The 56,584-nt window shown below is 54.4% G+C and carries 55 protein-coding genes and 1 other RNA gene (2 of these 56 running past the window's edge); 17 read left to right on the top strand and 39 right to left on the bottom strand.

From position 1 onward, the window contains the following. Both RKA07_RS13405 and RKA07_RS13410 read left to right on the top strand, forming a co-directional pair. Nucleotides 1-20, top strand: partial view of a dihydrolipoyl dehydrogenase gene (locus RKA07_RS13405; protein ID WP_310966535.1) — the final stretch only. The gene continues 1,423 nt to the left of window position 1, outside the view; the window shows 20 of its 1,443 coding nt (coding positions 1,424-1,443); its start codon lies beyond the left edge, outside the window; its stop codon occupies nt 18-20. A 121-nt stretch (nt 21-141) separates the two neighbouring features. Further along, nucleotides 142-615 carry a Dps family protein gene (locus RKA07_RS13410; RefSeq protein ID WP_200369749.1) on the top strand — a complete coding sequence of 158 codons (474 nt, stop codon included), beginning with the start codon at nt 142-144 and terminating at the stop codon, nt 613-615. Between the two features lie 80 nt (nt 616-695). Here RKA07_RS13410 and RKA07_RS13415 read toward each other — a convergent pair whose 3' ends face one another. The 7 genes from RKA07_RS13415 to RKA07_RS13445 all read right to left on the bottom strand — a co-directional run bounded on the left by RKA07_RS13415 (nt 696) and on the right by RKA07_RS13445 (nt 8,087). After that, a complete protein-coding gene (locus RKA07_RS13415) occupies nt 696-1,820 on the bottom strand; it encodes an NAD(P)/FAD-dependent oxidoreductase (RefSeq protein WP_200369748.1) in 1,125 nt (374 codons plus the stop codon). Between the two features lie 11 nt (nt 1,821-1,831). After that, a complete protein-coding gene (locus tag RKA07_RS13420; RefSeq protein WP_200369747.1) occupies nt 1,832-3,169 on the bottom strand; it encodes an SAM-dependent methyltransferase in 1,338 nt (445 codons plus the stop codon). A gap of 182 nt (nt 3,170-3,351) precedes the next feature. Next, nucleotides 3,352-4,647 carry a TRAP transporter large permease gene (locus RKA07_RS13425; protein ID WP_310966538.1) on the bottom strand — a complete coding sequence of 432 codons (1,296 nt, stop codon included), beginning with the start codon at nt 4,645-4,647 and terminating at the stop codon, nt 3,352-3,354. After that, complete coding sequence (locus RKA07_RS13430) at nt 4,644-5,189, bottom strand: TRAP transporter small permease subunit (protein ID WP_310966539.1); 546 nt, start codon at nt 5,187-5,189, stop codon at nt 4,644-4,646. Before RKA07_RS13430 ends, RKA07_RS13425 begins: the two co-directional genes overlap by 4 nt. Nucleotides 5,190-5,289: 100 nt before the next feature. Beyond that, nucleotides 5,290-6,366, bottom strand: coding sequence for a TRAP transporter substrate-binding protein (locus RKA07_RS13435; protein ID WP_200202188.1), 1,077 nt, complete (start codon nt 6,364-6,366; stop codon nt 5,290-5,292). A gap of 148 nt (nt 6,367-6,514) precedes the next feature. Continuing rightward, the gene (locus tag RKA07_RS13440) at nt 6,515-6,973 is read right to left on the bottom strand and encodes an ATPase (RefSeq protein WP_200202187.1); all 459 of its coding nucleotides are present in this window, start codon (nt 6,971-6,973) and stop codon (nt 6,515-6,517) included. A gap of 52 nt (nt 6,974-7,025) precedes the next feature. Further along, nucleotides 7,026-8,087 (bottom strand): acyltransferase family protein, encoded by a 1,062-nt coding sequence (locus tag RKA07_RS13445; protein ID WP_310966541.1) that lies wholly within the window; start codon nt 8,085-8,087, stop codon nt 7,026-7,028. Between the two features lie 127 nt (nt 8,088-8,214). Here RKA07_RS13445 and RKA07_RS13450 point away from each other — a divergent pair, with 127 nt between their 5' ends. Beyond that, the gene (locus RKA07_RS13450) at nt 8,215-9,282 is read left to right on the top strand and encodes a beta-N-acetylglucosaminidase domain-containing protein (protein ID WP_310966542.1); all 1,068 of its coding nucleotides are present in this window, start codon (nt 8,215-8,217) and stop codon (nt 9,280-9,282) included. Nucleotides 9,283-9,319: 37 nt separating this feature from the next. Here RKA07_RS13450 and RKA07_RS13455 read toward each other — a convergent pair whose 3' ends face one another. From RKA07_RS13455 to RKA07_RS13490, 8 genes are all read right to left on the bottom strand, one after another. Further along, nucleotides 9,320-9,829, bottom strand: coding sequence for a transposase (locus RKA07_RS13455; RefSeq protein ID WP_310966544.1), 510 nt, complete (start codon nt 9,827-9,829; stop codon nt 9,320-9,322). Nucleotides 9,830-9,850: 21 nt separating this feature from the next. Beyond that, nucleotides 9,851-10,432 carry a hypothetical protein gene (locus RKA07_RS13460; protein WP_310966545.1) on the bottom strand — a complete coding sequence of 194 codons (582 nt, stop codon included), beginning with the start codon at nt 10,430-10,432 and terminating at the stop codon, nt 9,851-9,853. 105 nt (nt 10,433-10,537) lie between these two features. Continuing rightward, nucleotides 10,538-10,891 (bottom strand): hypothetical protein, encoded by a 354-nt coding sequence (locus tag RKA07_RS13465; protein WP_310966546.1) that lies wholly within the window; start codon nt 10,889-10,891, stop codon nt 10,538-10,540. 118 nt (nt 10,892-11,009) lie between these two features. Beyond that, nucleotides 11,010-11,627 carry a DUF2931 family protein gene (locus tag RKA07_RS13470; RefSeq protein ID WP_310966547.1) on the bottom strand — a complete coding sequence of 206 codons (618 nt, stop codon included), beginning with the start codon at nt 11,625-11,627 and terminating at the stop codon, nt 11,010-11,012. Next, nucleotides 11,617-13,509: a type VI secretion system family protein gene (locus RKA07_RS13475; RefSeq protein WP_310966548.1), complete on the bottom strand. Its 1,893-nt coding sequence runs from the start codon at nt 13,507-13,509 to the stop codon at nt 11,617-11,619. The genes RKA07_RS13470 and RKA07_RS13475 overlap by 11 nt, the downstream gene beginning before the upstream one ends. Nucleotides 13,510-13,682: 173 nt before the next feature. Next, nucleotides 13,683-14,150, bottom strand: coding sequence for a cupin domain-containing protein (locus RKA07_RS13480; protein WP_310966549.1), 468 nt, complete (start codon nt 14,148-14,150; stop codon nt 13,683-13,685). Between the two features lie 225 nt (nt 14,151-14,375). Further along, nucleotides 14,376-15,086, bottom strand: coding sequence for an SIMPL domain-containing protein (locus RKA07_RS13485; protein WP_310966550.1), 711 nt, complete (start codon nt 15,084-15,086; stop codon nt 14,376-14,378). Further along, the gene (locus RKA07_RS13490; RefSeq protein WP_310966551.1) at nt 15,083-16,102 is read right to left on the bottom strand and encodes a ChaN family lipoprotein; all 1,020 of its coding nucleotides are present in this window, start codon (nt 16,100-16,102) and stop codon (nt 15,083-15,085) included. Before RKA07_RS13490 ends, RKA07_RS13485 begins: the two co-directional genes overlap by 4 nt. A gap of 62 nt (nt 16,103-16,164) precedes the next feature. Between RKA07_RS13490 and dauA the strand changes: the two genes are divergently transcribed. The 5 genes from dauA to senA all read left to right on the top strand — a co-directional run bounded on the left by dauA (nt 16,165) and on the right by senA (nt 25,068). Beyond that, nucleotides 16,165-17,928, top strand: a complete 1,764-nt coding sequence (gene dauA / locus RKA07_RS13495; protein ID WP_310966552.1) for a C4-dicarboxylic acid transporter DauA — start codon at nt 16,165-16,167, stop codon at nt 17,926-17,928. A gap of 11 nt (nt 17,929-17,939) precedes the next feature. Then, nucleotides 17,940-19,886: a CASTOR/POLLUX-related putative ion channel gene (locus tag RKA07_RS13500; protein WP_200369935.1), complete on the top strand. Its 1,947-nt coding sequence runs from the start codon at nt 17,940-17,942 to the stop codon at nt 19,884-19,886. A gap of 181 nt (nt 19,887-20,067) precedes the next feature. Then, nucleotides 20,068-21,657, top strand: a complete 1,590-nt coding sequence (locus RKA07_RS13505) for an isocitrate lyase (protein WP_200202173.1) — start codon at nt 20,068-20,070, stop codon at nt 21,655-21,657. 146 nt (nt 21,658-21,803) lie between these two features. Further along, a complete protein-coding gene (locus RKA07_RS13510) occupies nt 21,804-23,669 on the top strand; it encodes an SLC13 family permease (RefSeq protein WP_310966553.1) in 1,866 nt (621 codons plus the stop codon). 49 nt (nt 23,670-23,718) lie between these two features. Next, nucleotides 23,719-25,068, top strand: coding sequence for a selenoneine synthase SenA (senA, locus tag RKA07_RS13515; RefSeq protein ID WP_310966554.1), 1,350 nt, complete (start codon nt 23,719-23,721; stop codon nt 25,066-25,068). 8 nt (nt 25,069-25,076) lie between these two features. Here the strand turns inward: senA and RKA07_RS13520 are convergent, their stop codons facing one another. The 12 genes from RKA07_RS13520 to RKA07_RS13575 form a co-directional block, all read right to left on the bottom strand. Next, nucleotides 25,077-26,660 carry a cation:proton antiporter family protein gene (locus tag RKA07_RS13520; protein WP_200369732.1) on the bottom strand — a complete coding sequence of 528 codons (1,584 nt, stop codon included), beginning with the start codon at nt 26,658-26,660 and terminating at the stop codon, nt 25,077-25,079. A gap of 98 nt (nt 26,661-26,758) precedes the next feature. After that, nucleotides 26,759-27,706, bottom strand: a complete 948-nt coding sequence (locus RKA07_RS13525; protein ID WP_200369731.1) for an alpha/beta fold hydrolase — start codon at nt 27,704-27,706, stop codon at nt 26,759-26,761. Between the two features lie 108 nt (nt 27,707-27,814). Then, nucleotides 27,815-29,107, bottom strand: a complete 1,293-nt coding sequence (purD, locus tag RKA07_RS13530) for a phosphoribosylamine--glycine ligase (protein ID WP_200369730.1) — start codon at nt 29,105-29,107, stop codon at nt 27,815-27,817. A gap of 48 nt (nt 29,108-29,155) precedes the next feature. Continuing rightward, nucleotides 29,156-30,736 (bottom strand): bifunctional phosphoribosylaminoimidazolecarboxamide formyltransferase/IMP cyclohydrolase, encoded by a 1,581-nt coding sequence (gene purH, locus RKA07_RS13535; protein WP_200369729.1) that lies wholly within the window; start codon nt 30,734-30,736, stop codon nt 29,156-29,158. 85 nt (nt 30,737-30,821) lie between these two features. Beyond that, complete coding sequence (gene fis, locus RKA07_RS13540; protein ID WP_200369728.1) at nt 30,822-31,139, bottom strand: DNA-binding transcriptional regulator Fis; 318 nt, start codon at nt 31,137-31,139, stop codon at nt 30,822-30,824. Then, on the bottom strand, nt 31,136-32,134 hold the full coding sequence (gene dusB, locus RKA07_RS13545) for a tRNA dihydrouridine synthase DusB (protein ID WP_417538755.1): 999 nt from the start codon (nt 32,132-32,134) through the stop codon (nt 31,136-31,138). The genes fis and dusB overlap by 4 nt, the downstream gene beginning before the upstream one ends. 224 nt (nt 32,135-32,358) lie before the next feature. Next, nucleotides 32,359-33,630, bottom strand: a complete 1,272-nt coding sequence (locus RKA07_RS13550) for a DUF3426 domain-containing protein (RefSeq protein ID WP_310966555.1) — start codon at nt 33,628-33,630, stop codon at nt 32,359-32,361. A 73-nt stretch (nt 33,631-33,703) separates the two neighbouring features. Next, nucleotides 33,704-34,600 (bottom strand): 50S ribosomal protein L11 methyltransferase, encoded by an 897-nt coding sequence (gene prmA / locus RKA07_RS13555; protein ID WP_200202163.1) that lies wholly within the window; start codon nt 34,598-34,600, stop codon nt 33,704-33,706. Between the two features lie 28 nt (nt 34,601-34,628). Further along, the gene (accC, locus tag RKA07_RS13560; protein ID WP_200202162.1) at nt 34,629-35,975 is read right to left on the bottom strand and encodes an acetyl-CoA carboxylase biotin carboxylase subunit; all 1,347 of its coding nucleotides are present in this window, start codon (nt 35,973-35,975) and stop codon (nt 34,629-34,631) included. 17 nt (nt 35,976-35,992) lie between these two features. Beyond that, nucleotides 35,993-36,454 carry an acetyl-CoA carboxylase biotin carboxyl carrier protein gene (gene accB / locus RKA07_RS13565; RefSeq protein ID WP_200202161.1) on the bottom strand — a complete coding sequence of 154 codons (462 nt, stop codon included), beginning with the start codon at nt 36,452-36,454 and terminating at the stop codon, nt 35,993-35,995. A gap of 27 nt (nt 36,455-36,481) precedes the next feature. Continuing rightward, nucleotides 36,482-36,922, bottom strand: coding sequence for a type II 3-dehydroquinate dehydratase (gene aroQ, locus RKA07_RS13570; protein WP_200202160.1), 441 nt, complete (start codon nt 36,920-36,922; stop codon nt 36,482-36,484). Between the two features lie 266 nt (nt 36,923-37,188). Next, complete coding sequence (locus RKA07_RS13575) at nt 37,189-38,802, bottom strand: diguanylate cyclase (protein WP_200202159.1); 1,614 nt, start codon at nt 38,800-38,802, stop codon at nt 37,189-37,191. A 223-nt stretch (nt 38,803-39,025) separates the two neighbouring features. Here RKA07_RS13575 and RKA07_RS13580 point away from each other — a divergent pair, with 223 nt between their 5' ends. Further along, entirely contained in the window at nt 39,026-40,078 is a 1,053-nt protein-coding gene (locus RKA07_RS13580; RefSeq protein ID WP_200202158.1) for a DUF2333 family protein, read from the top strand. A gap of 69 nt (nt 40,079-40,147) precedes the next feature. Here RKA07_RS13580 and ppa read toward each other — a convergent pair whose 3' ends face one another. The 3 genes from ppa to rpiA form a co-directional block, all read right to left on the bottom strand. After that, nucleotides 40,148-40,675: an inorganic diphosphatase gene (gene ppa / locus RKA07_RS13585; RefSeq protein ID WP_200202157.1), complete on the bottom strand. Its 528-nt coding sequence runs from the start codon at nt 40,673-40,675 to the stop codon at nt 40,148-40,150. A gap of 266 nt (nt 40,676-40,941) precedes the next feature. Continuing rightward, nucleotides 40,942-42,081 (bottom strand): acyl-CoA dehydrogenase family protein, encoded by a 1,140-nt coding sequence (locus tag RKA07_RS13590; protein WP_200202156.1) that lies wholly within the window; start codon nt 42,079-42,081, stop codon nt 40,942-40,944. A 137-nt stretch (nt 42,082-42,218) separates the two neighbouring features. Beyond that, a complete protein-coding gene (gene rpiA, locus RKA07_RS13595; protein WP_200202155.1) occupies nt 42,219-42,899 on the bottom strand; it encodes a ribose-5-phosphate isomerase RpiA in 681 nt (226 codons plus the stop codon). A 141-nt stretch (nt 42,900-43,040) separates the two neighbouring features. On the opposite strand from rpiA, the gene ilvA reads away from it, so the two are divergent. Both ilvA and RKA07_RS13605 read left to right on the top strand, forming a co-directional pair. Continuing rightward, nucleotides 43,041-44,576 (top strand): threonine ammonia-lyase, biosynthetic, encoded by a 1,536-nt coding sequence (ilvA, locus tag RKA07_RS13600; protein ID WP_200202154.1) that lies wholly within the window; start codon nt 43,041-43,043, stop codon nt 44,574-44,576. A 203-nt stretch (nt 44,577-44,779) separates the two neighbouring features. After that, nucleotides 44,780-44,953 carry a hypothetical protein gene (locus RKA07_RS13605; RefSeq protein WP_310966556.1) on the top strand — a complete coding sequence of 58 codons (174 nt, stop codon included), beginning with the start codon at nt 44,780-44,782 and terminating at the stop codon, nt 44,951-44,953. 19 nt (nt 44,954-44,972) lie between these two features. Here the strand turns inward: RKA07_RS13605 and RKA07_RS13610 are convergent, their stop codons facing one another. The 6 genes from RKA07_RS13610 to RKA07_RS13635 form a co-directional block, all read right to left on the bottom strand. Further along, nucleotides 44,973-45,611: a 5-formyltetrahydrofolate cyclo-ligase gene (locus RKA07_RS13610; RefSeq protein ID WP_200202152.1), complete on the bottom strand. Its 639-nt coding sequence runs from the start codon at nt 45,609-45,611 to the stop codon at nt 44,973-44,975. A gap of 4 nt (nt 45,612-45,615) precedes the next feature. Next, nucleotides 45,616-45,795: non-coding RNA, 6S RNA (gene ssrS / locus RKA07_RS13615), on the bottom strand. Between the two features lie 61 nt (nt 45,796-45,856). After that, nucleotides 45,857-46,153, bottom strand: coding sequence for a cell division protein ZapA (locus RKA07_RS13620; RefSeq protein WP_200202151.1), 297 nt, complete (start codon nt 46,151-46,153; stop codon nt 45,857-45,859). Next, nucleotides 46,153-46,359 carry a TIGR02449 family protein gene (locus RKA07_RS13625; protein ID WP_200202150.1) on the bottom strand — a complete coding sequence of 69 codons (207 nt, stop codon included), beginning with the start codon at nt 46,357-46,359 and terminating at the stop codon, nt 46,153-46,155. The genes RKA07_RS13620 and RKA07_RS13625 overlap by 1 nt, the downstream gene beginning before the upstream one ends. 124 nt (nt 46,360-46,483) lie before the next feature. Then, on the bottom strand, nt 46,484-47,758 hold the full coding sequence (locus RKA07_RS13630; protein ID WP_310966557.1) for an ABC transporter permease: 1,275 nt from the start codon (nt 47,756-47,758) through the stop codon (nt 46,484-46,486). Then, nucleotides 47,755-48,471 (bottom strand): ABC transporter ATP-binding protein, encoded by a 717-nt coding sequence (locus RKA07_RS13635; protein ID WP_310966558.1) that lies wholly within the window; start codon nt 48,469-48,471, stop codon nt 47,755-47,757. Before RKA07_RS13635 ends, RKA07_RS13630 begins: the two co-directional genes overlap by 4 nt. 86 nt (nt 48,472-48,557) lie before the next feature. Between RKA07_RS13635 and RKA07_RS13640 the strand changes: the two genes are divergently transcribed. Then, the gene (locus RKA07_RS13640; RefSeq protein ID WP_310966560.1) at nt 48,558-49,076 is read left to right on the top strand and encodes a DUF3299 domain-containing protein; all 519 of its coding nucleotides are present in this window, start codon (nt 48,558-48,560) and stop codon (nt 49,074-49,076) included. 2 nt (nt 49,077-49,078) lie between these two features. Here RKA07_RS13640 and RKA07_RS13645 read toward each other — a convergent pair whose 3' ends face one another. Then, nucleotides 49,079-49,621: a ZrgA family zinc uptake protein gene (locus RKA07_RS13645; protein ID WP_310966561.1), complete on the bottom strand. Its 543-nt coding sequence runs from the start codon at nt 49,619-49,621 to the stop codon at nt 49,079-49,081. A gap of 138 nt (nt 49,622-49,759) precedes the next feature. Here RKA07_RS13645 and RKA07_RS13650 point away from each other — a divergent pair, with 138 nt between their 5' ends. From RKA07_RS13650 to RKA07_RS13670, 5 genes are read left to right on the top strand one after another with little or no spacing between them, the layout of a single operon-like run. Further along, nucleotides 49,760-50,359 carry a UPF0149 family protein gene (locus RKA07_RS13650; protein ID WP_310966562.1) on the top strand — a complete coding sequence of 200 codons (600 nt, stop codon included), beginning with the start codon at nt 49,760-49,762 and terminating at the stop codon, nt 50,357-50,359. Nucleotides 50,360-50,385: 26 nt separating this feature from the next. Further along, the gene (pepP, locus tag RKA07_RS13655; RefSeq protein ID WP_310966563.1) at nt 50,386-51,705 is read left to right on the top strand and encodes a Xaa-Pro aminopeptidase; all 1,320 of its coding nucleotides are present in this window, start codon (nt 50,386-50,388) and stop codon (nt 51,703-51,705) included. A 4-nt stretch (nt 51,706-51,709) separates the two neighbouring features. Further along, nucleotides 51,710-52,975, top strand: coding sequence for a 2-octaprenyl-6-methoxyphenyl hydroxylase (ubiH, locus tag RKA07_RS13660; protein ID WP_310966564.1), 1,266 nt, complete (start codon nt 51,710-51,712; stop codon nt 52,973-52,975). After that, complete coding sequence (locus RKA07_RS13665; protein ID WP_200202142.1) at nt 52,972-54,195, top strand: FAD-dependent monooxygenase; 1,224 nt, start codon at nt 52,972-52,974, stop codon at nt 54,193-54,195. Before ubiH ends, RKA07_RS13665 begins: the two co-directional genes overlap by 4 nt. A 29-nt stretch (nt 54,196-54,224) precedes the next feature. After that, nucleotides 54,225-55,151, top strand: a complete 927-nt coding sequence (locus RKA07_RS13670; protein WP_310966565.1) for a DUF808 domain-containing protein — start codon at nt 54,225-54,227, stop codon at nt 55,149-55,151. Here the strand turns inward: RKA07_RS13670 and RKA07_RS13675 are convergent. Together RKA07_RS13675 and tatC are read right to left on the bottom strand one after the other, a co-directional pair. Further along, nucleotides 55,131-55,850 (bottom strand): 16S rRNA (uracil(1498)-N(3))-methyltransferase, encoded by a 720-nt coding sequence (locus tag RKA07_RS13675; protein WP_310966566.1) that lies wholly within the window; start codon nt 55,848-55,850, stop codon nt 55,131-55,133. The genes RKA07_RS13670 and RKA07_RS13675 overlap by 21 nt on opposite strands. Continuing rightward, nucleotides 55,850-56,584, bottom strand: partial view of a twin-arginine translocase subunit TatC gene (gene tatC / locus RKA07_RS13680; RefSeq protein WP_310966567.1) — the 3' portion only. Its footprint extends 27 nt past the window's final position; 735 of the gene's 762 nt are visible here — the last part of the coding sequence; its start codon lies beyond the right edge, outside the window — the gene reads right to left on this strand; it ends in the stop codon at nt 55,850-55,852. Before tatC ends, RKA07_RS13675 begins: the two co-directional genes overlap by 1 nt.

The raw sequence follows: 56,584 nt of genomic DNA on the forward strand, positions 1-56,584 counted from the left end.
ATTGCGGCCCTGGTGTCTAGGTTTTCTGCCGGGGATTGATTCCCGCTATGGCGTGTATGCGATAAGTTAACTTCACGCACACCTGAAGCCTTGGTTATATTGGTTTCAGGTTCGAATTAACAGCCACGAAGGAGATGTACGATGACTAAGAACTTTATTGGTCTGGATAAAGAAAAAACAGTAAAACTGTCCGACTCTCTTAATGATCTGCTGTCCAACTACCAGATTTTTTATATGAACGTGCGCGGTTATCACTGGAATATCAAAGGCGATAACTTTTTTGAGTTGCATGTGAAATTTGAGGAGTTGTACGACGATCTTCTGCTCAAGATTGATGAAATTGCAGAGCGCGTTCTTACGCTTGGGCACCGTCCTTCCCACGCATATAGCACCTACATTGAGCGCTCCGAAATCCCGGAGCAGAAAGACGTTGCTGATGGCAAAACGGCCATGAACAATATCGTCGACAGTTTTGCCAAGCTGATTGGCAAACAGCGGGATTTGCTGAATCTTGCGGGCGATGCTCAAGATGAAGGCACAGTGGCACTGATGAGCGATTACATATCCCAGCAGGAAAAAACGGTCTGGATGTATCGCAGTTACCTGGGGCACTAAACTCAGGAAGCAGTTACGAGGCGGCCAATCGGCCGCCTTTTTTATGCCTGATCTTTTGATACCCGCCTACAGTGCGAGTATCACGAGTTTGCAGCCAAGGCTGGTAGCTCCTGGTGCAGGAACCACTTTTCAGTCACTACCTTGCGTGTAAACCAGTGCGAACGCATCAAAGTGCCTGCCAGAGGCATTTTGATCCAGTCCGGCACCTGAAAACCCTCCTCGGTAACAGATCGTCGGTGCCCAAAGCGCGCTGCTATGGCATCGCCATAGGCCTGCAAGGTGGTAGCAGAGAAATCCTGTGCGTGCCGGATAACGTCAGCTGCCAGCAATGCGGACTCAATGGCTGGGCGAATCCCTTCACCACTTTGGGTATAGGCAAGCCCAGCCGCATCGCCAATCAGGAGCAGACCATCGTCTACCAGCGCTCGTGCGGCATGATCATAAAGCAAATAAGCGTGCCCCTTGAAGCGACCGGGCAAGTCGGAAGGAATCCTGCCCGTTGTTTTCATGGTCTCGACAAAATCCTGTAAATGTTCGGTCAGTTTGTGATTATCCTCGCGCCCAAGGCCAATGTTCAGAAAATTGCCCTTACGAAATACCCAGGCGTAACCTTTGAGGTCTTTGCAAAACCAGAGCTCGGGTGTGTCTCCCCGGGCTTCGCAGGCTTTGGCCTGCTCCGGAGTCATTTCGAATTCGATTTCCTTGGCGGCCACGACAGTTTCATGGCCTCCCGGGCCATCACCAATCAGCCTCGCAACCGGGCAGAAGTGCCCGCCGGCACCCACCAGTAATGGGGCACTGAAGGCGTTATTGATCAGCCAGTTATCATCCTTTCGAACAATGCTTTTTACGGGTGTGCCGAGTTGCTTTGGCACGCTGGTTCTCGCCAGAAGATAATCGTCAAACTCACAGCGCCGGATACCATAGCTGATGGTGCTGCCATGATCGTTTTCCACTGCCGGCTGCCCCATCATCCCAATTCGAAAACGGCGTATCGGTTGAAGCGTTCGGGCATTGCCGTACTCAGCCAAATCAATGTCGAGGGCATCAATGACTGCAGGGGTTACCCAGCCGGCGCAGGTTTTGTCCCGAGGGAAATCCTGCTTATCAATCAGCAGAATACGCTTGCCACTATTTTCCAGAGATTTGGCCAGAGTCGACCCCGCCGGGCCGGCACCAATTATAATCAGGTCATAGGATTCCATAGCCGGTAACCTCAAGCGTTTTCGGGGGCAGCGGGGAAGTGGTACAAGTCCTGTCGAGTTTTGGGCAGCTGGTGGTTGTCGCCGTGGGTGAATACAACCTGGAAAAGCTGCAGCGAACCTGCCCGAAAGGCGGCAATGGAACCGGCCAGATACATTCGCCAGGCGCGGGTGAAGTGCTCGTCGTACATGTCAGTGATGTTTGCTTCGACTGTATTGAAGCGCTCCAGCCACTCACTGAGAGTTTCGGCATAGTGAAGGCGGAGGTTTTCTACATCGAGTACGGAAAAACTGCTGTGCTCACACAGCGCCATGATTTCGCCAATGCTCGGGGGATAGGCCCCGGGGAAAATGCGCTTTTCAATCCAGGCGTTCATCAGCATGGGCGTGTTTCGACCGATGCTGTGAAGCAACGCCATGCCATTGGGGCTGAGCGTGCGTTTTATCAGTTCAGATAACTCCAGGTAGTTCTCCTTGCCTACGTGTTCCAGCATGCCCACCGAAACGAACGCATCATATTGTCCCCGGATGTTTCTGTAGTCGTCTTCAATGTACTCAATCTGGCTTTCCAGCCCTTGCTGGCGCGCCTGTTCGCGAGCATAGGCGATCTGCTCCCTGGAAATATTGTAGGCATGAACGGTTACCCCATAGTTTCGAGCCATGTAGCGTGCAAGCCCTCCCCAGCCACAGCCGGCTTCAACCACGGTCATGCCCGGTTTGAGCCTGAGTTTTCTGCATACATGTTCCATCTTTGCCAGTTGAGCCTGCTCCAAACTCAGTTCTGGCCGCTCGTAGTAGGCGCAGGTGTACTGCATTTCGGCCTTATCCAGCCAGAGCTGATAGAAGTCATTACCCAGATCATAATGGTGGTGAATATTGTCTCGAGCTTCCATCAGGCCTGTTGAGCGGGGGGTGTGGTTTCGCCATAAGGCTTCAAGCCATCTTGGCCATTTCTGTCGGGCTTGGTGGATAGCCTGATAGATAGTAACCATTAGCTCTGGCAGATCGCCTTCTACATCCAGTCGGCCCGCGCTGTAAAGGTCGCCAAAGGCCAGGTTGGGGTTGGTAACCAGAGCATAGAGCGCCTTCGGGTCTGCAAGCCTTATGGTAAACCGGGCCGGCTGGTCCGATGGCTCAATCACATCGCTATTCCATAGCTGAAAGCGAATCGGGGGAGACCCTGCCATACGCATCAGCTTGGCGACAAGCCAGCGCTCATGGGTATGGGGTGCGCGCTCTACGTGGGTATTCTGTAAAGGAAGGTTGAGGACATGGCGTTGATTTGAGTGTTCGTTAAGCCCAGTGGCTTGAGCACTCCTTTTGGTGCTCTTTTGGGCACTGTTCTGGTTCACGGACTTTTCCTCTTTTACCTTAACATTGCTGTTCAGGCCGGCGGCTCTACGCCAAGGCTAATCCCGAATACTTGTCTGAGAATGTTTGATTGTCTGTTCAGTATAGAAAAGGTTTTGCGTTTGTCAGGTCTGTGCGGGGAGAGAAGTTGCAGCCGGACCGGGCGACCCGGCTGCGTTCAGTGTCAGTAAGAGGAACTCATGCCAAACCACTCCGGGAATATCACGATCATTGCCAGTACCAATACCTGCAGGAGGATGAACGGCAAGACCCCTTTGTAGATGTCGACCGTTCGCACTTCTGGCGGCGCAACTCCTTTGAGATAGAACAGGGAGAACCCGAAAGGCGGTGTGAGGAAGCTGGTTTGCAGGTTCATGGCGATGAGTATGGCAAACCAGAGCATATTGATACCCAGGGCTTCTGCTACCGGCGCCAGAATAGGCACGATGATGAAGGAGATTTCCACAAAGTCGATGAAGAAGCCCAGAATCATAATCACCAGCATGGCCAGGATGATAAAGCCCCACTTCTCGCCCGGAAGCGCCAGCATCCATTCCTCCAGCAGATAATCGCCACCGGTGTAGCTGAACACCATGGAGAAGGCGGTTGCACCGATCAGGATGGCAAACACCATGGCGGTTACTTTAACCGTATCTTTCGAGGCGTCCCACACCATCTGGAATGAGAACTGACGATAGATAATGGCCAGAATAATGGCGCCGATGCCGCCCAATGCGGAGGATTCTGTGGGTGTCGCTATGCCAGTAAAGATCGAGCCAAGCACTATAACAATCAATGCCAGTGGCGGAATGATCGCCAACAGAGCGTTCATGATTTCCTTTTTACGGGACACGCTGTTGTCTTTCGGCATGGCCGGGGCAGTCTCCGGCTTGAAGCGGGTTACCACCAGAATGTAGACAATGTAGAGGCCAATGAGAACCACGCCCGGCCCAACGGCTGCCTTGAACAGATCCCCTACGGGGAGCCCAAGCACGTCGCCCAGAATGATCAGAATGATTGATGGGGGAACTATCTGCCCAAGGGTGCCCGCTGCGCAGATGGTGCCGGTTGCCAGGCGTTTGTCGTACTTGTGGGCCAGCATGACAGGTAAAGAAATCAGCCCCATAGCCACCACGCTTGCCCCCACAACACCGGTTGAGGCTGCAAGCAGTGCGCCCACAAGGATGGTTGAAATGGCCAGGCCACCGGGCAGGCCACCAAACAAGCGACCCATGGATGTTAACAACTGCTCTGCCAGGCGCGTGCGTTGCAGAATAACGCCCATGAAGATAAACAGGGGTACGGCCATCAACACCGTGTTCTGCATTACGCTCATGATGCGATAAGGCATGAAGGCGAACAGATCCATACCTTCTGCAAATACGCCAAAGAACAAGGCAACGCCGCCAAATGTGAAGGCAACAGGGAAGCCCAGCATCAGCATGAACAGGGCGACGAGGAACATAACCATGCCGATCATGCGAGGCCCCCTCCGCTGTGCTCTACATCGTACTGCTTGTCGCCAGCCATTACGCGCAGGGCAAAGGTGGCCATATTCAGGCCGGCAATGGCGATAAAAAACGCCGAGAGCGGGATTACAGATTTGATCACCCAGCGATACGGCAACCCCCCCGGATCACCACTGCCTTCGCCCATGGTGTAAGCGTCCAGAGCAAAATCATACCCATAGATGCCTATCAGCCAGGCAAATGGCACAACGAACAGCAGGGCACCTGTCAGGTTTACCCAAGCCTTGGCCTTGTTGCTCCAGCGCGTGTAAAACACATCAACCCTTACGTGGCCGTCGGTGCGCAGTGCATAGGGGATGCCGAGCAGAAACACCACTGAGTAGAGGTGCCATTCCATTTCTTGCATGCCAATGGACACTTCATTGAATGCGTATCGGGCGACAACGTCGTAAAACACATTGCCTGCCATCAGCAGCATTGCAACGCAGGTAATCCAGCCGCAAAAAATGGATACGCGGGCCAGGCCCTCATCCAGCTTTATAATCCACTGCATTCACTATCCTCCGCCTGGGGGTTGGCGATTCTGCTATTGCTATAAACAACAAAACCGGGATCACCTTCAGAGCGATCCCGGCTCCTTTTCAAGCGCTATCTTACTCGACTGTGCCCATGGTGTTCAGGTAGGCGCGTTCAGAAATATCGGTGTAAGCACGGCTTTGCGCCAGATAGTCCTGTTGCGACTTCACAATCCGGGCTGCTTGCTCGTTACTCGCAGACGCTTCTTTCAGGAGTTTCTTGTTGGCATCGTACATGGCTTGGAAAATATCCTGTGGGAACTGTTTGATCTGCACGTTGGGATAGTCTTTCTTGATGTTGGCCCAGGCTTCCGCATTGGCGTGCTGGGAAAGAACCAGCATGTCGTAAGAGGCGGTGCGCATGGCAACACGCAGGATTTCCTTCAGATCAGCCGGCAGCTTTTCCCACACTTTCTTGTTGATCAGGAACTGCAGTTCGGTAGCTGGCTCGTGCCACCCGGTGTAGTAGTAATCGGCAATCTGCTGAAAGCCAAGGCGCAAATCCAGGGCCGGACCTACCCACTCAACCGCATCAATGGTGTTGCGCTCCAATGCGGTGTAAAGCTCCCCTGGTGCAATGTTGGTGGGATTCACGCCCACTTCTGCGAAGACTTCACCGGCGAAGCCAGGAATACGCATTTTCAGACCTTTGAGGTCGTCCAGCGATTTGATTTCCTCGCGAAACCAGCCACCCATTTGAACGCCTGTGTTGCCGCCGGGGAAAGACAGCATGTTGTGGGCGCCGTAAACTTCCTGCATGAGTTCCATGCCGCCACCATGGTAGAACCAGGCATATTGTTCCATAGCATTCATGCCAAAGGGCATGCTGGTGAAGAACAGGGTCTCAGGAACCTTGCCTTTCCAGTAATAGGAAGCCGAGTGGCCCATGTCGTACTGGCCAGCTTTCACCATATCAAACACGCCCAGAGGTGCTTTGTGCTTGTTGGCGGAATCTATGCGAATCTTGAGGCGTCCGTTAGACATGGTTTCGACGGACTTCGCAAAGTTCTTGGTTGTGTCACCAAAAATCGGGAAGTTCGGGCCCCAGGTTTCTGCCATTTTCAGGGTGAAGGTGTCTTGTGCAAAGGCTTGTGCGGAGGTGAACGTAGCAGCTACGGCGAGCACGGCTGCCGATAGAACAGAACGGATTTTCATTGCTCTTGTGTCCTTTTGTCATTGTTATGGATCGAGCTGGACCTTCTTTTGAGAGGTCTTTCAACTGGTTCACATTAACAAGTAACCTGCGCCAGTAAAACGAAAAATCACCCTGGGTAAGACATAGGTCGTAGGCCGAAGAGTGGCCTCAAAGGTCGTTCATCCTGCCAATCTGGCTGGAAAGCTGCATGGCGTGGTGTTGTTCCAGGGACAGGAGATCCTCTAGCAGTGTCTTTGCGCCCTCGATTTCAGCCTTGCCAATGAGTGTTTTGTACAGCTCCATAATCTCATCGTGAAAGGTAAAAACTTCTTTGGCTATGTCATCAAAGCTCATGGTCGTAAGCCGAGGATCGCAGGCCGCGCCAGGGGTAAAGGGCTTGTGCGTTTGATAGTCATAAAGCCGCGTTTTCAGTACTTTTGGGTCAGCCTGTTTTTCGAATTCTGCCACCGCCTTGGCTAACAGGGTTTCGTGGCTGGCAACGTAGTCCATAAGCGCACTTGCGCGTTCATTGCCGTGTTTCTCTGCTGCATCGTGCAGGCACCTAGCCAGGTGAGCGTGCAGCTGGCGGGTCCAGTCAATCAGATCTTCAAAGGTTTTTATTTCCATGGCCAAACTCCGGCAGTCGGGTATTTAGTCGATCCAGTGATCAAAGGTTAGCCTATTCGACGGCTTTTGCTGTTGTGCTCGCAGTTGTGACAGCTTCAGAGCGACGGCGCCAGCTACGGAACTGGCGCTGAGTGGGCTTTTCAACGGTGTAATGAATCAGCGAGGCAAGCACAAATGCCGTGGCGAGCGCGAGAATTACGCCCAGCCAGCCCGGCAGACCCGCGTTGTAGCTCCAGCTGATTACCCCATATCCAATATTCTGGTGCACCAGATAGAGGCTGTAGGAGAGGCTGCCCAGCCACAGCAGGGGCCGGTTTGCCAGCCAGTTAAGGCGACCGGCTACAGCGAGAGCAAACACAGTGAAACACCCCAGTACAAAAAAACTGTAGGGCATTTTGTAGGCAAGCAGGCCGTGGCAAACCGCCAGCGCCAGCAATGCGGTATCTGCCATCGCTGGCCGGCCGTATTTGTAAATGCGGTAAATCAGTATGCCGCCCATAAACAGGGGGGCATATTTTACAAACATCAGGTCCTTGACCAGAAACTCCACGCCCTCAGGTATCTGCTTCCACCAGATCACGCCTGCATAGCTCACCAGCATCCACACCCAGAAGGCCAGGCGCAGCCGTGACCAGTCCCGCAGGGTATAAAACAATAATGCCATCCAGCTGTAGAAGGTCACCTCAACGACAAGGCTCCAGTAAGCACCATCCACATGCTCGGCGCCAAAATACTCATGCAGCAAGGTTGCGTTGAGCAAGGCGGTTTCAAAACTGACCGCGCGGCTTTCGGGGCCAAGAAGATGCACAGAGGTGAACGTAAGAATAATGCCGGCCCAGAGTGCTGGCAGCAGCCGCACCGCCCTCGCCAAACCAAACCAGGCGGCATTGCGGGTGCGTTCAAGGGTCATGAAGATGACAAAGCCGCTGAGAATGAAGAACAGGTGCACACCGTAACGGCCAAAGAGCAGAGCCTCTGTCAGCAGCTGCGGCAACTCGAATGAATGGCCAAAGAGCTTGTCGTAATAGGGCAGGTAATGAAAAAGCACCACCCCCAGAGCTGCGAGGCCACGCAATGCATCAAGACTGCCCAGCCTTGCCTGAGATGGATTCATAGCCGGTTCCGTCGGGATTTCGCTTTATAGTAGCTTGCTTTTGCGGCCGACAATACGGATGAGATATACCATTCGCTTGCGGTAGGTATACCATGTGTTAACACACCGAGCTGATAGGGAGAGCGCCATGGGTACAACACTTGGCATTATCGAAGGCTTTTACGGGCCAGTATGGAACTGGCAAGAGCGACAGCAGCTGGTTCGCGCGCTTGCGCCCCATGGATACGGCTTTTATCTTTATGCACCCAAGGCCGACGCCTTTCTGCGCCGGCGCTGGCAAGAGCCTCACCCGCCGGAAATAGTTTCAGAATTAGCGGAGTTTGGTCGGTTTTGCCGTAAACAAGGCCTGCGGTTTGGTATTGGCCTGAGCCCCTTCGAAATCTTCAATAACTTTGATGATGACGCCCGCAGCGCACTGGCCGTGAAGCTCGAACAGCTTGACCGTATCGGGATTGATGAACTGGCCATACTGTTTGACGACATGCACTCCGACACCCCGGGGCTTGCCGAAACTCAAGTAGAGATCATGCACTGGATTCGGGAGCGCACTCAGGCTCGTATCCTCTCAATATGCCCCAGCTACTATTCAGATGATCCGGTGCTGGATCGGGTGTTCGGTGAACGCCCGCCCGGCTATCTGGAAACCCTTGGCCGCCTGCTGCATCATGACATCCAGGTTTTCTGGACAGGAGAGGAAGTTTGTTCCAGAGAAATCTCCCCTGGGCATCTCAAACGTGTGAATGAACAGCTCGGACGCAAACCCGTGCTCTGGGACAACTACCCGGTAAACGACGGCGACCGCATGTCGCAGCACCTTCACCTGCGAGGGTTTACAGGTCGCCCGGCGGCTAATGGTGCCTATATTTCCGGCCATGGCATCAACCCGGCGCTTCAGCCCACGTTAACCAGAATTCCTGCCATAACTCTGGCAGATTCTTATCGTCAGGGTTCTGAATACCAGTACGGACATGCGTTTTTCAGCGCTGCCAAAGAAGTGCTGGGCAGGGAATTGGCAGAGCAGCTTCACAGTGATTTGCTGGTGCTTCAGGATGCAGGGCTTGGGCGAATCAGCGAGGAAAAGCGGCAAAGCCTGCTGCGCACATACGATGCCTACGATCACCCGGCAGCCACTGAAATTCTGCGGTGGCTAGTGGGTGAGTACAAGGTGACGGATGAGATGGTTCAGACACAGTGAGGTGCCCATCAGGGCCGGAACGAATTTGATTGCCTTGTTACGTTTTGAGTCTGGCACGGAGGTCCTCGGCTGTGTAGGTGAGAGGCTCTTGCCCATAGCTGGGCGAAGCCAAAACATCGACGATTTGTAGGCTCGATGAACCCAGCCAGGCAGCACCCAGGAAGTTGCTCACCGGCACGAACACCGGGGACAACCCTTTTTGGCTCAAGTTCTCGGCGAACACTTCTGCTTTTTCTGCTGACGACCAGACAGGAAGGCCTCTGCCACCCTCCGCTTGAAGCTCCGCTATCTGGCGTTTCAGGCGATTGATCTCATCCCGCTCCTTCATCAGCTCTTTGGCACCCGGTGGCGCTTTCTTGACCCGTTTCATGGCGAACTTTCCCTCTCGGTATTCCTTTCGCCAGCGTGACAGCATGAATGGGTGAATATCCAGCGCTTCCGCTACGCCTTTTACGCTCCGGTGCGCCTGGTAGCTCCATTCCACCGCTTTGACTTTGAACTCGACGCTATAGCGTTGGGTCTTCTTCCCCGTGATCATTTTCGGCATCGTACTTCTCCTGTGGCGGAGTTATCGATGCGTGTCCACTGAAGTGGGGGAAGTCCAGCGTCCGGTGACTTTACTTGTTAGGCCATCTTCCTCCATCTCTGGCAGGGATTTAACCAGTGATGACAGTTCATCCACTAGCATACGTGCTTCTTGATGGAACCTGGATAACTCTGCAACAGTAAAAGTGATATAGCTTTTCTTATGTTTTTTACTACTTGGTACACCTCCGGATAAATTTGTACCAAATATTTTTTCATCAGTGCTTCGGCTCCAGCAAAAATGAGCAAATTTATTGCGAGTTGACCTTAATGCCGTGACACGATTATTGAGATTTATTATTTTCTCTAGCTCAACCTCATCGATTAGTTTGCAGCCATAGCGCTGTTTATGAATTTCTACACCCTCTTTAATGGCTTCTTGGAGTTTCACTGCGCTCATATGATCTGTATATGACCTAGCAAGAAACTCCGGTGTTATCAGCAACCTAGAAAGAAGAAGACCTAAAAGGAATTCTATATTCGACCACTCTACAACAATTTTTCCGATCGCAGTGAAGTGCTCGTCGGTGAGTTCAGCATACTGTGATGTATGATTTAATGGCATGGTTTTCCTTAGGGCCTAACGCTCTGGTTTAGCGGCGCTCATGCAGCGCAGCGAAATGTGCGTCCGGTGTAGGGCCGGAGGCCCGGAACGAACTACAACAACTGGTTAAGGTTGCTTTTCGTCATCACTGACGCCAGCGATAAAAATACCAACTTTGTAGGCAACAACCCATGCCCCAAGCCAAATGGGTATAACCCAAGCACCAGGATCAAAGTCAAACTTTATGAGAGACATTGGTATCCCGATCCCAATGAAAAGGGCTACGAAACACGCCAAAATTACGCGGAATGCACCGAAGGGATTTTCTACTGCGCCTTTCAGCCAATGTCCCACGCACATCAGAATTACACCCAGCAGAATCACACCAGCTATTGGATTAGCGAAGTCACCGGCTGGAGGCCGAGCGATCGCAAGCGCCGGTGTAAAAATAAGAAAACTTGATACGAGTTTGGTATTCATAGAAATGACCATAACGCCCGCCATCACCGGTGACAAAACCGTAGCGAAGCGGAGGGTTTGGCATCCGGTGCATGGCTTGGTTATGTGGTGACTTGCTCCCAATTTCTAATCACGACAGCTACCAGTCATCCACTGGTATACCGTGCTCATATATATACTCCTGACTGTCGCGTTTATATCGTTCGGTGATCTCACGGTAATGCTCGGGGTGTGTTTCTATTTTTCGAGCCGAATAGCGCCCCACCTCAATTGCATTTTTCCCAACATTCATGATCCAGAGGACCACCGTTCCTCCCGGTGCCAGGCCAAGAACTAATGTGTCTCTAGGCTCAAGCATTGTTTTACCATATCTTTCATACGGTGCCGGCTCTTTCATCTTTTCCACAATTTCAGCGGCGTTTTCCAATCTGATAACAGCCTCATAGGATTGTTGCTCCGCGAACGAAAACCATCGAATAAGGAACAACTCGGGGGTTGTCTGCCACTCTGCGCGTGATAGCGGAGGGCTTTTCCAGCAACAAGTGACGATCCCAAAGGGACGACGCCACCCGATATCTTCTGACAGCGACTCGATAAAAAATTTATCCACCCAGACATCGTAGTGTTCCGGGGCAACTACCCCGATACTCCGATAATTAGAATTGGGGCCATACGCAGTCACTTCCGACTCACTCTGATCCGAACACCCCAGCAGCGCCAGGACACAGAAGCTAATAGCAAGCGTCTTAATACTCATGATATTCCCCCTCTGACCATTGCCCCTTATTCGGATGGACGGTTCGGCGGCCATACTTGCCGGGCTTGAACGGGTACAACGGGCCAAGCTTCAGGTAATGATCGGAATGGTGAATATATCGTTGTTTTAGCAACGCTTTGGATTCTGGGCTCAGCAGTAGCGGCCCGCCATGCCAGACATGAGCTGCGAGGTTTCTGGCGATAGTCATAAGTTCCGGCGGCAAAACCAGCTGAGGATTTTCCGTGGGTATAGGATCGAATGGCACACCAGCATCCACCGCCAACTTGTGCATCAGATACAGCGGAATACGGGAGTATTCACCGCGAACTTCGCGGTCCAACCAAAGGCGAAGTGTTATGTCACCGCCGGGCAAGCCGGGTGGGCGTTCCTGTTCAATCTCAAGTGTGGCGAGTGGGTTCAGTGGCCCAATCCAACCCTCGTTTTTGATCAGCGCACGTTCCTGCAACATACGGGAGAATTCAAAACTGGCTTCGGGATTCCGACGATCTTTTCCTTTGACAACCAAGGGCGGACGAACTTCAACCCGTTCTCGAAAGCGATCCGGATAACCGCCGCCAATATCGGAGTGAACACCCGGAAGCACCCATTCGCTGAAGTGGTCCGGCAAGTTGCCGGACTCACTCCGGAGGCTGTTGAGTGAGAAGTTGTGGCGGCGCTCATCCCGTGCGGCAAACTGAACGACCCGTTCGGCATCCTTCGGCCGTAGGTTGACGTTGATACGGCCGGTTTCTGCATCATGAGCAGATAAGTCGAGATTGCCGATATCGGCAATCCCTGCAACAGTATCGAAAAGGCCGACAAAGCGAACGGTAACTTTCTTGGGCCATGGGATGCCCTGCCGCTCAAATGCTCTGACTAAAGCCCCTTTGTATTCACCGTATAAGGAGCCCGTTGTATCCCGCACCTCCCGGCTAACAAAATGCCGGGCGGTGGCCGCGCCACGGCTAAAGCCAAAAACGTCAAGTATTAGCTCGTCAACCGACGCGTCCACAGCACGTTTGAAACTAACGGCTAAATCATTGCTGCCTTCTTCGATTTTCTTCAGTATGCCTTGTTCGCCCAATCCAAGCCCCATACTCGGACCGTCGTCGGGCTCGCCGGACTTAGTCCCAACTCCCGATACATAAGTTGATAGCCGGTAGACCCTTTCGCCGGTCTCACTTTGGCCTCCTTCACGCTGGTAAAGGTTTTCCAGTTTGGAGACATTGGTTTCCGCATTGAGATAACTGCCTTCCATCACCTGCGACAGTTCGGCACTGCACTCGTCTTCGGAGATGGCCCCGGCTGCATTAGCTGTGAGGCATTCATCCATCTGCCGCTGATAGCTTTGGGTATTATCGCGATTATTGCCAGTGCCATCGAAAAAGATGCCAGCCTCTACCCGGACTTTAGAACGCTCCTCTTCTTCGGAGGCATGATCCTGTGACTGCTCTGGTAGACCCTCATCAATCAAGGCACCTTTCTGGGCAGCCTTGCGAACAAATTCCTGTGGGTCTTTGTCCAGCAGCTCTTTGGCGGCAGGGGTAAGCTGGCCTTTATCATCCAGTGCGCCAGCCATGGCGAAGTCCACAACCGGTGCGGTGGTGGTGGCAACGCCAAGTATTATTCGCTGATTACCACTGACAATGGAACCACCATGACTGGTCGGGCTGCCAAGGTACGCCACAGGCATACCATCGGCCAACGCCAATGGATAGCCCTGGGTAATGACAGCGCCGCAACCGGTGACATCACCCACTCGGGCAATCGGTTTGCCTTCAACGAGGATGCTGGAGCCGTTCGGCATGATGGGGGAAGAGCCGTGCCCTTTGATCGGGCAAACGTGCATGTCGCCAACGCAGGCGGCAATCAGATTGCTCATGGTAAGAGTTCCTTTCAGTAAAAAGTAGCTTCCTGGCTACCTGTGGTTAAACCTTGTTCAAAACCCGCGATATTAACATGGTTGGCACCACATAACGCGAAAGTAACCGGCGCCGGAGCGCAGCGAAGGGAACCAAAAAAGCCTGCTTTTTTGGCGTCCGGTTGACTGCCTGGTTATGCCTTTTTTCGTTGGACTGTGGTGATAGCGGCATGCTCCACTACTGTCCATTCACCGCTATTGCGCGACAACCGCTTGCCTAGCTTAGGATAATCGGTCACATCCTGCTCAAGACGCTGGCCGATAACCAGACAAACCAACGGCTCAGTACCATCGTTGAACATATCGTGGGCTTTGCCATTGATAGGACAGCCAATGAAATCTCCAGGGCCGATACGCTGCTGCTGATCTCCTAGCGTAGCAACACCGCTTCCCGACAAAATATAGATGCACTCTTCTTCGTAATGATGCACATGGTATTCGGTCGAGTAATGGCCGGCGGGCACGAATATCTGGTGGACACCCAGATTACGGAGCCCCACGGCATCACCAAGAGACTTGTTGATTCGCTGAGCCTCGGGGTTCAAAAAATGCTGCTTCTCGACACCCTCAAGCTGCTCGATGTCGTCGGCCGATAGGTACATGACTTCCGTATCTCCTTTGAGCATAACAGTGGTTAGGTGGAAGTAACTTTCACGTCACAAACGTGACTTCCACAATTCACTCAGTCTCTTTCTGGCTGCCGCAAAAAATAACCTTAATAACAACGCCTTATACGCATCCAGGCTTTCCAGCTATGTAATCGCGTGACATCTTCATTCTTGCAATAACACCGAGCCATGCGATCTTCCAGCTGGTCCGTGTGTAAGCTACCGCAAATAATACTCAACGGTAGAAACCACCCGCACGGTCTTTACCGGGTGCTGTTGCTCAGATACCCCTGGAGCCTGATCCCTGGCCAGTATCTGGAATACGCCCTGATTGGCCCTGCGAAGATCGCCCAGCTCGGTTTTTGCATCTTCGGCAAACTGGCTGGCAGCTTCGCGGGCGGACGCTGTTGCTTCTGCAATCATGGCGGGCTTGATGTCGTTCAGTCCGTTGAACAGATAGGTTGGGCCACTTGGGCCGTAGTCTGAAGACAGCACCACGCCGGAATCCACCAGTTCGCTCACGCCCTGTGCGGCCTGGCGTATCTTTTGAATGTCGTTGCTGCGCACCATCAGAGTCTGGCTGACGATGAATTTCTGTTCGTTATTGTTGTCCTGGTATGGGTTGGCGCGGGTGTCGGTTACATCAAGGCGCTGCAATTCCACTGAGTTGTCACCGATGGCCTGCAGCTTCAGGAATGCCATGATGGCGTTGCGGCTGTTTCGGGCTTTTTCCTGGGCCTCGCTGAGGCTGGCCCCGGTGGCCACAAATCGAATCGGCCATAAGGCCAGGTCAGCATTCACTTCCCGTTCCGCCACACCCTTCACGGTGACATAGCGATCGCCGGTGCGCAGGTCTGTGAGGCCGCTGCTGATCATTGAGGCTGAAATAACGGCACTAACACCCAGAATCAGGGCAGCAATGATTTTCATGGGGAATCTCCCTGGCAAGTATCGTTATTGGGGCGCCGGAACCTTGCAGACATCGCTTTGTGTTCGCGATCTTCGTCAAGGAACTCCTGCGGCAACGGCTGGATGAAGTAGAGGTAGTCGCCTTTATCCCGGTTTTTCTGCAGAGGCATCTTGCCGGCATCCGCTGGCCATACTACCGGTGAAATCACCGCGACTGAAATACTTGGTGCCCGTTGCCTGAGAAGTGCAACGGTTCCCAGACGCTCTTCACTGTGGAAGGTGCCGGTGGTGTGAATAATCTGTGCGTTGGGGTGTGCTTTGCGGGCGTCCAGTATTCGGTTGGCCATGGTGTTGTCGCGCAACAACTGGGCTTGATAGGTGTTGTGCATTCGCTCGCTCATGGCGTCGTTTGCTGCGCTGTGGCTGCTGTTAATAGCCGCATTGAATTTTTCCCGGTAGGCGGGGGTGTCCAAAAATGCATCGCTGGGTAACTGTGCGCGTTCGTTGGCTGGCAGCTTGTTCAGGTAGTCCGGTCCTGTACGGCCGACGCAACGCACAATAGCGGCGGGGGCGTTAGCCGCCACTACGGGCAGGCCATGCTGCCGGGCAAACTCCACCAGTGGGCGGTAGGAAGCACGGTAATTATCCCAGGCTCCGCTGTCTTCAATGAACTCGGTTTCGCCGGTTTTGCCACTGAGGTAGGCATCAACGGCAGCTTGGCTGTCCAGGTTGAACTGTTCCATGGACAACACCTGCAGAGGATGCTGGCGATAAAGCGCTGCCTGAATCCGGGATTGCAGCAGATGGGCAGCCTGGTGGCCGTGGTACTCGCCAATAACGACTATATCCGTATGGGCAAGCCTTTGAGCGAGCGCATCCACGCTCAGCTGCGTGCCACTGTTGGCGTCTACCAGCTGAGCCTCGTAAAGGGTTTCTGGTCTCGCGCCTGTGTTGCTTTCACTGGAATGGAATGCGGTGGCACACCCAGCCAGGGTGCCTGTTAGTAGTGCCAGTGCAGTGATGAACAAACTTTTCATTGAAAAATTATATATGATGTAAGGCCTCGCTACTTGTATGTATTCCCAGACACGAGGCCAGTATGCCCCATCGCGCCCATCTTTTTTCTCTCCGGCTTGCCCATGCCTTCCGGGAAGCCTGCATTGACCAGCCGTACAACAGCCGCCGGTTCCTGCGGGACCTTATGGCTGGCGTTACCGTGGGCATTATTGCAATTCCACTGGCCATGGCGTTGGCGATCGCCAGTGGCGTTGCGCCTCAGTATGGTCTTTATACAGCGTTCATTGCCGGTTTTATAATTGCCCTTACCGGTGGTAGCCGGTTCAGCGTTTCGGGCCCCACGGCGGCGTTTGTGGTTATTCTTTATCCTATCGCTCAAACCTATGGTCTCGGAGGGCTTTTGCTCGCCACGCTGATGTCGGGTGTGCTGTTGGTCATTATGGCACTCATGCGGCTGGGACGTTTCATCGAATACATTCCTGAGTCGGTCACCCTTGGTTTTACCAGCGGCATTGCCGTGGTGATTGCAACTCTGCAGGTGAATGACTTTTTTGGTTTGTCTGTTGAGAGCATGCCGGAGCACTATTGGGACAAGCTGGCGGTGCTGGCGCAGAGCTTTCCTGCGCTGGATAGCATGAGCGCTTTGGTGGCCTTGGTTACGCTTGCGATCATGCTGATCTGGCCACGGCTCAGAACCCCGGTTCCGCCGCACCTGCCAGCTGTGATTGTGGGTAGTCTGCTTGCCATATGGTTAAACGCCAATGGTGCCTCAGTGGATACGATTGGGTCGCGCTTCAGCTATTTGTTGCCTGGTGGTGGCACGGGTGCAGGCATCCCGCCGTTTTTGCCGGAATTTGCCTGGCCTTGGCAGCAGGCGGATGCCAGTGGTAACGCCCTCGGATTTTCCTGGAGCATGGTGCGGGAACTCTTACCGGCAGCCTTTGCCATTGCCATGCTCGGCGCAATCGAATCCCTGCTCTGTGCTGTAGTGCTCGATGGCATGACCGGCAAACGACACAGTGCCAACAGCGAACTGATGGGGCAGGGGTTGGGTAATATTATTGTGCCGTTTTTTGGGGGCATTACTGCAACAGCCGCCATTGCACGCTCTGCGGCCAATTACCGTGCAGGTGCCGAATCCCCGGTTGCCGCCATGATTCATGCCATTGTCGTGCTGCTGGCCCTGGTATCGCTGGCGGGCATTCTGGCCTATTTACCCATGCCTGCCATGGCAGCCCTGTTGATTATGGTGGCCTGGAATATGAGCGAAGCACCCAAGGCGGTGCGCCTGCTGAAAACAGCGCCACGCAGCGATGTGTGGGTCTTCCTCACCTGTTTTTCCCTCACTGTGGCACTGGACATGGTTATTGCCATTACCACCGGCGTTCTGCTGGCAGCGGTGCTATTCATGCGTGAAATGGCAGAGATGACCAAGGTTACAGACATCACTACCGGTAAGCGGGTCAGTGATGAAAACCTGCCTGCAGGATGGCGGGTGTTTAAAATCAATGGCCCGCTGTTTTTCGCAGCGGCGGACCGTATTTTTGGCGAGCTTGCGGAGCTGTCCCGCAACGTTGAGGGAATCATTCTGTATATGGATGGGGTTACCGTTCTGGATGCTGGTGGCCTGTCTGCCCTCAACAAACTGATTGCAACCTGCCAGAAAGACGGTACTCGTATTGTAATTGCCGACCTGCAATCCCAGCCCCAGCGAGCGCTCGCGCGGAGTGGCCTCGGGCCAGTGGAAGGCGTGTTGCAGTTTGCGCCCACATTACGAGAGGCCCTTGCGCTGCCTTTGTCATCTATGGCTAAGCAGGCCCCAACGCTCACCGGAGCCCAGAGATGAAAAAAAACGCCATGTTGCCGTTTCGCGTTGTCGACAGAGTGAAGTTTATTGTTGAACGGCAGCTCGTAAAGGGGGCGGGCTTTCAGCTGTTGGTGGTGGGTGTTTTCATCGGTTTGATTTCGTTGATTGGCGGCCTTCTGGTTGTCCCTCAAGGCGGTGACTTCGACGATCCGGGGTCCGCTGTCTGGTGGGCATTTCTGCGCCTGACGGACCCTGGTTATCTGGGTGACGATGTGGGCACCTGGCAGCGGTTTGTTTCAACGCTCCTGACCATCAGCGGTTATGTGGTGTTCATGGGCACTCTGGTGGCCATTCTTACCCGCTGGCTGATTGCCAAAATGGCAGAGCTTGAGCGTGGGCTTACGCCAGTTACCCTGAAAAAGCACGTGGTCGTGCTGGGCTGGACCAGCCAAACGCTACCTTTGCTGTCCGAGCTGCTGGGCTCATCCGGGCGTATGCGCCGATTCCTGGAAAAACATGACACCCAGAAGCTTAATCTGGTGGTGCTATCGGAAGAGGCTTCTGCGGAACAGGTCCATGAACTGCGTAATGAACCCGGCATCGGGCGCCGCGCCCGGCAGATAATCCTGCGTTCCGGCTCCGCCATTCAGCCGGATGCCTTGCACCGGGTCGCCTGCCTTGATGCAGCAGCGGTGATTGTGCCCAGTGCCGTGTATGCAGCGGGAAGCTTGATAACCTCGGATGTGGAAACCGTTAAAGCCTTGTTGTCGATTGCCGCCCAGGCCAGACAGTACCAGGCACCCCTGCCATTTGTAGTGGCCGAGATTCAGGATATCCGCAAGCTTCCAGTGGTTGAGAGGGCTTATCCCGGGCCTATTGAGGTGGTCGCAGGCAATGCGACTATAAGCCGTCTTATGGTGCAAAATGTGCTGCATCCCGGCCTGTCTGAAATTTATAACGAACTGCTCACAGCGGGTGAAGGTAACGAGATTTATGTTCGCGGTGGGGAAACAGTGGCGGGTCTGTCTCTTGGTGAGTTGGCCGCTGAGCGCCCGAACGTAATCATTCTTGGGTTGCTTCGTAGCAGTGAGCAGGGGTGGGATATCCGTTTGGCTGCTCCTTCTGATACTTGCATAGAAGCTGAGGACAGGGTCGTTATGATGGCCCGGGATTATTCCGAAACAGATGCGGATCCAAAAGCCGAGGCATTACCCCGTATAACCCGTGGAGAAGCGAAACGCTCTGTGCGCGGCGAAGGGCTGGAGGGGCATCGTATTCTGTTGCTTGGTTGGAATCGCAGGGTGCCCAGCCTGATGGCCGAGTTCGCCAGTTATGGCCCCGGGCAACCCCTGCTGGATCTTGTTTCTGTTGTGCCAGTGTCTGAACGTGAGCAAGCGCTCAGCCGTTATGAAAAACACAAGCTTCTTGATACGTACAGCCATATCGAAGCCGACTATATGGTTGAGGATGAATTGCGCCGGATCAACCCTGCGAGCTACGACACGATTATACTTCTCAGTAGTGATCGATTGGCCTCTGGGGAAGAGGCCGATGCACGGACCATGGTGGGCTATCTCCAGCTTGAAGACATACTGGCAGAGTCGCCCGGGCGCCCGCAGCTGATTATGGAGCTTAGCGATCCGGACAATCGCCAACTGCTGTACGGTCACCAGAGTGAGGTGCTCATCAGCCCGATGATACTTAGCCACATTCTGGCGCAGGTGGCTTTGCGCCGGGAACTCAGAGCGGTACTGGACGAGCTGTTTACAGTAGGCGGCGGTGAAATCAGGTTCAGCAATCCTGATGACTATCCGCTGCCAGCGAGTGCCGACTTCCATGTGCTGGAAAAGGTGCTGGCAGCTGAGGGTGAAGTGGCGCTTGGAGTTTTTCGTGCTACCGCAGATGCCCGCGGCAGGCATCTGCTCCTGAATCCTCCGCGCAGGCAATATCTTGAGTTGCAGCCTGGGGATCGGCTGGTTGTGCTGTGCCAGTCCTGAAACCTTGTTCGATAAAGCAGTTATGCTGAGCATTCATAAGATAAATGCTGAAAATACATCATATAAATTTCAATTATAAGTTCTGGGCCATTAAAGTACTGCCAACGCTGACAACCAGCTCGGTGTTTTGCCCGGGCTCAAATCATTAACCCCCTTCATCAACACACAAAGGATCGAGACCATGCCATACGCACAAGACGTCGATACTATTGCTTCCATCGTGAAGCAAAACCCGACCTGGCACGCGATTAACCCTAAGCACGCTGCTCGCATGCGCGCCCAGAACAAATTCAAGACTGGTCTGGACATCGCCAAGTACACCGCGAAGATCATGCGTGAAGATATGGCTGCTTACGACGCCGACTCTTCCAAGTACACCCAGTCTCTGGGTTGCTGGCATGGCTTTATCGGCCAGCAGAAGATGATTGCTATCAAGAAGCACTTCGGTAACACCAAGCGTCGCTACCTGTACCTGTCTGGCTGGATGGTTGCTGCTCTGCGTTCTGAGTTTGGCCCACTGCCTGACCAGTCCATGCACGAGAAGACTGCTGTTCCTGGTCTGATTGAAGAGCTGTACACCTTCCTGCGTCAGGCTGATGCATGGGAACTGAACCACTTGTTCCGTGATCTGGAAGCTGCTGAAAAAGCTGGCGACAGCGCCAAGGCTGCTGAGCTGGTCAAGCAGATCGACAACCACGAAACTCACGTTGTACCGATCATTGCTGACATCGACGCTGGTTTCGGTAACGACGAAGCAACTTACCTGCTGGCCAAGAAGATGATCGAAGCGGGTGCTTGCTGCATCCAGATCGAAAACCAGGTTTCTGACGAGAAGCAGTGTGGACACCAGGACGGTAAAGTAACCGTTCCTCACGCCGACTTCCTGTCCAAGATCAACGCTGTTCGCCTGGCGTTCCTTGAGCTGGGTGTGGATGACGGTGTTATCGTTGCTCGTACCGACTCTCTGGGTGCTGGCCTGACCAAGCAAATCGCTGTAACCAACGAGCCGGGTGACCTGGGTGACCAGTACAACAGCTTCATCGATGGCGAGTACATCGAAGATGCTTCCCAGATCGAGAACGGCGACGTTGTAATCAAGTCTAACGGCAAGCTGCTGAAGCCCAAGCGTCTGGCTTCTGGCCTGTTCCAGTTCAAAGAAGGTTCTGGTGAAGATCGTGTTGTTCTGGACTGCATCACTAGCCTGCAGAACGGTGCAGACATGCTGTGGATCGAGACTGAAAAGCCTCACGTTGGTCAGATCGCTGCCATGGTAAACCGCATCAAGGAAGTTGTTCCCGATGCCAAGCTGGTTTACAACAACAGCCCGTCCTTCAACTGGACTCTGAACTTCCGTCAGCAGGTGTTCGACGCCATGCAGGAAGAAGGCAAGGATGTATCTGCTTACGACCGCGCCAAGCTGATGAGCGCAGAATACGACAACACTGAGCTGGGCAAGCTGGCTGATGAGTGGACTGCTAACTTCCAGCGCGACGCTGCACGTGAAGCGGGTGTATTCCACCACTTGATCACTCTGCCGACTTACCACACTGCGGCTCTGTCTACCGACAACCTGGCCAAAGGCTACTTCGGTGCTGAAGGCATGCTGGCCTATGTTAAAGGCGTACAGCGTGAAGAGATCCGTCAGGGCATCGCTACTGTTAAGCACCAGGATATGGCTGGATCTAACATCGGTGATGACCACAAGGAATTCTTCGCAGGTGATGCTGCGCTGAAAGCCGGTGGTGCCGACAACACTATGAACCAGTTCTAAGAGAACAGTTTGTAGCAGGGTTATAGCACCCTCACTCCCGGGCGTGTCCCGGGAGTACAAAACCCCGCAACTGGAAACAGTTAGCGGGGTTTTTGTTTTGGGCTTTGTTATATTCTGTTGATCATCCATTAACAGGAGTTCGCCCCTTGAGTATCGAGCAAGGCATTGTGTTTGCGGTACTCGGAATCACCCTCGCCATGTTTGTGTGGAACCGCATCCGTTTTGATGTGGTGGCTATGCTTGCCCTGCTTGCGGTTGCCATATCCGGACTGGTTCCCACCGAAGAGTTGTTTGCGGGGTTTGGTCATCCCGCCGTGATTACGGTGGCTGCTGTTCTTGTGATCAGCCAGGGGCTGGTGAATGGCGGTGTGGTGGACAACATTGCGCGTCTACTGGGAAAAATTGGCCACCGGCCTACACTTCAGGTACTCACGCTGACCAGCGTAGTGGCGCTTTGCTCCGGCTTTATTAACAACGTAGGCGCGCTGGCGTTATTGATGCCGGTAGCCATCTGGATGTCCCGGGAAGCAGGGCGTTCGCCTTCACTGCTGTTGATGCCTCTGGCCTTCGGGTCATTATTAGGCGGCACCATGACCCTTATTGGTACACCGCCCAATATCATCATTGCTTCGTATCGTGAGAGCGGAAACTTCGGGTTGTTTGATTTTGCACCTGTCGGTGTAGCAATTACGCTGGCCGGGATCGTCTTTATTACCCTGATTGGCTGGCGTCTTACCCCGCGCAGGGAGGAGGCTTCTGCGAATGCCAAGCTGTTCAGCGTTGGCGAATATCTGACAGAGCTTCGTCTGCCGAAAGACTCAAACCATGCGGGCTCAACGTTGCACAGCCTTTTGGCAGCAGCAGAAGATGAAGCAGACATTGTTGTTCTCGCCCTGATTCGCGATGAGAAGTTACAGGCAGTTCCGTCTACCTATAAAATCCTGCGTGAGGGGGATGTGCTGCTTGTAGAAGCCGACACCTCCAGTTTGCAGGTGTTTCTCGACAAAACGAAGCTTGAACTGGCGAATCAGGCTGTTGAAGATGAAGGCGCAGACGACGCTGAAAAAAGCAAAGATAAAGTCATTGGCGATGCCAGCGAGGGTAATGGCAAGAACGTTGAAAAAGACGATGAAAAGGCAGCAGCCCGGATAGACAAAGGCGAGCTGTATCTGGTGGAAGCCGTTATCGCCCCGGAGTCTTCTCTGGTGGGGCAAACCGCTAACCGGCTGAGATTGCGGGAGCGTAACCAGCTCAACATTGTTGCCGTAGCGCGGCTGGGGCAACGGCTCAAGCGGCGCATTGGTGACATCAGGTTCAATGCGGGTGACATATTGCTGGTGCAGGGCTTTGAGGATTCGCTGAGTGGCACCCTGGCAGAGCTAGGTTGCCTGCCACTGGCTGAGCGAGGGTTAAAGCTTGGCTCTCCCCGCAACACTGCGATGGCTTCCGGCATCTTTCTCGTCAGTATTGCAGTTATCGTGGCCGGCCTGCTATCTGCCCCCGTTGCTCTGGTTGCGGGTGCCGTGGCAATGGTTCTGGTGAAGTTGATGTCTGCTTCTGAAGCCTACAAGGCGATTGACTGGTCTGTGATCGTTCTGCTCGCGGCCATGATACCGGTCGGCCAGGCGATGGAATCCACCGGCGGAGCAGCTTTGATAGCGTCACAAATGCTGGTGCTGGGTGAAAATCTGTCGACTGCTTCGGTGCTGGCCATGATACTGGTGGGCACAACACTGTTATCCAACGTAGTAAATAATGCCGCCGCCGCTATTGTGGTTGCGCCGATTGCCCTGAGCCTGGCCAGCGAATTACAGATGCCATCTGATGCCGTTTTGATGGCGGTTGCGGTTGGTGCCTCGTGTGCGTTCATGACACCAATAGGGCACCAGTCCAACGCGCTGGTAATGGAGCCGGGGGGCTACGAATTTGGCGACTACTGGCGCCTGGGATTGCCCCTGACAATCATAGTAACCATTGTTGCCGTGCCAATGATTATGCTGGTCTGGACCTGATCCTGTGAAAACGAAACAAGCTTGAGGAATCATGATGGAGGCAAAGCCAATGCACAAAGCTGAATTGCTGGCAGAGCTTGAGAACACGCGAAAGCGAACGCGGGAGCTCATTACATCGCTGGGCGAACAACAGCTTGATGTGCCATATCACCCAGGTGTTAATCCACCACTGTGGGAAATGGGCCATGCCGTTTTTTTCTATGAAGTGTTTGTGTTCAATCTTCTGGACGGCGACGCCAGTTTTGACCCTTCCATGGACGATCTGTGGGACTCGTTTCATATTGATCATCCGGATCGGTGGCGCCGGGACATGTTTCCCGGCCTTGAAAAGACCCTGGCCTACTTCGACCATGTGTACGAAAAAATGGCCCAGCGCATTGAACAAGCACAACTGAGCGATCAGGAGGTCTACCTGTTTCGCTACGCCATCTATCACCAGAATATGCACATAGAGTCGTTGGTATGGTGCCGCCAGACTGTTGGGTACGCGTTACCACCCGGGGCAACCTTTGAGCGCCCGGCGCCGGGTGAGATGTCTGCCAACCCAAAGCAATCGGATGCCTTGGTTCCAGCCGGCGATTGGCTGATAGGCATGCCGGGAGATTCCGGGCACTACGCAACGGAGGATTTTGCGTTCGATGCCGAAAAGCCTCGCCATGTTGTGAGCCTGAATGAGTTTGCGATATCCAGGTGCCTGGTGAGCAATTATGAGTTTATGGGGTTTGTTGAAGACGGCGGTTACCAAAGGCCCGAGCTCTGGTCCTTTGGTGGTCAGAAATGGCTGCGAACGGAAGTTGATATGGCGCTGGCTCAGGGCTTGCCAGAACCAATGCTGCAAACGCCAAAGCATCCGGTTTATTGGCGCCTCTTCGAAGGCCGGTGGCGAGAGCGTCTGTTCGATAAATGGCAACCTCTGAACCCCGATGCGCCAGTTTCCCATGTGACTTATTGGGAGGCCGAAGCCTATTGCCATTGGGCGGGGCGGCGGTTGCCTACAGAGCAGGAGTGGGAAGTGGCGGCGCTTGGCAATCGCAGCGGTGAGGAATTTCGTAAATTCCCCTGGGGTAATGAACTGCCGGATTCCAGGCGCGCTGATATGAACGCGAGCGGCATGGCCCAGAACCCGGTGGCGGATTATCCTGATGGCGCCAGTCCTTTCGGCTGCCGGCAGATGATCGGCACCCTATGGGAGTGGACCAGTAGTCAATTTCTCCCCTACGACGGCTTTCGCATCGACATGTACCCATTCATGTCCACGCTTCAGTTCGGGGATCACAAGGTCAGCCGTGGAGGCAGTTGTGCCACGTCATCCAGTCTCATTCGTGGTACCTACCGTCAGGCGTACCTGCCGCAGAGAAACGATGTATACACGGGCTTCCGGACCTGTGCCTTGAGCTGAAGCAGGCCTCAGCTCGCCTTGTCTGAAACCGGCGCGGGCATGGTGCCCGGGGAGCGTTCAAGAAGATGACTGGCCAGAGCCACACCTGTCTCACTCATGGTGAGATAGGCCTCGTCAGCGCCGGCTTCGCAAATGCTCCTGGCTTCGTCTTCGAACATGGAATGGGCAACAATGTAGCCAGTAAAACCATATTTCCGTAATTTTTTTGCAGCGATCAGCTTTGCTTCTATATCGCTCATGGCAAGAATGACAGCGTCCAGCGAAGGCATGTGTAGTGCTTCCCAAAAGGTTTTATCTTCAGCGTCGGCATAAACTACGTTCCGCCCCTCTTTCTGGTGCCGCATCACTTTTGCAAGGTCAGAATCCAGCCCCATCAACCTTGCCTCTGAGATTTTCAGCCAGTCATAAGCCGCTGTGCCTGTACGCCCCATGCCCATCACAAGAACCCGGGTGTCACCTAAAGAGATGGGCAATTCATCAGGGTGACGTTGTTTGCTCTCGAAGGGTACAAGTCGATTACTCAGCCGGTCATACAGTGGGTGAGCAAGCCGGTTCAGTGGTGCAGAGATAAGGAAAGAGAGGGCAACTGTAATGGCCAAAGGCACCAGCCACTCCGGCAGCGCAATACTGGCAACGATCAGCCCGAACTCACTGTAGTTGGTGAGTGCCAGTGCGGTAAGAAAGCCACTGCGGGCGCGCAGGCGGAACAGCAACATCAGGAAAAAGAACAGCATGCCCTTTATGGGCAGCACCAGAGCGGCCACCACGGCAAAAATAATGGCGTTGGTATCGGGCAGGCCGCCTATGCCGATTTGCAGAAAGAAGCCAACCAGGAAGATTTCCTTCACGCTCCAGAGAGACTTTGCCAGCTCCTGGCTACGAGGATGGTTGGCAAGAATAGCACCGAATACCAGAGCGCCCAGTTCTGAGCTAAGCCCGACGGACTGAAAGCCCAAACCGCCGATAACCAGAGCGAGCAGCAACCCCAGAAGAACCAACAATTCATCGTGCCCACTGGCATCCAGCAGTTTGTATAGCAGCGGCCTTAGCAGTGGTAAACCAAAGACAATCAATGCCCATTCTGAAGGTGTCTGGCCTGCCGCCAGGCTCATTACCAGCAGTGCGATCAAATCCTGCATGATCAGAATGCCGATGGATACCCGGCCGTGAAAGGCCCTTAGTTCGCGCTTGTTTTCCAGTACCTTCGCGGCCAACACAGTCGATGAGAAAGACAGGGCAACAGCCAGCATAAATGCTACGTACCAGCTTACGTCCATCAGCAGATAGAGGCCGGGGGTAAACACGAAGCAGGTGATGGCAAAGTGCAGAAGACTGCCGCCTATGACTTCCGGGCTGATAACCGATTTGAGTTTAAGCTTGAGGCCCACGGTGAACAGCATGAGCAGAACGCCCAGGTGAGCTATATGCGCCAGTACCGCTGTGGGTTCTGCAGAAATGCCAATAGATGGACTGGAGGCAAGGCCACTGAGCACAAAGCCGGCTGCCAGATAGCCTACCAGTGGTGGCAGGCCGACAGACTTGATCAGAAGGCCAAGGCCGAATGCAAAAGAAATCCAGATAGCTTCAGGCATGGGAGGTTCTTTAAGGGAAAAATTAGCTTCCGTGTAAGGCTACCTTGTTTTCCCCAACCGTTGAAGACAATAACGGCACAACCTCTTGCCCAATTGACTTAGTCGGCTTTTGATATGAAGGGTTTGGCGAATTCAAGGAACAGACGTGCAGATTCTTCGGGTGCCTCGATCATTGGCGCGTGACCAATGCCTTCCAGTATCTCAAGCTGTGAGCCGGGAATCGCCTTCTGAAAGACAGCGCCATTGCGGTAGTCAAGTATGCGGTCTTCTTTACCCCACACTATGAGAACGGGGGATTCTATGCGTTCAATGGCATTGCGGAAATCCGGGGTAAAGCCAACTTCTTTTATGGCGGCAAAGATTACTTGGTTCACTTCTTGATTGGCGATGGCTTTTTCTTCCATAACACCCAGAATCGGCCAGGGAACAAAAGGCCTTTTTTCAAGTGCAAAATCCATCAGGCGATCGAAATCTCCAGGCTTGCCGGGTATAAGCGGGTTGTCGCCTGCGAGCACCATGCCCACCATTTCGTTTTCATAATCCAGGATGCCCGCGGGGTCGAACAGCACCGCTGATTTAATTTGTTCTGGGTGGGTGGCGGTGTAAAGGGCGGTAATGCCGCCGCCCATGGAGTTGCCCATCATATGCATCTCGTTGATGCCCAAGGCTTCAAGAATACCGGCTAGGTGGGCGACCTGCTCTTCAAAACGGTATCCCAAATCCAGCGGTTTACTGCTTTCGCCGTGGCCTGGAAGGTCTATGGCGTAGACATTGAAACTGTCGGTGAGCTCTCGGGCGATGCGTGTCCAATTGTCTTTGTTCGCGCCAAAACCGTGTACCAGAACAATGGTATCACCGTTGTTTGCTTCGGCGTTTCGCAGGTACGCGATCTCCAGGTCACCCACAGTGATATTGTCTGCTTCAAGGCCGGCAGAGGCGCGCTCAAAGCCAATGGCTGTTTCATAGATGCCCTGGCGGGAGCAGGCGCTGAGCAACATCACAGATAAAAGCAGAGCAACGGCAGTAAAATGGGATTTTTTCAGCATGTGGGGCGAATCCAGGTTGTTTGTATTTTGTGCCGGCTGGGCGACTGCATGTACATTACTCTATAAAAAAGCCCGGACATTGGCCGGGCTTCAGTATGCAGTGCGTCGTTATGATCCTTCCCGCGCGATCGCACGATAGGCAATGTCCTTGCGATAAAATACGCCATTCCAGTGTATTTTTTTCGCGAGTGCGTAAGCCTTCTGTTGAGCTTCCGTAACGCTATGGCCCAGCGCGGTTGCGCAGAGTACCCGACCGCCATTGGTAAGCACTTGGCTACCATCCTGGCTCAGGCTGGTGCCAGCATGAAACGCCTTCTCACCTTCGGTGTCCGTTACCGGCAACCCGGAAATAACATCGCCTTTGTTGTAGTCGCCAGGATACCCGCCTGCGGCCAGTACAATGCCGACTGCGGCGCGCTCGTCCCAGTCTGAACTGCATTCATCCAGTTTTCCGTCGATAGCCGCCTGGCAGAGCGCAACAATGTCTGACTTCATGCGCAGCAGGATTGGCTGGGTTTCCGGATCGCCAAAACGGCAGTTGAATTCGATAACCTTCGGGGCTCCGTTGGCGTCTATCATCAGGCCCGCGTACAGGAAGCCCTTGTAAGGAAGGCCTTCAGCAGCCATGCCGCGCACAGTTGGGTAGATAACTTCATCCATAATGCGCTTGTGCACTTCAGGGGTTACCACAGGCGCCGGAGAATAGGCTCCCATGCCACCTGTATTCGGGCCGGTATCGCCGTCACCAACGCGCTTGTGATCTTGTGAGGTGGCCATAGGCAGAACATTCTCGCCATCCACCATTACAATAAAGCTGGCCTCTTCGCCCTCAAGGAACTCCTCAACCACAACACGGCTACCGGCTTCGCCAAACGCGTTGCCTGCCAGCATGTCTCGAATGGCATTTTCTGCCTCTTCAAGGGTCATTGCGACGATAACGCCTTTGCCGGCGGCCAGGCCGTCAGCTTTGACCACAATAGGTGCGCCCTGTTCACGAACGTATGCCAGAGCTTCATCTATATCGGTGAAGTTTCCGTAGCCGGCTGTCGGGATTTTCTGACGGGCAAGGAAGTCTTTGGTGAAGGCCTTCGAGCCTTCGAGCTGTGCTGCGTCGGCCGTGGGGCCAAAGACGCGCAGGCCGCGCTCTTCAAACAGATCCACAATACCGGCAACCAGCGGTGCTTCCGGGCCAACGATGGTCAAACCTACGTTGTTGTCGGATGCGAATGTGGCTAAGCCTCCAATATCCAGAGCATCTATGTTGACGTTCTCAACGCCCGGCTCGCGAGCAGTACCCGCATTACCAGGTGCTACAAACACTGTGCCCACGCCCGGAGACTGGGCTGCCTTCCAGGCCAGGGCGTGTTCGCGCCCGCCACTGCCGATTACCAGAATATTCATATCTTACTGCCCCGTAGGTTTAAAAAGAGCTGTTATAAAGTGGTGTCATCAGTGCCGGAAATGGCGCATGCCAGTGAAGACCATAGCGATGCCGTGTTCGTTGGCAGCGTCGATGACTTCCTGATCCCGCATGGAACCACCGGGTTGGATCACCGCAGTAATGCCAGCTTCGGCGGCCGCATCAATGCCATCCCGGAACGGGAAAAACGCATCGGAGGCCATAACCGAGCCCTTCACTTCCAGGTTCTCATCGGCAGCTTTGATGCCGGCAATGCGGGCACTGTACACGCGGCTCATCTGGCCTGCGCCCACACCGATGGTGCGGCCCGAACGGGCATAAACGATGGCATTGGACTTAACGTACTTAGCCACTTCCCAGGCAAACAGCAGGTCGTTCAGTTCGTGTTCGGTTGGCTGGCGGGTGGTTACGACTTTTACGTCGGCCATAGCCACCATGCCCAGGTCACGATCCTGTACCAGAAGGCCGCCTGTAACGCGCTTGTAGTCCATGGACTGGGCGCGTTCACCATTCAGATCACCACAGGCCAGTAGCCTCACGTTCTTTTTGGTAGCTACCAGTTCTACCGCTTCTGGTGCGACGCTTGGTGCAATGATGACCTCAACAAACTGACGATCAATAATTGTCTTGGCGGTTTCTGCATCCAGTTCCCGGTTAAAGGCAATAATGCCGCCGAACGCCGAGGTGGGGTCGGTAGCAAAGGCCAGATCATAGGCCTGAAGAATATCCGCACCGATCGCAACACCGCAGGGGTTGGCGTGCTTGACGATTACACAGGCCGGGTCTGCAAAAGGTTTGACGCATTCCAGAGCCGCGTCTGTATCTGCCACGTTGTTATAGGAGAGCTCTTTACCCTGAAGCTGCTTTGCCGTGGCAACACTGGCTTCCTTCGGGTTGCGCTCGGCATAGAAGGCCGCGCGCTGGTGCGGGTTTTCACCGTAACGCATGTCCTGCACTTTTACATACTGGGCATTAAACGTGCGGGGGAAATCAGCGTTGTCGTTATCGGCGGTGCGGCCACCCAGGTAGTTGGCGATAGCGCCGTCATAGCCTGCGGTGTGCTCGAAGGCTTTAACGGCCAGGTCAAAGCGCGTGGCATGGGTGAGCTGACCATCAGTGTCATCCAGCTCTTGCAGAATGCGGCTGTAATCAGATGCGTTGACCACAATGGCTACATCATTGTGGTTCTTGGCTGCGGCGCGAACCATTGTTGGGCCGCCGATGTCGATGTTTTCAATGGCGGTTGCAAGGTCGCAATCCGGATCAGCGACGGTAGATTCGAACGGATAGAGGTTAACCACAACCATATCAATCGGGTTTATACCGTGCTCACCCATGATGGCGTCGTCGGTGCCTCTGCGGCCTAAAATGCCACCGTGAATTTTCGGATGCAGGGTTTTTACCCGGCCGTCCATCATCTCCGGGAACCCGGTGTAGTCGGAGACTTCCGTAACGGGAACGCTGTTTTCTTTCAGGAGGCGGAACGTGCCTCCGGTGGAGAGCAATTCGATGCCGCGGTCGGTAAGGGCGCGGCCGAACTCGACGATGCCGGATTTATCACTAACGCTGATGAGTGCGCGACGGACGGGGGTATTAGCCTGGTTTGCCATGGGGTCACATTCTTCACTTGGGGTGAACGAACAAGGGCCTCGCGAAGGGTGTCCGGGAGGCCCTCTTCAAGTCAGGGTGTCTCGATTATAGCAGTCCGTACTGCTTGAGCTTCTTGCGCAGGGTTCCGCGGTTCAGGCCTAGCATGGTGGATGCTTTGGTCTGATTGTTGCGGGTGTACTTCATTACCTGCTCCAGCAGCGGCGCTTCCACTTCCGAGAGTACCAGCTGGTAAACCTCTGTAACGGGCGCTCCATCAAGTTGGGCAAAGTAGTTCTTCAGAGCCACTTCAACGTTATCGCGCAGGGTAACGGTGTTGCCGCTGCTATTCACCGTTTGCAACTGGTGTAGATCATCGTTGGCTGGGGTGTTCAAGGTGTTTTGTACCAAAGTCTCAGCGGTCATGCTGCGAATTCCTCTCCATTTCGTAAGCCTGAAAAATACTGTTGGATACTGTCTTTCTGCTCCAGCGCGGTGTCGAACGCGTTGAAGCGACTGCGGAACTGTTTGTCCGTGTCGTGGGACTGCAGGTACCAGCCCACGTGTTTTCTGGCAATACGCACGCCCATGAGTTCGCCGTAAAAGCTGTGCAGGGCAACCAGGTGTTCGCTTAATATCTTTTCCACTTCATTCAGCGGGGGCGCTGGCAAGTGTTGTCCGGTTTCGAGGAAATGCAGTATTTCTCTGAAAATCCAGGGACTACCTTGAGCCGCACGGCCAATAAGCAGGCCATCGGCACCGGTATATGCCAGAACTTCACGTGCCTTTTCCGGTGATGTGATGTCGCCATTGGCGAAAACCGGAATGCCAACACTGGCTTTAACTTCAGCGATGGTGTCGTACTCTGCATCGCCGTTGTACTTGTCGGCGCGGGTGCGGCCATGAACGGCCAGCGCCTGAATGCCGATATCCTCTGCCATGCGGGCTATTGCTGGGGCGTTACGGTAGCTTTGGTCCCATCCGGTACGCATTTTCAGGGTAACGGGTATGTCCACGGCACTGACCACTGCTTCCAGAATTTCTCTAACCAGGTGCTCATCTTTCATCAACGCAGAGCCGGCGGCTTTGTTGCATACCTTTTTAGCCGGGCAGCCCATGTTGATGTCGATTATCTGGGCACCGGATTCGGCATTAAGCCGCGCCGCATTAGCCAGCATTTCCGGGTCACCACCCGCGATCTGGACAGACCTTGGTTCGGGCTCCCCTGCATGATCCATGCGGGTTCGGGATTTGCGCGTATGCCAGAGCTTGCTGTCTGCTATTACCATTTCCGAGACCGCCAACCCCGCGCCCATCTTTCGGCAAAGCAGCCGGAATGGTCGATCTGTTACACCGGCCATGGGCGCAACAATCAGCGGATTGGGCAGCGTGTACGGCCCGATTTTTGCCGTCGGCAACATGGTTTGAACCCGTATCACAGCAGAGAATGCAAAAGTCGGAGTGGTACGGTTGTTTAATAAATAACCGATGCCAGTTCCGAAGGGCGCTAATGATACCGCCGGGGGCACTTTGATTGAAGGGGCAAGGGAGCGAAAAAACTGATTATTTTTCGCTCTTTTTGGTTGACTTTTGTTCTACGGGGTGGCGAGTGGAGTGCCTGCCGGGTGATCTCCGGCAGGTTCGCTCAGGGGGTGTAGGGGCGGAAAATTATATTGTAATTGACCGCGTCGCGACCTGGGTCGCGAATGGTGATGGCTATGCGCACAGGGGTTTCCACGGGCATGATGTCGAGTTCTTCAGCTTCGCCGGCAAGGTAGTCCGAAGGAGTGAAAATACTTTGGGCAACGACGTCTCCGTTCAGGTTGGAGAAGGTCAGAGCAATGGCGGGGAAGGGTTGCTGAAATACTGCCCGGTTGATGATGACTGCGTCTACCACCAGTTGGTTTCGGTTTTCCGGATCGGTGCGAACGACTAACTTGCGGCTCTGAATAGCCTCAACATTGATCAAAGGCTTCAGCTCGCAACCTGCCAGTTCGCAGCCTTTTTCATAGAATGGTCGTAGTTCGGGTATTGCAGACAATCGGTCAAATTGGAACCAGGTGACTTGCGCAACCAGAACCCCGATAAGGCCAAGCACAATGACAGACCAGGTCAGGGTGCGGAGCCAGCTTTTGTTGCCTCCGCCCATGGAAATCGGCTCGTGTCGGAGATCCCCAAAGGGTGCGCCCGCTTCAAAGGGCTCCTTTTTAGCTTGGTGTCCGCGATCTGGATCTGGCTCATGCTCATTGGCGAAGGACTCAAGCGCCGGATCGGCCTGCTCATCAACAAAGAAGCCAGAAGGATCTTCTTGCTGGAGTTCCTGGGGGGGGTCTGTAGGGCTGTCGTCTTTTTCTGGCTCAGCTTCTTCAGCCAAAGGTTCAGGCTGTGGCTTTGATTCTGAGGGTACTTCTGTAGCAGTCTCAGGGCCGGGTTTTGCGGGATCGGCTGGAGCGTCGTCTTCCCGGAGGATCGCTTCGGCCCAGCTTTCATCAACATCCCCAGTGGGGTCGTCATCGCTGGTTTCATCCAGCGATGACGGATTTCGGTCGTCGAAGCTACGGAAGCTGTCACTCAGTTCGTCATCCGAGAACGTCAGTTTTGTGCCGGCATAGCGCCCTTCTTGAGCATCTTCTTCGGGGTTATCCGCGAAGATGAAGTCATCTCCCGAGGTGTCGCTGACGAAGCCGCTGGCGGACTCTTCAGATGATTCACGCTCCGGAGGCGTTTTACTGCCTGTAACCGAGGGTGCTTTCTGGGTGCCGCTTGTGGCACTTGCTATCTTGTGCTCAATCGCGTTGAAAACAGCCATGCAATGACCACAGCGCACCTTTCCCTTGGCAAGGCCAAGCTGCTCATCGGTCACCCGGAAGCGGGTATGACATTTTGGGCATTCGGTTTGCAGACTACTCTGGGCCATGCTTTGTTCCTGAAAGCGACTGAGCTATGAACTGAAATACGAGTTGGGAGTTTAGTCTTTAAGACAGCCTCCGTCATCTGTCATTGCGCCGTCCTGTGAGGCGTACCCACTCTTCGCGCTGTGCTGGCTCATCCATAATAAACCATGGCTCGTAAGCAGCCATTACCGAGCGGGCCTGGTAAGAAAGAATGCCCGAAAGTACCAGGTCACCCCCGGGGTTTGTCAGCTTGGCCAGATGAGGCGCAAGGCCAATCAGCGGTTGTGCAAGAATATTGGCCAGCATTACATCGGCTTTGCCGTCTGGCTCATTTTCAGGAAGGTACAGATCCAGTCTGGCTTCGTCCACACCGTTGCGACGGGCGTTTTCACGACTGGCTTCGAGTGCCTGGGGGTCGGTGTCTACGCCGGTAACGTGATTGGCGCCAAGAAGCAGAGCTGCCAGGCCGAGTATGCCCGAGCCGCAGCCATAGTCGATTACCTGCTTGTCTGTAACATCCGCACCATCCAGCCACTCCAGGCAAAGGGCAGTGGTGGGGTGCGTGCCTGTGCCAAAGGCCAAACCTGGGTCCAGCATCAGGTTGGCGGCATCCGGATCCGGAGCTTCATGCCAGCTTGGCACTATCCACAAGCGCTCGCCGAACTGCAGCGGATGAAAATCGTCCATCCAGGCGCGCTCCCAGTCTTTGTCTTCTACCAGGGTAACGTCTATATCGGAGAGTGATTGTTGGGTTTGCTGGTGCCAGGCATTGCGTATGTCTGAGCACAGCTGGTCTATATCGCGGTCGGCTTGAAAAAGCCCGGTAACGGTGGTCTGGCTCCACAAGGGTGTGGTGCCGTGGTCGGGTTCGTAGAGCGGTTGATCGGCTGCGTCTTCCATGGAGACGGCATCAGCGCCCATCTCCATAAGCAGATCTTCAAGCTGATCCGCGGTCTCGGGATCAGCTGGGATCTGAAGTTGTATCCAGGGCATAGCTCTTCCTGCATTGCGATGCAGGAGGTTAGTCCCGCATCAGTTTCTCAAGGTAGTGGATGGTGAAGTCTACCGTTTTAAAGCCGCCATCGCGTACCAGTTTCCGATGCAGAGGCTGATTGGTTTTGATGCCCTCAATCAACAGCTCGTCCAGAGCGATCTTCATACGCCGGCGGGCCACCTGTCTATCGTCGCCCCAGGTGATCAGTTTGGCAATCAGGGAGTCGTAAAACGGTGGAACGGTATAGCCACTATACAGGTGGGAATCTACTCGCACACCGTAACCTCCAGGAGCGTGAAAATATTTCACCTTTCCGGGGCTTGGCACGAAGGTATTCGGATCTTCCGCGTTGATGCGGCACTCCATTGCATGGCCCCGGATCTGGATATCTTCCTGCTTGTATTGCAGGGGCAGGCCGCTGGCAATGCGCAACTGCTCACGAACAATGTCGACACCCGTGACCATTTCGGTGATCGGGTGTTCTACCTGAACCCGGGTATTCATTTCGATGAAAAAGAACTCACCGTCCTGATACAGGAATTCAAAGGTGCCGGCGCCGACATAGCCAATCTCTTTGCATGCATCTACACAGGCTTTGAGTGTGCGCTCGCGGGCTTCCGGGTTGATGTTGGGCGCGGGCGCTTCTTCTATCACCTTCTGGTTACGGCGCTGGAAGGAACAGTCACGGTCGCCCAGATGAATACAGTTGCCGTGCATGTCGGCCAGAATCTGAACTTCAACGTGGCGTGGCGTTTCAAGGAACTTTTCCAGATAAACCGTGGGGTCGCCAAAGGCATTTTGAGCTTCGGTCTGTGTTATCTGCACGGCCTTGAGCAAGGCAGCCTCGGAGTGAACTACCTGCATACCGCGACCACCGCCGCCGGAAGCGGCCTTGATCATCACCGGATATCCGATTTTGCGTGCCACTTGCAGAGTGCGCTCGTCGTCGTCGGTCAGCGGGCCGTCAGAGCCCGGCACGGTCGGAACACCAGCACGAATCATTGCGTTTATGGCAGACACCTTGTTGCCCATCAGGCGGATGGTTTCTGCTCTGGGGCCGATAAAGCGGAAACCGCTTTTCTCGACCTGCTCGGCAAAGTCCGGGTTTTCTGCGAGAAAGCCGTAACCAGGGTGTATGCCTACGGAATCGGTTACTTCAGCAGCACTGATAATGGCTGGAATGTTGAGGTAACTTTCCAGAGGGCTGTTGGGGCCGATGCAAACAGATTCATCGGCAAGGCGAACGTGCATCAGGTCGCGGTCAACCTGTGAGTGAACCGCGACGGTCTTGATGCCGAGTTCTTTGCAGGCACGCAGAATCCGGAGGGCTATTTCACCCCGGTTTGCGATCAGAACTTTTTCTAACATGGCCATGAGTAGCTATCACCGGTTCAGGAAATGATTAACAGCGGCTGGTCAAATTCCACGGGCTGACCGTTTTCAACCAGAATTTCTGTAATCGTGCCGCTCTTGTCGGCTTCGATCTGGTTCATCATTTTCATGGCTTCTACGATGCAGACGATGTCGCCCGCTTTTACTTGCTGGCCAATCTCTGCAAAGGCGTCGGCAGTGGGAGAAGGCGCCCTGTAGAAGGTTCCAACCATGGGGGAGCGTAGCGCATGTCCATTGTGGACGGGTTGCGGTGCACTATCTTCCTGAACCGGGCCCGGGGTCTCTGGTGCCGGCGCATACTGCGGTGCTGGTGGAGCGTATTGGCTAATGTACTGGGTACCGGAAGCCTGTTCACGACGCCGGGAGATGCGAACAGAATCATCTCCTTCATGAATCTCAATCTCTTCGACGTCAGACTCTTCGATGAGTTCGATCAGTTTCTTGATTTTGCGAATATCCATAGTCAGTCCAATCCCGTTGTATCAGGTCTATCGGTGAATTCGTTGCATGGCGGCCTGAAGGGCGAGTTCGTACCCCTGGCTGCCTAATCCGCAGATAACGCCTACGGCGATATCAGAAAAATACGAATGATGGCGGAAGGCTTCCCGCGCATGCACGTTGGAAAGATGCACTTCTATGAACGGGATTCCTGTGGCCAGTATGGCGTCCCGTAAGGCAACACTGGTATGAGTGAAAGCGGCAGGATTGATAATGATGAAATCCACGCCCTCTGCCCGGGCTTCGTGGATCCGTTCAATCAGTTCGTATTCGGCATTTGATTGCAGGTGCAGCAGGTGATGGCCCTTTTCGGCGGCTATCCCTCGTAACCGGTCATCAATATCTGCCAGTGTCTCGTGGCCATAAACCTCTGGCTCGCGAATACCGAGCATGTTGAGGTTGGGGCCATGGAGCACGAGAATTGTCGACATGGTTGCGTCTGCCTTTTTCACTTTATAAACAGAATCGCCGAATTTAACGGCATTTTCCACCCATGGTGTGTGCTTTTATTCTTCAGATCAACACTTTTTGACAATGTTGCATGCTAGCGATCGGCCACATCCCAGAGGCTGGAGGCGCCCGCATGTTCTTTTTGCTGATACTTATCATTGTCGTTAACGGAGGAGGGGACTTCTATACGACGATGGTTTCATACGGGCAGCCTTGTGTGGGCTGCCCGGTCAGTTGCCTGAGCTGATCAGCTGTCGGCCAGGGTGACGCAATTACGCCCGCGTTCCTTGGAAACGTAGAGCGCGCGGTCGGCACGTTCGCATAGAGTATGGGCGGGGTCATTATTCCATGCAGCCACGCCACAGCTGAAGGTAACATTAAACTCCCGGTCACCGGCAGGCTGCTGAAGTTCGGCAAAACGCTCCCGGATTTCATTCAAAACGTTGCGCGCATCGCTTGGCCGGGTATTGGGAAGAATGATGGCGAATTCTTCGCCACCAAAACGGCCAATATGATCGGTTTTGCGCAGGCGCTGTTTGAAAAACATGGAGAGGCTGCGAATAACACGGTCGCCAATGGGGTGGCCGTAGGTGTCATTCACCTTCTTGAAGTAATCAATATCGATCATCGCAAAGCACAGTGACTGGCCTTTTTGCCTTGCGCGTGCGATTTCCTGATCCAGCAAATACAGGGTGTGAGTGTGGTTGTAGAGCCCGGTGAGACTGTCGCGGATCATCAGCGCCAGGAGAGAACGTGCGCGACGGCCGCGGTTATGGAGTGTGGCAATCAGGTGTTTGGGGTCTACGGGCTTGGTCAGGAAGTCGTCGCCGCCAAGGCTCATGGCGTGCAACTGTTTGGTGACATCTTCTTCGCCAGAAAGGTAGATAATCGGCACGCTGTGAAACCGGTCTTGCTGCCGGATAACGCGCGCAATCTCCATGCCGGTGCAGCCAGGCATGTACATGTCGAGGATGATGATCTCTGGTGAGAATGTGTCCAGTGCGTGAATGATTTCCATGGGATCGGTAATGATGTGGGCAGTCATGCCCGCTTTTTTGAGAACCGTTTCCATGAATTTGGCCTGTGCCCTGGAATCGTCCAGAACAAGTACCCGGTAAGGCTCCACAGTATTGCCGTGGGTGTAGGTTTCAATCTTCTCGATAAGCTGGCCCGGATCAACCGCAGGGTAGAAGAACTCTTCGCCGCCGCAGCGGGAGGCGCGCAGACGGGTTTCAATGGTGCCGTCTTCGTCGCTCATGAAAATAACTGGAACAGGCGTGTCGTGCCGCTCTTGCAGTTGCTCGATGGTGGCTATGCCGGCGTTCGGGGCACCTCCGAAATTTACATCCATAAGGATGGTTTCGGGCTTATGCAGGGCGCAGGCTTCGGTCAGTTCTTTAGCCGAATTGAACGCCGCAGCACGAAAGCCGAAAAACTCAAGCTGACGAATTAACCTGTTAGCCATCTCGGAGTTGGTGAGTGCTATGTATACCGGGGTGCGCCGGAACTGGTGAGGTGCTTCTGTGTCACTGTGGTCGGTTCGTCTCAGGGTACTTCGTGCAAGTGCGTCAATGGCATCCTGGAGCTGTAGCTCCGTGGCGTCGTCTGGTGCAGTCTCGCCCGACCAGTTTGTTACAGCCTTGAGAATCTGGTTGCCGGCTTCCGCATGGTCTGCCATCTCAAATCTTTGGGCATAGCGCACCAGTTTGTCGGATGCGGCCTGGAACTCCTCGCGAAGCGCGGGAAATGATCCGCTGTTGGCATTAATCTTCTGCCAGGTGTCCAGTACAACCCGGGCCTGAGTGGTCACGCGGCGTGCAAAATGCTGCCTGAGTTTTTCTTTCTGGCTTGCGTCGCTCATTATTCTCGGGGCTGCCTCTTTTCATTATGGGCCGTCCTTCAGGGCGTGGACGTTTTTTCCAACTTTAGTCTGTTTTTGGAGTCTATAGTGTTTAGAGTTGTGGGCGTAGGTTGCACCATGTAATTGTTTGTGAATTCTGAGGTGTGTATATAGAAAGCGCCATGGGTTAGGATCCATACAGACCGTAATGCAGTCAATTAACAGACAAGGGGCTTAACGTAATATGCCAGGCAAAATCAGACAGTATTTCAGAGACAAGAAAGAAGACGCTCAGGATTTTGCCGGCAACAACGGCGTGATCGGCAAATTTGTAGCTGTTGTCTTGCTGGTATATTTGCTGGTAACGGTTGTACTGGGGATCTATTGGAGCAGTGAGCCCGAGGCCTTCTCTGTGCGTGAGCATACGCGGGCAGTGGCCAATGAAATGCAGCGGGAACCCATAACCGGCTTTGCTACAACGGTAACCATGATCCGTATAGCCGAAACGCTTCTCGATAAGCCAGGTGGCTACCTGTCCAACGATATATTTCCCCCGGGGCTTTGGCTGGATAACCAGCCCAACTGGGAGTACGGCGTGCTGGTGCAGCTTCGCGACCTGTCTCGGGCCATGCGTAAGGACATAAGCCGCTCTCAGAGCCAATCTGCGGAAGACCCGGATTTGATCATAGCGGAGCCCCAGTTTCACTTTGACAGCGAGAGCTGGGCTATACCCTCCACAGAGGCGGAGTATCGTCGTGGTATTGCCGCGCTGAAGCGTTATCTTAATCGGCTGTCCAGCCCGGAGCAGGCAAACGCCCAGTTCTTTGCCAGAGCCGACAACCTGAGCAACTGGCTTGGTGATCTGGAAACCCGGCTGGGCAGCCTTTCGCGCACACTTGGTGAGAGCGTTGGTAAGGCATCGGTGTCAGAAGCGGTAGCCAATGTGGATGCAGACAATCCGCTGAACGAAGAAACCGGTGGCGGCGATATCAAAACCGACTGGACCAAGATTGACGATGTGTTTTATGAGGCTCGGGGCAGTTCGTGGGCGTTGTTGCATATTTTCCGCGCGATTGAAGTGGATTTCCGCAAGGTTCTCCAGGACAAGAATGCTATTTCCAGCGTGAAGCAGGTAATCATTGAGTTAGAGGGTGCCCAGGGCGAAATGTGGAGCCCGGTTATCCTCAACGGCAGTGGGTTTGGGGTTCTGGCGAACCACTCGCTGACGATGGCGGCTTACCTTTCCCGCGCTAATGCGGCAATTAGTGATATGCGGGATCTGCTGTCACGAGGCTAAGCCAGAGGCGTTTGTTCAGGCATAAAAAAACCGGGCTTTTGCCCGGTTTTTTGCTTTCTGCAGATCAGATCAGCCTTGGTAAGCTTTGATCGAATCAACAATGGCTTGTTTGGCTGCAGCAGCGTTGTCCCAGCCTTTTACCTTGACCCACTTGCCTGGCTCAAGTGTTTTGTAATTTTCAAAAAAGTGGCGGATCTGGTCGCGCAGCAGAACAGGCAGGTCGTCGATTTCGTGAATGTCCTGGTACGAGTTGGTCAGCTTGCTGTGGGGTACGGCTACCAGCTTGGCATCGCCACCGGCTTCGTCGTCCATATTCAGCACGCCTACCGGGCGGCAGCGGATCACTGAGCCCGCCTGAAGCGCGTAAGGGGTAACAACCAGAACGTCCAGCGGATCGCCGTCTTCACCCAAGGTGTGAGGGATAAAACCGTAGTTGGCTGGGTAGAACATAGGCGTTGCCATAAAACGGTCTACCAGCAGAGCGCCCATGTCTTTGTCGAGTTCGTACTTGACCGGGGAGCTGTTAGCCGGGATTTCGATGGCTACGTAGATGTCTTCTGGTGGGTTTTTGCCCGCAGGGATATTGCTGAATTGCATGAGAGTTCCTTCCTGATACGTTAGGTTCGTTTAACTGTGCTTGAAAAGTGAGCGCAATTATACGGGACTCTGCAGGCATTCGAAACTAAACCTTGGTTGGGGGGCTTTAGTGCACGCTGCCCTCTGCCGGTAGTGCCCAAAAAACGCCCGTAAATACTTCCCTGTAGGGCTCGGTCGCGCCATCCTTGGCGCTCCACGTTTTTGGGCAGTACCGGCAGAGGGCAGCCCGAGCATTTGAGCAAACCTGATTTCGACGTGATCGAAGCCTACAGCCGGATCTGTTTGGCAATTAGCTCCTTCATGATTTCGGTGGTTCCGCCGCCAATCGACAAAATCTTGGTATCCCGATATAGCCTATCCACTACAGATTCCCGCATAAAGCCCATGCCGCCAAAAAGCTGCACCGCTTCCCTGGTGACTTTTTCGCAGATATCCACTGAGAAATTCTTTGCCATGGCCACCTGTTTGATCGGGTTTTTGCCAGCCTGCATCAATGCTGCGCAGCGGTAGGTGTATTCACGAGCCACGTCGATCTGGGTGGCCATGTCGACCAGTTTGTGGCGAGTTACCTGGAAACCGGAAACCGGGCGGCCGAATGCCTGGCGCTGTTTTACGTACTCCATGGCCGCTTCGTACGCCAGCTGTGCGGTCATGTAGGCCATGACGGATAAGCTGAGGCGCTCCGCCAGGAAGTTGCTCATGATGGCTATAAAACCCGCGTTCTCTGCGCCGATCAGGCGGTCTGCAGGTACTCGGCAGTCTTCAAAGAACAGCTCAGCGGTATCACTGGCCCACCAGCCCATCTTTTTAAGCTTGTTGCCATTGGAGAAGCCGGGCATGTCGCGGTCGATCAGTAGCAAGCTGATGCCAGCATGGCCTTCGCCCCCGGTTCTTACGGCTACGGTGAAGTGGTCGGCCCGTGTGCCGCTGGTGATGAAGGTTTTGCTGCCGTTCACTATGTAGTGATCGCCATCTTTTACCGCGCGGGTTTTCAGATTGGCTACGTCGGAGCCGCCGCCCGGTTCAGTGATCGCCAGCGCAGAAATTTTATCGCCACTTAGAATCGAGGGGACAATCTGTTCCCGGATTTCTTTTTTAGCCCACTTGGCAACCGGTGGCAAACCAATGTCGAGAGAGCCAATGCTGGCAACAAAGCCGCCAGATGTGGAGCGCATAAGCTCTTCGGAAACCGCTACTTTCAGGAAGATGTCCCCTTCACCAACACCGCCCAAGGCCTCCGGGAAACCAATGCCCAGCAGGCCAGCATCCCCGGCTTTTTTGTAGATCTCGCGGGGAAACTCGCCGGCTTCTTCCCATTCATCGATATGAGGAAGTACATGCGTAGAGATGAATTTGCGCGCGCTCATGCGTGCCTGTTCATGGGTTTCATTGAAGTAACTGGACACGGTGGAACACCTCTATATTTGTATTTGGCAGGCCTTAGTGTCGCTCAATTTTTAGCACCAAGCAAGCGCTTGGTTTGGAGTCTGGCAGGCATAAAAAAACTGGCATGTAGCGCCAGTTTTTCGTGGGGTGGCGGGGATCAGGTGTCTTTGCGAGGAATGCTCTGAACGCCGGTGCTGGTGCCCAGCAGCAACAGATCTGCTGGGCGACGGGCAAATAAACCGTTAGTGACAACGCCCACTATATTGTTCAGCCGTTCTTCAACCTGAATCGGGCGGGAAATATCCATGTTATAAATATCCAGGATAATGTTGCCGTTGTCAGTGGTGAAGCCGTCCCGGTAAACGGGGTCGCCACCCAGTTTGACGATTTCGCGGCCAACATGGCTCCGTGCCATGGGAACTACCTCTACAGGTAGCGGGAATTCGCCCAGTACGCCGACCTTTTTGGATTCATCGGCAATGCAGATGAATGTCTTGGCGACCTCCGCCACGATCTTTTCGCGGGTGAGTGCGCCACCACCGCCTTTGATTAGCTCAAGGCGTTCGTTGGTCTCGTCGGCGCCGTCAATATAAAACTCCAGTTCGCCGGCACCGTTCAGGTCATACACAGGTATGCCGTGGCTTTTCAGGCGCTCTGCCGTTGCTTCTGAGCTGGCGACAGCGCCGTCGAATTCGTTTTTCAGATCTGCGAGCATGTCGATAAAGAAGTTGGCGGTGCTTCCTGTGCCTACGCCAATAATACTGTCACGCTCCAGGCGCGGTGCAATGTAATCCACAGCCGCTTTGGCAACGGCTTTCTTTAGTTCGTCCTGGGTCATTAGGCGCTCCGGGGGGCAAATCGAATGAGTTCGGGGTCATTATAGCGCTTAAGAGCCGCCTGCTTATAGACGACTGTGGTGCAAACTTCCTACACTGTGGGTTTTCTCCGACCATTCATCCAATCAGCAACCGGAACCAACATGCCGCAACGCTACATCAAGAAGATTCTCGATGCGCGCGTCTATGACGTGGCCATTGAAACACCCCTCACTGAAGCCCGTAGTCTGTCCAAGCGCTTTGGCAACAATATTATGCTCAAGCGGGAAGACCTTCAGCCGGTGTTTTCTTTCAAGATTCGCGGCGCGTACAACCGGCTTGTTCAGCTGTCGGAAGAGCAAAAATCCAAAGGGGTTATCTGTGCTTCCGCAGGCAATCATGCGCAGGGTGTAGCGCTTGCTGCCAAAGAGCTGGGTATCAAGGCCGTTATCGTGATGCCCCAGACCACGCCTGAGATCAAAGTACGTTCAGTCCGGGATCATGGTGCGCGGGTAGTATTGAAGGGCGATGCCTTTGATGAAGCTGCTACCCATGCCGAGGAGCTGGTTGAGAAGCATGGTTACACCTACATTCCTCCCTATGACGATCCCGATGTCATTGCCGGGCAGGGTACAGTTGCCATGGAAATGTTGTGGCAGTTCAGCAAGCCTATCCATGCGGTGTTTATCTGTGTAGGTGGGGGTGGCCTGATAGCTGGCATGGCGGCCTATATCAAATACCTGCGCCCTGAAATCAAGGTGATTGGCGTAGAGCCGGAAGACTCCAATTGCCTGCAGGCCGCTATGAAGGCTGGCAAGCGTGTGGTTCTGGACGAGGTGGGCATCTTTGCTGACGGTGTGGCGGTAAAGCAGATTGGCAAGCACCCTTGGGAGATCTGCAAGGATAACGTGGATGAGGTGATTACCGTTTCCACTGATGAGATCTGCGCCGCCATCAAGGACATCTTTGAAGATACACGCTCGATCGCGGAGCCCGCAGGTGCATTGGGCGTTGCCGGTATCAAGAAATACATCGAACGGGAAAAGATCGAGAATGAAAACCTGATCGCCACTCTGAGCGGTGCCAATATGAATTTTGACCGCCTGCGCTATGTTTCAGAGCGCACGGAGATTGGTGAGAAGCGTGAAGCTATTCTGGCGGTGACCATCCCGGAGAAGCCGGGTGCTTTCAAGACCTTTATCAACGCCTTGCATAAGCGCAGCATTACCGAGTTTAACTATCGCTATGCCGATGCAAGCAAGGCAACGATTTTCGTAGGTGTTCAGGTTCAGGCTGGCGGTTTGGGCAGAGACGAGTTGGTGCAGGATCTTCGTGAAAACGGCTATTCCGTTCTCGACCTCACCGACAGCGATATGGCCAAACAGCACATTCGCCACATGGTCGGTGGCCACGCGCCCACCATTACCAATGAGAAGGTATTTCAGTTTGAGTTCCCGGAACGCCCTGGGGCGCTGCTGAAACTTCTGATGTCGCTGGGAACGCGCTGGAATATTTCGATGTTCCACTACCGCAATCACGGTGCCGCATACAGCCGCGTGCTGCTGGGCGCGCAAGTGGAGGATGATGAAGTGAAGGACTTCGAAACCATGCTGGGCAAGGTAGGCTTCCGTTATGAAAATATGACAGATAACGAGGCTTACCAGCTGTTTTTAGGTGCAGGCAACGGCAAGGCATCCTGATACTGTCAATCGGCCAGCCCGGGCGATGGCTTCCGGGCTGGCTATTTACTATCCCTATCCCTGTTTTTTTTCTTACTGAACTTTAACCTGTCAAAAATTGTAAAATCCAGAATGCGTGTTAATCTTTCGACAGATTCTTGGAAACAAGAATAGTCAGCTGATTTCTCGCAGATTTAACTTTATTTGGAACAGGAATAAGTGTCATGGGTGGCAAGCCTGATATTATCCGGGCCATTGTGCTGATCTTCGCTGTCGGCCTTGTAATTACAGGGTTTACTTCGCTGCAGGCATCGGAAGACAGACCCGCGACCGTAACGGAAAGTTCTGCTGCGCCAGTTTCCATCTATATGGCGACTACCCGATCAGAATTCCGTTGACCCTGTAACGCTCTCCGCCTTACTTTACTCGATACACCTGCTCGTCCGTGACAACGCTATGCAGTGGCACATCCCAAGGTTCGATGGGTAGTTTGTTTACCTGCTGACAGTGGTGAGCCAGGCCGATGAGTTTTGGTGCCAGCCTCGGGCGCAGGCGGGTGAACGCGAACGTGCGATCGTAAAAACCGCCTCCCATCCCCAGTCGCCCGCCATGGGCATCAAACCCTACTAATGGAAACATCACAGCGTCTAGTGCCCATGCTGGTCGCCTGAGTCCTTTGCTGAATGCTGGCTCGGGGATGCCAAAGCGGTTGGCTGTCAGTTCGATACCATCGTAGTAGGGGCTGAAAACCAGCCTGCCAGGATGGATCGGGTGCAGTACGGGCAGGTAAAAGTGAACGCCTTTGCTGCGGGCCATGGCCATAGCCATGTACGGATGCGGGTCAATCTCGCCATCGTTGGGCAGGTAGATGGCAATGTGTCTGGCTCTGTGCAGGTCCGGATTTTTCAGCAGGTTCAAAGCGAGAGAAGCCGAGGCCTGTTCCTGCTCCCTTGCCGACAGTGCACGCCTGAGTTGGCGCAAATGCTTGCGTAATGCGTTGCGAGACGAGGGAGTTAAATCGAATTCGGAAGGGTGTGAGTCGGTCGTCTGGCTCAAAATAAAGCTTCCCGAGCTGCCGTTATCGGACGTGGCCCTTGAACCCAAAGTTCAAGGTCGGCGGCCGCTGTGACATATTAGGCTTTCCCCCTGCGGGGACATGCTCACAATGCCCTGTAGTGGCCACCTGGGTAAAGCGCATCGGCTCGAGGACGAGTCCGACCAGCGAACAGCCCAGGAAGTGATTCCATTATAGGGCCAGATCCGGGTGCGATTGCAACACCTATCGGGGAATCTACCATAAATCAGTGGTTTGACTGCTCTCCGAGGGCGTTTTCCAGCTTGCTGTCCATGGCTTTCAGGAGCGTGCTGGTGGCTTCTGACATGGTGTCCCGCTCTAGCAAATCATGGGTCATATTCAGTGCTGCCATCACGGCAATGCGCTCGGTTCCGAATACCTTGCCGCTGGTGCGTATTTCCCGCATTTTGCTGTCCAGATGCCTCGCGGCCCGAACAAGTGCCTCCTGTGCTTCGGGAGGGCAGGCGACCAGGTATTCCTTGTCGAGAATTTTTACCTCAACGGTGGTGGGTTGCTTGGACATCAATGGTGCTCCAGTGCCCGAAGGCGACCGATCATGGCTTCGATCTTGTTTTTGGCAAGATCATTTTTTTGCATAAGCTGGGCCCGTTCCCGGTTCCAGTCATCTTGCAACTGCCTCAGGGCAGCGTTGCTCTGCTCCAGTTTTTGGCAGTGTTCGATCAGCTTGTCCAGCTTGTCCGCTAATGCTTGTACTTCGGACTGTTCCATGACGTGCCCAGCATAGGTTGAAGTTATTGCGACTAACTATAAGTGCGCGCGCCATAGCGGTCAATTTACACGCGTGTCATAAGTTGAAGCCTTCCGTTCTTTGACGCTTCTGAGCACGATTCTGTCACGTCCCACCGGGGCTTCCAAAGCCCTGAGAACGGCTTTGCCGCCAAGCGCTGAAGGCGGGAATAAGTGCTACTAACAGGGCGGCCAGCGGCACGGATATCAGTAGAGACCATTCTTCGAAGGTTAATGGGCGTAATTGAAGCTGAATTCCATAATTTGTCAGCAGCCAGGGGCCAAACATTGAAATCGCCAAAGCACCCAATGCCAGCGAAATTACACAGGCTACAAGGGCAAGTGCCAGGCACTCGATAAGGTAGAGGCTTGCAATCAGGCCGGGAGAGGCACCTGTAGCACGCAAAATTGCGATTTCGTGGGCGCGCTGGGTTTGCAGTGTGAGCAGTACCGCAATCAGTCCTATCAGGCTCGTCACCACCACAAATCCGGTGATGCCAAGCAGTGCCTGCTCAAACTGGCTCATCAGTCGCCACAATTCACTCAAGGCCACGCCGGGCAGAATGGCCGAGAGTGGCTCGCCCGCGTATTGGTTCAGATCACGCTGCACGCGGAACGTGAGGATCTTGCGATCCAGCCCGGCAAAAACAGCGGTAATGGTTTTGGGTGTGAAGTCGCGGTTTTGTGCCTTCTCCGGGGTGAGTGTGCGACCAGGAATGGCGACGCCCGATTCCCAGCCAACGTGTATAGCCTCCATGCCTTGCAGGCTGATATAGACCGCTTGATCAACAGGTGTGCCCGTGGCCTCAAGAATGCCAGTCACGGTGAAAGGCGTGTCTTTGTGATTCGAGAAGCTGGTGCGCCCGCCGCCATGGGACAGTATGATTTTATCGCCTAGGCCATGATTCAGGGTTCTGGCAACGCCGGCACCCAGTACCACATCGAAAATTCCGTCAAACCACTGCCCCCCAGCCAGGTTAAGAGGCTGGCCCCGGCCAAACCGGAAATGCTCGGCAAATCCTTTGTCTGTGCCCACAACCCGAAAACCGTTGTAACTGTCGCCCAGGGAAATGGGAATCAGCCAGTCAATGCGCGTGTCCTGTTCAAGATCCTGAAATGTGCTCCAGCGGATGTTGTTGGTGGCGTCGCCGATATGGAACACCGTGTACATCAGCAGGTTCAGCTGGCCGCTGCGGGCGCCGATAATCAAATCGGTATCGCTGATGGTGCTGGTAAAGGACTGCTTCACTTCTGTGCGCAAATACTGGATTCCAAGCAGAAGGGTGACGCTCAAGGTGAGGGTGAGGCATACCAGAGCCAGCACTTTGCGCCGGTGCCACAGGCTGGCACTTGCCAGTGATAATGCGAGGTGAATCTTCATGCCGCCACCTGCCCGAGTTCTAGCTGGTGATGAAAGTGCTGGGCCAGCGAGCGGTCATGGCTGACGAACAGCACGGACGTGTTGCGTTGTTCAGCCATGGTTAGCAATAGCTGAATGAAGCGGTCGCGATTATCACTGTCCAGCGCGGATGTGGGCTCATCTGCCAGAATAATCTCCGGCGCCCCGATCAGCGCCCGTGCAGCGGCAATGCGCTGCTGCTGACCAATGCTGAGCTGAGTAACCTTGCGTTGCCAGTGGCTCTGTGGAATGGCCAGAGCCGCCAGTAATCTCTGAGCGGCGGCAGCTGGCGCTTCGCCGGTGGCAGCCTTGCGCCGATGTGACAGCCTGCAGGGCAGGGTCACATTGGCCTCGGCTGTGAGGTAGGGCACCAGGTTGAACTGCTGGAATATAACGCCCATGTGGTCCGCCCGGAAGCGGTCACGTTTGCTGGCCCCCAGTTGGTGGATGTCAGTGCCCAGTAGCTTGATGGAGCCCGCACCTGGTGCGAGCATGCCGGCAAGAAGGCTCAGAAACGTACTTTTCCCCGTGCCACTCGGGCCATGAAGAAAAAGGTGTTCGCCCTGAGGTAGTGTGAGGTCCGGGAACAGTAATGTCGGCTGTTGGCTGCCCCAGCTAAAGCTGAGGCTTTTGACGTCGATCGCCGCTGGCGCATGTTCTCGATGGTGCGCGTTGGTTTCTGACTGGTTGTTCATGTTGATCGCTATCTGCCCCGTGTATTATGTCTGGCTACTATTCATGTGCACTGAAATGGCTGTTGGTTTTCCGGAGAGCTTTGCTAATGATCCCCACTTCATGTTCCTCTGCCCGGGTTCGGCTTTCGGCGTTGTTTATTCTCTTGCTGAGCGTTTCCATGCCGGCCTACTCAGAACTTCGGGAGATCGACTGGCTGGAGCTGATGCCGGCAGAAGATCTGGCCCTGCTGGAAAATATGCCTGAACTGGAGCATGAGGGCGACGGCCCTGCCTTGCTGCCAGATGAAATCATGACCGGCAGGGTTGTACCCGAGATGGCCAATGTTAAAGGCCGCATCCCGGGTTTTGTGGTACCCCTCAAAACCACCAACGATATGCGCATTCTGGAATTCTTTCTGGTGCCCTATTACGGTGCCTGTATCCACGTGCCACCCCCGCCGCCCAATCAGATTATCCATATTAAATACAAGCAGGGGTTCAAGCTCGAGGCCCTGTACGATCCTGTCTGGATTGAAGGCACGTTGGTGATAGATCGAACAGAAACCGATGTTGGCACGTCATCCTACTCAATGGTGGCGGAAACGGTTGAGCTCTATGAGGAGTAGCTTCAGCGCCCCAGTTTGAAAGAGCTTTCACCTTGCCCCAGGCGAGCTGCACCCTGTCCATCCGGCCCGGCCCAGGCAATATCGAGATGCTCCAGAGCCGGAAAACGGGCGGTAAGTGGTGTAGTCAGGGAAACAGAATGATCCAGCCCGGTGCAGTTCAGAATCTGGGTGACGGTGATATCGGCGTGCTGGCTCTCGTCCCCGTGGCTGTGCCCCCCATGATCGTGACTGCCTGCAACTTCGTGCTGAACCGTGGTGGCATGTATCTGACAGGTTGATTCCGGAGTGTTAATCAGCGGATTTTCGCCTAGCCAATGGGTAACGAGCTCTTCAATCTGGTGCTGCTCTGGCGTGCGAGGGTGGTGCTCGAACCACAGCATATTGCCAGCCGGTGAGGTGAGTAGTACTTCAACCTGGTTACCTGCGAATGCGAGTTGCATTTCAGCATGGCCATGTTGGTGTGAGCCCGGGTTGTCGGCGGCCATAAGTGGGGTGCTGGCCAGTGCAAAAGCGATTGAGAATGCGCGATGGTTTTTTGAGAGCATGCCCGTGTCCATTAGTGATGAGTGTTATGTTATAACATGATCTTCTCTTGCTCCTCGAAAATCAACCATTCAGTGCCTTGAAGGCGCCTGAATGCTAGGATAGTTGCCTAACTTCTCAACACAGGATTGTTAAGGTCCATGTCAGAAACCGACACTGTTGGCGCGGCCTACGCCGCTGAATTTGAGCGCTGGGCGAACGTTTTCGCCGCGCACAAAGCGTTCAGCCATCCCTCCGAGCTTCATGGTGCCCTGTGCGGGCGACTGGCTGCCGGTTCTCGCATTGAGGAAGGTGAGTGGCTTGCCATGGTTTGCGAGCACATGGGTTTGCCTGAAAGTGCAGCTGCGGAGGCTGATGGTCTGTCTGTGTTCATGAATGAAGCCTACGAACAGACCTTGGCGTTTTTGAAGTCGGCCGATATGAGCTTCCACCCGCTGCTGCCAGACGATGACTATGCTATCGACCAGCGCCTTGAGGCTCTTGTAGCCTGGGTGCGTGGTTTTCTGGAGGGCATGGCCTTGTCTGCCGGAGAGTCTCTGGGTGAAGCGCCGGAGGAAATCCGCGAACTTATCGAAGACATGGTGGCCATAAGCCAGGTATCTGAAGATCAGGAATCAGACCAGGAAAGCGAGCAGCAGCTGGTGGAGATAACCGAATACATCCGGCTTGGTGCTCTGGCCGTGTTTACCGAATTCAATCCGCCCGAACGGCCGGCGTCACAAGCATCAACACTGCATTAATCAAGTCACACACTGCGGGAGAACCTATGTCGTCCATTATACCCGTCAAGGAATTTGCCGAGCGCCGACGCAAACTGATGGAGCGCATGGCACCAGACAGCATTGCCATTATTCCGGCTGCGCCGGAGCGCGTTCGTAACCGCGACGTTTTGCACCCGTTTCGACAGGATAGTGATTTCCAGTACCTGACCGGCTTTGGTGAGCCCGAGGCCGTACTGGCGCTGATTCCCGGCCGTGAACACGGCGAGTCGGTGCTGTTCTGCAAAGAGAAAAACCCCGAAAAAGAATTGTGGGATGGGTTTCTTGTGGGGCCTGAGGGCGCGATCGAGCTTTACGGGCTGGACGATGCGTTCCCCATTGCCGATATCGACGACATTCTGCCCGGCATGATTGAAGGTCGCAGCCGGGTGTATTACCCGCTTGGCAAAGATCAGGGATTCGATACCCGGGTGATGGACTGGGTGAAGGTTATCCGCAGCAAGGTCAAAAGCGGTGCGCACCCGCCTGGTGAGTTTGTGGCGCTGGAGCACCTTCTGCACGATCTTCGGCTTTTCAAGAGCGCAAACGAAATCAAGGCCATGGCCAAGGCAGGTCAGATCAGTTCTGAAGCCCATTGCCGTGCCATGAAGCGCGCTCGAAAGGGTGGCTACGAATACAACCTTGAGGCCGAACTGATTCATACATTTATGGACCATGGTGCCCGCTCCACAGCTTATCCGTCTATCGTGGGCGGCGGCGCCAACGGCTGTATTCTGCATTACATCGAGAACACTGCGCCCTTGAATGACGGCGATCTGGTGCTCATCGATGCGGGCTGTGAGGTGGAGTGTTATGCCTCGGATATTACTCGCACTTTCCCGGTCAACGGCAAGTTCAGCCCGGAGCAGCGGGCGCTCTACGAGGTGGTGCTGGCGGCCCAGTATGCAGCCATTGATGCGGTGCGCCCCGGTAATCACTGGAACCATCCCCATGAAGCGGCTTTGAGCGTGCTGACCGGTGGCCTGATCGAGTTGGGCCTGCTGTCGGGCACCGTTGAAGATGCCATTGCAAGTGAAGCCTTCAAGCCCTTTTTCATGCACCGCACCGGTCACTGGCTGGGCCTTGATGTGCACGATGTGGGTGACTACAAAATTGGCGACGCGTGGCGGTTGCTCGAGCCGGGTATGGCGCTGACGGTTGAGCCTGGCCTGTATATCTCGCCGAACAATACCAGTGTGGACGAAAAGTGGCGTGGTATCGGCATTCGTATCGAAGATGACGTGGTGGTTACCAAGGATGGTTGTCGGGTGCTGACGAACGGCGTACCCAAGACCATTGAAGAGATTGAAGCCCTGATGGCGGGATGAGCCTGTGAAACACTCTGATACCGATGTGATCATTGCAGGTGGCGGGCTGGCGGGCGCAACGCTGGCTTTGGCACTGGCCAAAGTTGCTCCTGCATTGAGGGTAGCGGTGGTTGAGGCTTTTCCTCTGTCTACGGATGCCTTGCCGGATGCTTATCAGCCCAGCTACGACGCACGCTCCACTGCGCTGGCCTGGGGTTCCCGGCTGATTTTTGAAGAGCTTGGGCTATGGCAGCGGATATCAGAACATGCGACGCCCATCCAGCATATTCATGTGTCTGACAGGGGCCGGTTTGGCGCGACCCGCCTGAATGCCAGCGAGTTCCAGCAGCAAGCCCTGGGCTATGTTGTCGATAACCGCTGGATGGGGCTATGCCTGATGCGGGAGTTGCTTGCAACCAATATCCAATGGCTGGCGCCCGCCGAAGTGACGGATATGGCGTCTTCCGAGCAGGGTGTGAGCGTTGCGGTAAAAATCGGCAGTGAGACCAGCACCCTGAAGGCCAAATGCCTGATTGTTGCAGATGGTGGTCGTTCCGGGCTGAGAGAAAAACTCGGCTTCCAGACAAATCACCACGGCTATGATCAGAATGCCCTGATCGCAAACGTTTCCACCAGCGACAGCCACGAATTCACTGCTTTCGAGCGTTTTACCGATGCCGGCCCTATGGCATTGTTGCCCCATGGCTCACCTTCCCGCGCCGGCCATCAATCTGTATTGGTGTGGACGCTGAATGATAGGGAGCTTGAAGAGGTTCTGGGCATGTCGGAGAGCGACAAATGCCAGCGGCTTCAGGAGCGCTTTGGGTGGCGCTTGGGCCGATTCACCCGCATAGGTGAATGCAACCACTACCCACTAACGCTGACCACAGTAGACGAGCCGGTAAGGCCGGGTGTTGCGCTTGTGGGTAATGCTGCCCATGCATTGCACCCGGTGGCGGGGCAGGGCTTCAACCTGGCGCTGCGGGGTTTGATGACTCTGGTGGAGCAGTTCCGGTTGGCCGTTGAACAAGGCCGGTCGCCGGGCGACTTCCAGATTTTGCGCTGCTATCACGAGTTACATAAGCCGGATTGGCAGCAAACCGTGCAGTTCTCGGATTCACTGATCCGCATCTTTGGTCATTCATTGGCACCTATTGCGGCAGCGCGGGATGCCGGGCTGGTAGGGCTGGATTTGCTCCCCGGTGCAAAGCGCTTGTTTGCGCGAAAAGCGATGGGCACAGCCGGGCGCCGTGCTGTTATCAATGGGCCAGCAACGAGCGATAAGCAATGAGTGATACCAAGGTGTTCGATATTCTTGTGGTTGGCGGCGGCATGACCGGCACAGCTCTGGCTCTTGGTTTGTCGCAGCAGGGCTGGCAGGTGGGATTGGTAGAGGCCGGTGAGCGCGCTGCATTGTTGCAGGCCCCGGTGACGGTGAAGAGCGTGGCAGATTTTGAGCCTCGCGTCAGCGCTATCTCCATGGCCAGCCAGCAGTTGCTCGATTCATTAGGCGCCTGGCAGGGCGTTGTAGCGGGCCGCCATTGCCCCTACCAGGGCATGACTGTGTGGGACGGTGATGGCACTGGGCGTATTCACTTTGATGCTGCTGAATTACAGGCCCGCGCTCTGGGCACGATCGTTGAAAACCGCAGCCTGGTTCGGGCACTGTTCGAGCTTGTGGAAACCAGTGGTGTTGAGCTGATTGATGGTGTGCAGGTTACCGGCTGCTCCCAGGAGGGCGACCAGCGCAGCATTGAGCTTGCCGATGGACGCAAACTCGGGGCTCGTCTGGTTATTGCGGCCGATGGCGCAAACTCCCGGCTGCGCCAGTGGGTAGGCTTGCCAACCCGCGAATGGGATTACGACCAGCAGGCCATTGTATGTACCGTGCGCACAGCTCAAAGCCATGGATACACAGCCTGGCAGAGATTTTCGCAAACCGGGCCCTTGGCGTTCTTGCCGTTGGCCACGGAAAACAATGACGAGCACTTCTGTTCTATTGTCTGGTCGCAGGATACCGAAGAAGCCCGCCGCCTTATGGCTCTGGATGATGCAGCCTTCACTGCGGAACTGGAGCGGGCAATTGAAAGAGAGCTGGGTGCCCTGGAGGCGGTGTCCAAACGCTTTGCCTTTCCTCTGCGACAGCGGCATGCGAAAGACTATATTGCGCCCGGTTTTGCGTTGGTGGGCGATGCGGCCCACACCATTCACCCGCTTGCAGGCCAGGGTGCCAACCTCGGATACGGCGATGTCCGGGTTTTGCTGGAGGAGCTGGCCAAGGCTAAACGCAGTGGCTTGAGCCCAGCTAATGAACTGGTTCTTGCGCGCTATCAACGCCGCCGAAAAGGCGAAAATCTCGCCATGATGGTTGCTATGGAAGGCTTCAAACAACTGTTTGGCCGCGATGAATTGCCACTCAGATGGCTGAGAAACACCGGGATGCGTTGGCTGGACGGCCTGGGCCCCATTAAGAACAGAATTGCCGCCGAGGCCATGGGCCTTGATGTTTAACCTACTATCACACTGAAGGATCTGCGCTTATGGCAGGAACCAGTCTTCTCGCGCTATTCGATGATATTGCCACTATCCTCGACGACATCTCCATGATGACCAAAGCGGCGGCCAAAAAAACTGCCGGGGTGTTGGGGGATGATCTGGCACTGAACGCTCAACAGGTAACTGGAGTAAGAGCGGCGCGGGAACTGCCTGTTGTCTGGTCTGTAGCCAAGGGGTCATTCGCAAACAAGGCCATATTGGTGCCAGCCGCAGTGGCCATCAGCTTTTTTGTGCCTTGGCTGGTTACGCCCCTGTTGATGCTTGGTGGTGCGTTTTTATGTTTTGAAGGTGCGGAAAAAATCATTCACAAGTTCTTCCATTCGGAAGAAGAGACGCAACGGAAGGACGAGCTTCTCAAGGCATTAAAACAGCCTGATGTGGACTTGAGAGTTGTAGAAAGACGAAAGATCAAAGGCGCTATACGCACCGATTTCATCTTGTCGGCAGAAATAATTGCCATCACTCTCGGGGTCGTAACCGCAGAAACTATCGGCATACAGTTTGCTGTGCTGGCGGTGGTCGCAGTGCTGATCACAGTCGGTGTTTACGGCCTGGTAGCCGGCATAGTAAAGCTGGATGACGGCGGGCTTTACCTTACCCAACAAGAAAGTGCGGTGGCTCAGAAGATAGGCCACGGCATACTGTGGTTTGCGCCTTACTTGATGAAAACCCTGTCTATTGTCGGCACCATTGCCATGTTTTTGGTGGGTGGCGGCATTCTTGTTCACGGGGTAGCGCCCCTTTATAACGCTATCGAAGACTTCGCCGCAGGATTTGGCGGTGTTCCCGCTGTGCTGTTCAGCACGGTTGCTAATGGGCTGGTTGGCTTGCTGGCGGGGGCTTTGCTCGTGGCAGTACTTACGCCACTGATCAGGATCTTGGCATCCAGATCAGAGGCAAGCGTCGAATAAACGGCTTACGAGAACGGGAACGGCTGTTTCCACCCGAAGAATGCGAGGCCCAAGGTGAACGCTTTGGCAGCCTGCCTCTTCAAGCTTACCTACTTCGTAGGGCGTAAAACCGCCCTCAGGCCCAATACATAGCGCGGTTGGCTTGTTGAGGTGGGTAGGGCAGGGGGTGGCCGTACCGGGGTGCGCAACCAGGGCCACCTTGCCTTGTAACAGGGCGGGTAGCTCATCTTCCACGAAAGGTTTGAACAGCTTGCGTATATGCACCTTCGGCATAGCCGTATCTTTTGCCTGCTCCAGGCCAAGAGTAAGGTTTTCCCGCAAGTTGTCATCTGACAGCCAGGGCGTTTGCCAGAAGCTTTTTTCCACCTTGTAGCTGTTGATCAGCCAGATATCCTTAACCCCAAGAGTGGCGCTGGTTTGCAGAACCCGGCGGAACATTTTAGGCCGCGGCATGGCCAGAATGAGTGTAAAGGGGAGTGGTGAGGGTGGTGGTTGGTCCAGAGTAACAAGCAGCTCAGCTTCCGAAGCGGTGAGCGTTACAACTTCACCCCACCCCATAAGACCGTTTACGCGGCCAACCGGCAACTGGTCCCCCTGGGTGGCGCCCAGCACAGATCGCATGTGCTCAAGCCTGCGCCCCCGCAGCACAACACGGTTAGGCGCAACAAAATCCTCATCGAACAGTAAGGCGAGATTCATTAAGAGGAAGGCTCGTCCGTGTCTGCTACTTCGCGTACTGCCAGCCTGCCAAACAAAATGCCCAGCTCGAACAATATCCACATGGGCACAGCGAGAAGTGTCTGGGAAATGATATCCGGGGGGGTCAGCATCATGCCGATTACAAAGCAGCCCACCACAACGTAAGGACGTTTTGCTGCAAGGTCTGACGGAGTCGTTACGCCACTGAGAATCAGCAAAATCGTCGCGATGGGGATTTCGAAGGCAATCCCGAATGCAAAGAACATTTTCAGTACGAAATTCAGGTAACTGCTGATGTCTGGCAGCTCAACAATGCCTTCCGGGCCTATCGCCGTAAAAAAGCCGAACACCAGCGGGAATACCACGTAATACGCAAACGCGGCACCAAGGTAGAACAGGATCACCGAGGTAAACAGCAGTGGAAACGCCAAACGCTTTTCATGGGCGTAGAGGCCCGGTGCAACGAAGCTCCAAAGCTGGTAGAGAATCACAGGGATAGCGGCGAATACCGACAAAAACAGGGCCAGTTTCAGGGGCGCGAAAAACGGTGAGGTAATATCCGTTGCGATCATGGTCTGACCTACCGGCAGCAGTGACCGGATAGGCTCGGATAGCCAGAGGTACAGTTCATTGGCAAACGGATAAATGGCGGCAAAACAAATTACTACCGCCAAAACCATCTTCAGTAATCGGTCGCGAAGTTCCAGCAGGTGCGCAACCAGTGGCATTTCCGG

The sequence above is a fragment of the Marinobacter xiaoshiensis genome (assembly GCF_031631795.1).
Classification (GTDB): domain Bacteria; phylum Pseudomonadota; class Gammaproteobacteria; order Pseudomonadales; family Oleiphilaceae; genus Marinobacter; species Marinobacter xiaoshiensis.

Coding starts and splice junctions, on each gene's coding strand:
- RKA07_RS13455 (WP_310966544.1), bottom strand. CDS start 9,829: ATGCCGAAAATGATCACGGGGAAGAAGACCCAACGCTATAGCGTCGAG.
- RKA07_RS13575 (WP_200202159.1), bottom strand. CDS start 38,802: ATGAGCGACGCAAGCCAGAAAGAAAAACTCAGGCAGCATTTTGCACGC.
- accC (WP_200202162.1), bottom strand. CDS start 35,975: ATGGCCATGTTAGAAAAAGTTCTGATCGCAAACCGGGGTGAAATAGCC.
- senA (WP_310966554.1), top strand. CDS start 23,719: ATGCACAAAGCTGAATTGCTGGCAGAGCTTGAGAACACGCGAAAGCGA.
- RKA07_RS13500 (WP_200369935.1), top strand. CDS start 17,940: ATGTTGCCGTTTCGCGTTGTCGACAGAGTGAAGTTTATTGTTGAACGG.
- RKA07_RS13490 (WP_310966551.1), bottom strand. CDS start 16,102: ATGAAAAGTTTGTTCATCACTGCACTGGCACTACTAACAGGCACCCTG.
- purH (WP_200369729.1), bottom strand. CDS start 30,736: ATGGCAAACCAGGCTAATACCCCCGTCCGTCGCGCACTCATCAGCGTT.
- RKA07_RS13505 (WP_200202173.1), top strand. CDS start 20,068: ATGCCATACGCACAAGACGTCGATACTATTGCTTCCATCGTGAAGCAA.
- RKA07_RS13635 (WP_310966558.1), bottom strand. CDS start 48,471: ATGAACAACCAGTCAGAAACCAACGCGCACCATCGAGAACATGCGCCA.
- purD (WP_200369730.1), bottom strand. CDS start 29,107: ATGAATATTCTGGTAATCGGCAGTGGCGGGCGCGAACACGCCCTGGCC.
- RKA07_RS13550 (WP_310966555.1), bottom strand. CDS start 33,630: ATGGCCCAGAGTAGTCTGCAAACCGAATGCCCAAAATGTCATACCCGC.
- RKA07_RS13650 (WP_310966562.1), top strand. CDS start 49,760: ATGTCAGAAACCGACACTGTTGGCGCGGCCTACGCCGCTGAATTTGAG.
- RKA07_RS13520 (WP_200369732.1), bottom strand. CDS start 26,660: ATGCCTGAAGCTATCTGGATTTCTTTTGCATTCGGCCTTGGCCTTCTG.
- RKA07_RS13525 (WP_200369731.1), bottom strand. CDS start 27,706: ATGCTGAAAAAATCCCATTTTACTGCCGTTGCTCTGCTTTTATCTGTG.
- RKA07_RS13670 (WP_310966565.1), top strand. CDS start 54,225: ATGGCAGGAACCAGTCTTCTCGCGCTATTCGATGATATTGCCACTATC.
- RKA07_RS13485 (WP_310966550.1), bottom strand. CDS start 15,086: ATGAAAATCATTGCTGCCCTGATTCTGGGTGTTAGTGCCGTTATTTCA.
- accB (WP_200202161.1), bottom strand. CDS start 36,454: ATGGATATTCGCAAAATCAAGAAACTGATCGAACTCATCGAAGAGTCT.
- RKA07_RS13620 (WP_200202151.1), bottom strand. CDS start 46,153: ATGTCCAAGCAACCCACCACCGTTGAGGTAAAAATTCTCGACAAGGAA.
- RKA07_RS13465 (WP_310966546.1), bottom strand. CDS start 10,891: ATGAATACCAAACTCGTATCAAGTTTTCTTATTTTTACACCGGCGCTT.
- prmA (WP_200202163.1), bottom strand. CDS start 34,600: ATGCCCTGGATACAACTTCAGATCCCAGCTGATCCCGAGACCGCGGAT.
- RKA07_RS13675 (WP_310966566.1), bottom strand. CDS start 55,850: ATGAATCTCGCCTTACTGTTCGATGAGGATTTTGTTGCGCCTAACCGT.
- ilvA (WP_200202154.1), top strand. CDS start 43,041: ATGCCGCAACGCTACATCAAGAAGATTCTCGATGCGCGCGTCTATGAC.
- aroQ (WP_200202160.1), bottom strand. CDS start 36,922: ATGTCGACAATTCTCGTGCTCCATGGCCCCAACCTCAACATGCTCGGT.
- fis (WP_200369728.1), bottom strand. CDS start 31,139: ATGACCGCTGAGACTTTGGTACAAAACACCTTGAACACCCCAGCCAAC.
- RKA07_RS13410 (WP_200369749.1), top strand. CDS start 142: ATGACTAAGAACTTTATTGGTCTGGATAAAGAAAAAACAGTAAAACTG.
- dauA (WP_310966552.1), top strand. CDS start 16,165: ATGCCCCATCGCGCCCATCTTTTTTCTCTCCGGCTTGCCCATGCCTTC.
- RKA07_RS13450 (WP_310966542.1), top strand. CDS start 8,215: ATGGGTACAACACTTGGCATTATCGAAGGCTTTTACGGGCCAGTATGG.
- RKA07_RS13630 (WP_310966557.1), bottom strand. CDS start 47,758: ATGAAGATTCACCTCGCATTATCACTGGCAAGTGCCAGCCTGTGGCAC.
- RKA07_RS13645 (WP_310966561.1), bottom strand. CDS start 49,621: ATGCTCTCAAAAAACCATCGCGCATTCTCAATCGCTTTTGCACTGGCC.
- RKA07_RS13430 (WP_310966539.1), bottom strand. CDS start 5,189: ATGCAGTGGATTATAAAGCTGGATGAGGGCCTGGCCCGCGTATCCATT.
- RKA07_RS13480 (WP_310966549.1), bottom strand. CDS start 14,150: ATGTACCTATCGGCCGACGACATCGAGCAGCTTGAGGGTGTCGAGAAG.
- RKA07_RS13425 (WP_310966538.1), bottom strand. CDS start 4,647: ATGATCGGCATGGTTATGTTCCTCGTCGCCCTGTTCATGCTGATGCTG.
- RKA07_RS13470 (WP_310966547.1), bottom strand. CDS start 11,627: ATGAGTATTAAGACGCTTGCTATTAGCTTCTGTGTCCTGGCGCTGCTG.
- pepP (WP_310966563.1), top strand. CDS start 50,386: ATGTCGTCCATTATACCCGTCAAGGAATTTGCCGAGCGCCGACGCAAA.
- dusB (WP_417538755.1), bottom strand. CDS start 32,134: ATGTTGCCGACGGCAAAAATCGGGCCGTACACGCTGCCCAATCCGCTG.
- ppa (WP_200202157.1), bottom strand. CDS start 40,675: ATGCAATTCAGCAATATCCCTGCGGGCAAAAACCCACCAGAAGACATC.
- RKA07_RS13665 (WP_200202142.1), top strand. CDS start 52,972: ATGAGTGATACCAAGGTGTTCGATATTCTTGTGGTTGGCGGCGGCATG.
- RKA07_RS13460 (WP_310966545.1), bottom strand. CDS start 10,432: ATGCCATTAAATCATACATCACAGTATGCTGAACTCACCGACGAGCAC.
- RKA07_RS13475 (WP_310966548.1), bottom strand. CDS start 13,509: ATGAGCAATCTGATTGCCGCCTGCGTTGGCGACATGCACGTTTGCCCG.
- RKA07_RS13415 (WP_200369748.1), bottom strand. CDS start 1,820: ATGGAATCCTATGACCTGATTATAATTGGTGCCGGCCCGGCGGGGTCG.
- RKA07_RS13605 (WP_310966556.1), top strand. CDS start 44,780: ATGGGTGGCAAGCCTGATATTATCCGGGCCATTGTGCTGATCTTCGCT.
- RKA07_RS13440 (WP_200202187.1), bottom strand. CDS start 6,973: ATGGAAATAAAAACCTTTGAAGATCTGATTGACTGGACCCGCCAGCTG.
- RKA07_RS13445 (WP_310966541.1), bottom strand. CDS start 8,087: ATGAATCCATCTCAGGCAAGGCTGGGCAGTCTTGATGCATTGCGTGGC.
- RKA07_RS13640 (WP_310966560.1), top strand. CDS start 48,558: ATGATCCCCACTTCATGTTCCTCTGCCCGGGTTCGGCTTTCGGCGTTG.
- RKA07_RS13580 (WP_200202158.1), top strand. CDS start 39,026: ATGCCAGGCAAAATCAGACAGTATTTCAGAGACAAGAAAGAAGACGCT.
- rpiA (WP_200202155.1), bottom strand. CDS start 42,899: ATGACCCAGGACGAACTAAAGAAAGCCGTTGCCAAAGCGGCTGTGGAT.
- RKA07_RS13625 (WP_200202150.1), bottom strand. CDS start 46,359: ATGGAACAGTCCGAAGTACAAGCATTAGCGGACAAGCTGGACAAGCTG.
- RKA07_RS13435 (WP_200202188.1), bottom strand. CDS start 6,366: ATGAAAATCCGTTCTGTTCTATCGGCAGCCGTGCTCGCCGTAGCTGCT.